Source organism: Pseudomonas sp. FYR_5, from assembly GCF_043106315.1.
Lineage (GTDB): Bacteria > Pseudomonadota > Gammaproteobacteria > Pseudomonadales > Pseudomonadaceae > Aquipseudomonas > Aquipseudomonas putida_Y.
Genome location: NZ_JBICMK010000006.1, coordinates 1 through 57,671, shown reverse-complemented (window position 1 = coordinate 57,671; position 57,671 = coordinate 1). Strand labels below are relative to the sequence as shown.

Below are 57,671 nucleotides of genomic sequence, written 5' to 3'. Positions count from 1 at the left end.
CGCCGACCTCGGCATCAACAGCATCGTCGACGAACTGCTGAGGGTCGTGCAGCAGATGGCGATGATCGTCATCGGCAGCACCGTTACCGGCGGCCTGCTTGGCGCGGGGGTAGGCGCATTCGCCGGCGGCGCCGGAACCATACCGTTCGCTGGCGCAGGCGCGGTCATGGGCCTCAAGGTCAGCGGCTGGATCCTTGGCGCGCTGGGGCTGGCTTCCATTGCCGAGTTCTTCATCGAGGGCTTGCCGCGGATCGGTGAGTACTACGTCGATGGCATCCGCTTCGCCTGGGAAGGCACCTGCGGCAATGAAGGCACCGGCCCGTTCTGCCGGGACGATCCGTATGCGATATCCCGGGCCACGCATCAGATTGCCCAAGGCCATGTGGAAGTCGTGGTGCTGTTGTTGGGGGCGATCGTGTCGTACCTCACCCGCGGGCGCGGCGATGCCCGGGTGCTGGCCCAGGAAATGGCGGCCAGCCGCAAAGGCGCGCGGCTGGGGCAATGGATGCTCCAGCATGAAGAGGGGTTGAAGAAACGGCCGGATCTGCAGGTGCCGGAGCGGCGCAAGGGGGCGATGGATGATCCGCAGCCCGTTAGCCCGAATCAGCCCAGGAAAGCACCAGCGAAGCCCCATCCGGGCACGATGGCATTGCATAACGTTGAATGTTTCAAAGCTGATAAAGTACCGGAATACAAAGTAGGCGAATTCAAACGACAGTTGAATGGCCAGGAAGACGGGCTCAACTGGATGACCGTTGAAGAATTTTTGGAAAAAGTTGAAAACCCAAATCAGCGCAATAAAGGGCTCGCCCAGAGAGCGAGAAAAAAGGAGCAAGAATTTATCAAGGAAAAAATTGAAAAAGAGCTCAGGAAAACCATGGGCCCATTTGAAGCGCAACGGGTTGCAATAGAAAAAGCCAGAAACCGGATGTCAATTACAGCAGCACTGCACAATCCGGATCTCGTCGCCGGAGGTAGAGACGTCATATCGGACTTTGGGGACCGCCAGGTAAACTCAGTGATAGGCGCCCAATGGAAAACCAGGATACCTAACTTAAAGAAAGCGGCCGAAACGGTACCCCTGGAGTCCAGAGGCTCAATCCGCATGAATGTCAAATTACATAAGTGCTAAGGTGAGAAGGTTGAAATGGATAAAGTATTTGCCAGTTTGATTGAGAGTTTTGGTCCGCCGATTGACCGTCGGGAAGTACCTGGCTCCACAATCGAAAGATACACAGACAAGCTTCCTCCCAAGCTTTTGGAATATTGGTCCGAGCATGGATGGGGGGGGTACGGTGAGGGCATATTCTGGCTAGTCAATCCGCAAGAATATGACGCCGTAGTTTCCTGCTGGATTGCAGGCACGGCACTTGCTTCGCACGACAACTATCATTTGGTTGCAAGAAGTGCCTTCGGAGACTTGTATCTTTGGGGAGAGAAAACTGGATTTTCATTGGAGATAACAAGCGTTGGGGCTCAGTACATATTTTATCGAACTGAATTCACAAAGGAACAACTAAATACTGAGCTTCAAGGCTTTATTTTGTCAAGAGAAGTGGAGTCAATGGATTTCAATGGTCTCTTCAATCCCGCCAAGGAAAAACTGGGTAGGCTTAAACATGACGAGATGTACGGCTTTTTCCCCGCGCTCATGCTGGGCGGGGCAGACTCCCTGCAACATCTTAGAAAAGTCAGTGCTGTTGAACACTTGATCTTTCTGGCGCAATTGACAGATCTTCAACCTTACGCCTTCTCCGAGCAGCCAGATTAATGCCGCAGTCAACCAGCACCGCCACCGAGGAAATCGCCCGGGTGATGGATGTGGCGGAACAGTTTTCCAGTCGGTTGAGTCTTTGATAATTTGTAATGGCCATGGGATCGAGTTTCGCCTGCGCGGCGCTCGATCTAAAGAACGATAAAAATCTCCAGCCTTACCCACGGTAACAACTGAACAGCTGAACTTCTAAGCTGCAGGAGAGAATTCTGAGAGATCTTATGAGAACTATGAATGCCATTGAAGCTAGAAAGCTCTCGGTGAAGCAGGCAAAGGAAAACCCTGTCATCTCTCGCAGCTTTGCATAATCCATGAATACTAGTCGCTTGAGGGTTTCGCCGTGGATGAGGTTTTTTTCCTGTTTGTAGAACAAGTTGGTGAGCCGTTTTTTCGACAGGAGGTTCCTCCCTCAAGTCTGGATCGGTACAGAGGCATCTTGCCGAACAAATTGTTAGAGTATTGGAGTGAGCACGGTTGGTGCGGGTATGGTGACGGGATATTTTGGACTGTCAATCCCCAGGAATATGAAGGGGTAACTGCCTCGCTTATCGAAGGCACAATATTGGAGAAGCGAGATAGATACCACCTTATCGCTCGCGGCGCATTTGGTGACCTGTATCTTTTTGGAGAGCAAACGGGTTTCTCAGTAAAGATTTTGGCTCATATTTCACGATACAGGGGCAGTGAATATGAGTTGACGGCGGCGGATATGGACAGGGAAGTGCAAGGTTTCTTCCTTGGCAAAGAGAAGGCGTCTGTTGACTTTGATGGCATGTTCGAGCCAGCAAAGAAAAAACTGGGTATGCTAAAGCATGATGAAATGTATGGGTTCGTTCCAGCCTTGGCGTTCGGCGGGTCAAGCGACCTTGCTAACCTCGAGAAGGTTAAGGCAGTGGAGCATCTAATACTGCTTTCTCAGATTGCCACCCTCGAACCCTACAGTTTCTCCGACTTCTAAAAAAACAATCTGCAAAAAGGGGCTGCCCTGCAGCCCCACGCTCCTTCAGCTCCGCTCCCGCACCCAGAACAGCGTAGCCCCGGCCACCGCCGCCGGCATCATCAGCACGTTCACCCCCGGAATCATCAGCGCCAGGTAGGTGATGCCGCCAAAGCCCAGGCTCTGCCAGCGCTTCTGGCGCAGCCAGGCGAGCATGTCCTGCCAGGTCATCTTGTTGTTGTCCGCCGGGTAGTCGATGTACTGGATGGCCATCATCCACACGCCGAAGATCAGCCACAGCGGCGCAGCCACCACGTTGACCACCGGGATCAGCGACAGGACGAACAGGCCGATGGCGCGTGGCAGGAAGTAGCCCAGCTTGCGCATTTCGCGGCTGAAGGTGCGCGGTACCATGGCTGCCAGCTCGCCCCAGCTGAAGGCTGGGAAGGTGTCTTCGCCACGCACTACCACCTCGACCTTTTCCGCCAGAAAGCCGTTGAACGGCGCGGCAATGATATTGGCCACCAAGGTGAAGGTGAAGAACACCATCAGCACCAGCAAGGCAACGAACAGCGGCCAGAGGATGTAGCTGAGGAAGCTAAGCCAGTCAGGCAGCGTGGGCATCAGGGCATCGAGCCACAGGCCGAACTGGTGGCCGGCGAAGTAGATCAGGCCACCGAACAGCAACAGGTTGACCGCCAGAGGCAGCAGCACGAACAACCGCAGGTTGGGGCTCAGCACCAGTTTCAGGCCTTCGCGCAAGTATTGGGGGCCAGAGAGGACAGGGGCTTGCATCTAGATACTCCGCAGAGAAGGAAAACGCGCTGACCTTACCGAGTTTGCCGCGCCGACGAAAGGCACGCAGTGGGCGGGAAACGGGATGTAACAAAAGCGCGCAGCGCGTGTTTATCGATGAAATCGCAGCATAGGCGATGCCTATGAGGTGGATTGTCTAAGGATATTTCCTTAATCTTTGCGACCTCGCTACAGTGCGCTCAACTTTTCGCTTTGCGGGCCTGCGCGTTTTAGCCTTCCCCAAGTGCTGCGTGGGTCCTTTTTAATTTCTTGGCTGGCGCAGCCGGTACACCGATGCCGGCCCTGCGGCCCGCTCGACAGGAGTTCGACATGTCTGAAGTACGTCATTCGCGCGTCATCATTCTCGGTTCCGGCCCTGCCGGTTACAGCGCTGCGGTGTATGCCGCCCGTGCCAACCTCAAGCCGCTGCTGATCACCGGCATGCAGGCGGGTGGCCAGCTGACCACCACCACCGAAGTCGACAACTGGCCGGGCGACCCCCACGGCCTGACCGGCCCGGCTCTGATGCAGCGTATGCAAGAGCACGCCGAGCGTTTTGAAACCGAAATCGTCTTCGACCACATCAACGCTGTCGACCTGGCCAACAAGCCGTTCACCCTGCAGGGTGACAGCGGCAAGTACACCTGTGATGCGCTGATCATCGCCACTGGCGCCAGCGCTCGCTACCTGGGCCTGCCGTCGGAAGAAACCTTCATGGGCAAGGGTGTTTCGGCCTGTGCCACCTGTGACGGTTTCTTCTACCGCAACAAGCCGGTCGCCGTGGTCGGTGGTGGTAACACTGCCGTGGAAGAGGCACTGTACCTGGCCAACATCGCCAGCAAAGTGACCCTGGTACACCGTCGCGAAACCTTCCGCGCCGAGAAGATCCTGGTCGACAAGCTGAACGCCCGTGTGGCCGAAGGCAAGATCGAGCTCAAGCTCAACGCCACCCTGGACGAAGTGCTGGGTGACAACATGGGCGTAACCGGTGCGCGTCTGAAGAACAACGACGGCAGCAGCGACGAAATCAAGGTCGACGGCGTGTTCATCGCCATTGGCCACACCCCGAACACTTCGCTGTTCGAAGGCCAGCTGACCTTGAAAGACGGCTACCTGGTGGTCAACGGCGGCCGCGAAGGCAATGCCACCGCGACCAACGTCGAGGGTGTGTTTGCCGCTGGCGACGTGGCTGACCACGTTTACCGCCAAGCCATCACTTCGGCCGGTGCGGGCTGCATGGCGGCGCTGGATGTCGAGCGCTACCTGGACGGTTTGGCCAACGCCTCGTTCTGATCTGAAAACCGGGGCTGCTTTGCGGCTCATTCGCAGCACAAGGTTGCGCCTGCAAGGATATGCAGCCTGTTGCGACTGTGAGTGGGGTGCAAAGCGCCCCCAATAAAAAACCGGCCAAGCGCCGGTTTTTTATTGCCTGCAATCAGTTCACAGGCTCAGTCGCATCGACAGGTCCACCGCTTTCACATCCTTGGTCATGGCGCCAATCGAGATGTAGTCCACCCCTGTCTCGGCAATTACCCGCAAGGTCGTTTCGTTTACGCCGCCGCTGGCTTCAAGCTTGGCTTTGCCAGCGGTAATGCGCACGGCTTCGCGCATCTCGTCCAGGTTCAACTCGTCGAGCATGATGATGTCCGCGCCAGCGGCCAGCGCCTGGCGCAGTTCATCCAGGCTTTCGACCTCGATTTCAACCGGCTTGCCCGGCGCAATGCGGTGCGCTGCGGCCACGGCCTCGGCTACGCCGCCGCTGGCGGCGATGTGGTTTTCCTTGATCAGGAAGGCGTCGTACAGGCCTATGCGGTGGTTGTCGCATCCACCGCAGGTAACCGCGTACTTTTGCGCCAGGCGAAGGCCGGGCAGGGTTTTGCGGGTGTCCAGCAGGCGCACCTGGGTGCCTGCTACCAAGTCGGCAAGGAAGCGCGCACGGGTGGCGACCCCCGAAAGCATCTGCAGGAAGTTCAGTGCGCTGCGCTCACCACTCAGCAGCGAACGGGCCGGGCCTTCCAGGTGGAACAACGGTTGATTGGCAGTGGCCTGCTCACCGTCGGCCACCTGCCAGTGCACTGCAACGCGCGGGTCAAGCTGGCGGAACACGGCATCGACCCAGGCGGTACCGGCGACCACGCAGTCTTCGCGGGTGATGATGGTCGCCTTGGCCAGGCGCTCGGCCGGGATCAGTTGCGCGGTGATATCGCCACTGCCGATGTCCTCCAACAGCGCGCGGCGCACGTTGGCTTCAATTTCAGCGGTCAGGTCGGCAAGGCGTAGGTTCGGCATGGTCGGCTCCACAAGCTAGGTGCCCGCGATTATAGGGCAGGGGGCCGGTGTGTACAGCCGACTTGGTGCTGACCTTTGGTCGGGCGTCATGAGTAATCCGAGCAGATCAGGGTCATTAGCCAGTCAGCGAAACGGCGCTGGCAGGCATACGGTTTTTTACCGATAATGGCGACTGGTATTTGGCGCCATGGCTTTGACGATTTTCAGCCCTTTCGGGCAAGACACCCTGCAAGGAGTCCAGGATGCAAAAGGAAGGCAAGGTGGTGCCCCTGGCGGCAGCCATCGACCGAGGGGGGCTTACGCCTCTGCCTTGCCTTCCGGTCGTGCTGCTGCAGGTGCGCGACAAGGCCGCGTTGCAGTTGCGTCAGGGCCTGCAGGATCTGTTCGACAATGCCGATGACACGCTCTTCGAAATGGCCGACAAGGCCTTGGACCGCGGTGACCAGAACCTGTACTTCGAGGCCATGCGTGACCTGCGCCTGAAGCGCAAGAGCATTGAGCGTGGTTTTCTGGATACGTTCCAGGATGCTTTCCTCCGAACCGGCCAGGTCGACTTGCTGGCAAACCTGGCCCAGCCGGGCCCCCCGCGTAGCAAGGCTCAAATGGAGCGGGCCGCCGCCATCGAGGGCATGGTGGCGCGGGTGCTGTCACGCGATGGCATTGCCCTGCAGCAACTGGGTTTGCGCCTGCAGGCGCTGCTCGACCGCCCCCTGTACGAGCAGCACAACCCGTTGGGGCCAGCCGCGCTGTGTCGTTACTTCCTCGATGCCGGGCGTAATCTGGGCGTTGGCCTGCGGGTCAAGCTGGTGCTGCTGAAGCTGTTCGAGCGTTATGTGCTGCGCGATGTCGATGTGATCTATGGCGAAGCCAACCAGTTGCTGGCCGCTGCCGGCGTACTGCCCGAACTGCAACCGGCGCCGCGCCGGCGTGCCGAAGACCGGCGCATGCGTGCGCGCCCAGGACCGGCGAATCTCGGCCAGGACGTGGGGGCGGATGCCGCAGGGCAGGCGTTGTTTGCCTCGTTACAGGTACTGCTAGCGCCGGTGCGCGGGCAGTTCGCGCCGCGCTTGCACGCGGTGGCTGCCGCCCAGCCGATCAGTACCGCCGACCTGCTCCGGCTACTTTCGCATTTGCAGCGCTACGTGCCCGCCACCCACGAGGCCGATGACTTCGAGCTCGGCCAGCAGCTTGAGCAACTGCTGTTGCGGGTGAGTGTGCGCAGCGGCACGCGTCGGCGTCTTGAAGTGGATGACGAAGACATGATCAACCTGGTTGGCCTGCTGTTCGCGTTCATCCACAACGACGACAACCTGCCGGCCAGCCTGCGGTCGTTGATTACGCGCCTTCATATTCCCCTGCTCAAGGTGGCATTACTGGACAAGGGGCTGTTCAGCCGAGGTAACCACCCGGCGCGTCGGCTGCTCAACGAAATCGCCGGCGCCGCGATTGGCTGGGAGTGCGGCAGCGAAGGCCGGCGTGACAGCTTGCATTTGCGGGTAGAGCGTGTCGTTCAGCGCCTGCTCAATGATTTTGCCGACGATGCAAGCCTGTTCGCCGAGTTGCTCGACGACTTCCTCGCATTCAATCAGGACGAACGGCGACGCAACGAGGTGCTCGAACAACGCACTCGCGACGCCGAAGAAGGCCGTGCCCGGGCACTGCAGGCCAGACAGCAGGTGCAGCACGTGCTCAACCAGCGCCTGCGAGGCCGGGTGTTGCCGCAGGTGGTAGTACAAATGCTGGTGCAGGCCTGGAGCCAGGTACTGCTGCTGGCTTGGTTGAAACAGGGCGAGGCCTCTGCGGCCTGGCGCGACGCATTGCAGACGATGGACATGCTGCTGGCCAGCATTACCCCGCCACATGAGCCGCAAGCCTTGCTGCAGCAGGTGCCAGCCCTGCTCAAGGCGCTGCGCGATGGCCTGGCCAGCGTAGCCCTGGACGCGGTGGCGACCCGCGAGTTCTTCCTGCAACTGGAACAGTTGCACCTGCGCGCCTGCGCAGGTAAAGACGAAATGCCGGGAGGGGAAGGTCAATTCTTGGGCGATGTGCGGGTGGCCGAAGAGATTGTGCTGGCGATTGCCGAAGAGCCCGCCTGCGTGCCCCTGGACGCTGCCGATGGGCAGGCTGCAGCGCTGCGGCAGGCGCAACGCTTGCGTATCGGCACCTGGGTCGAGGTTCTCGATGAGGATGAGCCACTGCGCTGCAAGCTGGTCGCGCGCATTGAAAGCAGCGATAGGCTGGTGTTCGCCAACCGCACCGGCATGAAAGTGCGCGAGTGGAGCAGCGCCAGCCTGGCCCAGGCACTGCAGCGGCATGAAGTGCGCGTGCTGGATGACCGCCTGTTATTCGAACGGGCGCTGGAGGCGGTTCTTGAGAGCTTGCGGCAAGGGCAGGCGCAATAGGCTGACGCATTACAATCATTCACATGCACACGGCGTTGGCCGCAGGGCATACTGTGGGCATGTTCACGGCGTTTTTCAGGATCTGCCCCATGCAATTGGACCGTGCCACTGGCTGGTTCCACGGAATCGGAATCACCCATTGCCCCTCGCCGAACTTCAATGCGCGCCCCGAAGGCGAATCGATTTCCCTGCTGGTGATTCACAACATCAGCCTGCCCCCGGCCTGTTTCGGCACGGGCAAGGTGCAGCAATTCTTCCAGAACCGCCTGGCCCCTGATGAACATCCGTATTTTGCCAGCATCAACCACCTGACCGTGTCAGCGCACCTGTTCGTCGAGCGTGACGGCGCGGTGACTCAGTTCGTGTCGTTGCATGACCGTGCCTGGCATGCGGGTGTGTCGAGCTTTGACGGGCGCGAAGGCTGTAACGACTTTTCCATCGGCATCGAACTGGAAGGCACCGACGACCTGCCCTATACCGATGCCCAGTATGCGGTGCTGGAGCAACTCACCCGGCACATCCGCAGTGCCTGGCCGGCCATCGACCTGAACCGCATTCAGGGCCACAGCGACATTGCCCCGCAGCGCAAGACCGACCCCGGCCCGGCCTTCGACTGGCCGCGCTACCGCCAGGCGCTGCAGCACAACGAGGACAAGGCATGAGTTTTCTGGTGTTGGTGCTGGCGCTGTGGGTCGAGAAGTTTTCGGCGCTGCGTCATCAGGTGCAGCGCGACGGGTTCTTTATTGGCGAATTGGTGCGTCTGGAGCGCAGCGGCAAGGTGCACCCATGGTGGACGTTGGCCATCCTGGTGTTGGCACCGGTAGCGTTGCTTGTGTTGTTGCTGCATGTGCTGGAGCCAGTGGCCTATGGCTTGCTGGCGTTGCCGGTGCACCTGCTGGTGCTGATCTACAGCCTGGGCCGCGGCGATGCCAAGGCATCGCTGGGGCCGTTTCGTGACGCCTGGCGGCGGGGGGACGATCAGGCGGCGCTGCACGTGGCCGAGCGCGACCTGGGCCTGGTGGCCGATGAACCGCACACCCTGCTGGTGCGGGTGCAGGGTAATTTGCTGTGGCAGGTGTACCAGGGCTTTTTCGCGGTGATCTTCTGGTATTTCGTACTGGGCCCTGGCGCTGCGCTGGCTTATCGACTGTTGGCGCTGTGTGGTGAACACAGCAGGCAGCCGGCGCTGAAGGTGCGTGCCGAGCAGTTGCGGCACATCATGGACTGGTTGCCGGTGCGGGGGCTGGCGTTGAGCTTTGCCCTGGTGGGCAACTTCCTTGCGGTTACAAGGGTGATGCTGCACGAGGTGCTCAACTGGCACATCAGTGCCGGGCACCTGGTGGCTCGGGTCGGGCGCATTGCCGATGACATTCCCGAGGAAGAGGACAGCCAGCGCGGGTTGGGGCGGTTGGACAGCCTGTGGGAACTGCTGTTGCGCTGTGCAGTGCTGTGGTATGCAGGGTTCGCGCTGTGGACCGTGCTGGTCTGAATCGGGACCAGGCGCATCCCACGGGAATCCCGTTCACCTGAGTTTCACCAGCCAAACAACGCGCAAGCATTGCGGGTGCTGGCCTGTGCCAGCACCTCGACATCCAGTCCCATCACTTGCGCCAGTGCCGCGGCAATGTCCGGCAGATGCTCCGGGCTGTTGCGTACCCCCGGGTACATCACCGGTGCCATGTCCGGTGCATCAGTCTCCAGCACCACGCTGTCCAGTGGCAGCCGCGCCAGGGTCTTGCGCAGCCGTAGTGCCTGCGGCCAGGTAGCCGCACCGCCCAACCCCAGCATGAACCCCAGCTTGATGTACTCGCGGGCCTCTTCGTAGCTGCCGGCAAACGCATGAATCACCCCCGCCCGCGCAGGCTTGTAGTGCTTGAGCGTGGCAATCACCTGGGCATGGCTGCGGCGCACGTGCAACAGGGCCGGTAGTTCGAAGTCGCAAGCCATCTGCAGTTGCGCTTCGAACAGCGCCTGCTGGCGGGTCTTGTCGAGGTCTGTGAGGTAATAGTCCAGGCCAAACTCACCCACGGCACATAGCCGCGGGTTGTCGCGCAGGCGCTCCAGCCACTCGCGCAGTTGCAGCAGGTGCTCAGGTCGATGCTGGTCGAGGTAGACCGGGTGCAGGCCAAGCGCGGCGAACAGGCGCGGCTCGGTGCAGGCGAGTTCCCACACCCGTTGGAAATTCGCCTGGTACACCCCCAGCACCACCATCCGCTCCAGCCCACGCGCCGCCGCGTTGGCCAGCAGGCGCGGGCGGTCGGCGTCGAAGTCGGGGAAGTCCAGGTGGGTGTGGGTGTCGATCAGGCGCATGTTCAGGCCGCTGAGATGCGTTGCTTGAAGGTGCGGCCAACAGCATGAACGCCGGGTTCATAGCGTTTTTCCTCGATGGCGGCCAGTGCCAGTTCAAGCGCGGTGGCGGCAATCTGGCCGTGCTGCTGGGCCATGGCATTGACCGGCAGCGGCAGGAAATCGAGCAACTGGTTGTCGCCAAAGGTACCCAGCTGCAGTTGGCGCGAGTCGACCGGGCGCGCCTGTAGGGTGTCGAACACGCCCTGCAACAGCACGTACGACGTGGTCACCAGAGCATCCGGCAGGCCGCCCAGGTCGTCGATCAGTTGTTGCATCAGGCGTTGGCCGCACTCACGGCTGAACGCTTCGCCCTGATAGCGGCGCACTTCGCCGGCATAGCCTTGCAGGGCCTCGTCGAATCCGCCGGCACGCGCCTGGCTAACCGACAGCTCGGGGCGTGCGCCTATCAGGGCGATGCTGCGTGGGGCCGCGCTGAGCAGGCTGGCGGCCAGCTGGCGGCTGGCATCGCGGTCGTCGCTGATCACCGAGCAGAAGTGTGCGGGGTCCAGGCGGCGGTCGATGGCTATCACCGGCAAGCCTTTGTCCTGCAGCTCGCGGTAGCTGTCATCTTCTGGCGGCAGGCAACTGGCAACGAACAGCGCATCGCAGCGCCGCGCACGGAACAGCTGCTGCAGTTGGCGCTCGCTGTCTGGCTGGTCGTCGCTGCTGGCGATCAGCAACTGGTAGCCGCGGGCGCGGGCGCCTTGCTCCAGTTGCTTGGCAATGCGGGCGTAGCTGGGGTTCTCCAGATCCGGGAGAATGAAGCCCAGGGTGCGGGTATGCCGGCTGCGCAGCCCAGCTGCCTGCGGGTTGGGGGTGAAGCCGTGGGCTTCGACCACCGCGCGTACCCGCTCGACAGTACTGTTGCTGATGCGCTGCTGTTCTGCCTTGCCATTGATGACGTAGCTGGCAGTGGTCACGGACACACCGGCCAGACGGGCGATATCGCTGAGTTTCACCGAATTTTCCTTGTTATTACCGGGGCTGGCTGTAAGGCCGGACCGGGTAGTTTGACCCGGTACAGGCATCACGCGCAGACGACCATTGTCGCAATTGTCCGACAGGATGGGGCTTTTTACTGGGCAGATTATCGAGTAACGTGGCCGTCTGGTCAGATTAAACGTTTCAGCCGCCGATTTTTCTGCCTCGGCTCCACCCGTGCAAGGTTGCTGAACTGGCCCTTTATGTGAATTTCACAACAATACTCCAGTACCCGAACGGGAACTGCAAAAGGAGAAGGTCATGCTCGAGCTCGCCAATGAGCAGATAGCCATGGGCCAGAAGGCCGCCGACAAGGATGAGGCATTGCGCCTTCTGGCGGATCGACTGGTTGCGGACGGCCTGGTTGCCGAGGGTTACCTGCAAGGGCTGCAGGCCCGGGAGGCACAAGGCTCCACGTTCCTTGGCCAGGGCATCGCCATTCCTCATGGTACGCCGCAAACACGCGATCTGGTGTATGCCACCGGCGTGCGGCTGCTGCAGTTCCCCGAGGGGGTAGACTGGGGTGACGGGCAAATGGTCTACCTGGCCATTGGTATTGCCGCCCGCTCCGACGAACACCTGCGCCTGCTGCAGCTGTTGACCCGTGCGCTGGGCGAGACCGACCTGGCCGAAGCCTTGCGCCGGGCCAGCTCAGCCGAAGCGCTGCTCAAGCTGCTGCAGGGCGCGCCACAAGCGTTGGCGCTGGATGCGCAACTGGTGGGGCTGAACTTGCCGGCTGAAGACTTCGACGAACTGGCCTGGCGCGGTGCGCGCCTGTTGCAACGTGCCGACTGTGTCGACAGTGGCTTTGCCGCCGTGCTCCAGCAGGCCGAGCCTCTGCCGCTGGGCGAGGGCCTGTGGTGGCTGCACAGCGAGCGCCAGGTTCGTCAGCCGGGCCTCGCCTTCATCACCCCGCAGCAGCCGCTGCGTTACCGCGACCAGCCGCTCAACGGTCTGTTCTGCCTGGCCAGCCTTGGCGCCGCTCACGAGGCCCTGCTTGAGCGTCTGTGCGAAGTGCTGATCGAAGGCCGCGGGCAGATGCTCTACCAGGCCACCAACAGCCGTGCGGTACTGGAAGTACTGGGCGGCGAAGCGCCGGCGGACTGGCCCAGCGCACGTGTCGTGCTGGCCAATCCACATGGCTTGCATGCCCGCCCGGCCAAGGTGCTTGCACAACTGGCCAAAGGCTTTGAAGGGGAAATTCGTGTGCGCCTGGTCGATAGCGCGCAGCCAGCGGTATCGGTGAAGAGCCTGAGCAAGCTGCTCAGCCTCGGCGCCCGCCGTGGTCAGGCACTGGAGCTGGTCGCCGAGCCGAGCATCGCTGCCGATGCCTTGCCGGTGTTGCTGGCCGCTATCGAACAAGGCTTGGGTGAGGAGGTGGAACCCCTACCGCAGAGCGTCACGCCCATTGCCGATGACGTACCCGAAGTACTGCAAGCGCCAGCGGCCGGCAGTCGTATCCAGGGTGTGGGTGCCGCCCCCGGCATTGCCAGCGGCCCGGCGCATGTCTGTGTCGAGCGTGAGTTCGACTATCCCTTGCGGGGTGAATCGTGCGCCCAGGAGCGGCAGAAGCTGCGCGAAGCGTTGGCCATCGTCAATGGCGAACTGCAGGCTTTGGTCCTGCGCAGCGACAAGGCCATTGGCGAAATTTTCGTCACCCACCAGGAAATGCTTGCCGACCCGGCCCTGACCGACGATGTCGAGCAGCGCCTGGCCCAGGGCGAAAGCGCTGCGGCTGCGTGGATGGCCGTGATCGACGCAGCGGCCCGTCAGCAAGAGGCATTGCACGATGCGCTGCTTGCCGAGCGCGCTGCCGACCTGCGCGATATCGGCCGCCGCGTGCTGGCGCAGTTGTGTGGTGTGCAGGCGCAGGCTGAACCCGAGCAACCCTATGTGCTGGTGATGACCGAAGTCGGTCCATCCGATGTCGCCCGCTTGGACCCCACCCGGGTTGCCGGTATTGTCACCGCCCAGGGCGGCGCCACGGCCCACAGTGCCATCGTTGCCCGGGCTTTGGGCATACCGGCAGTGGTCGGCGCCGGTGCGTCGATACTGCTGTTGGACAGTGGCACGCCGCTGCTGCTCGATGGCCAGCGTGGTGTGGTTAGCGTCGCACCGCCTGCGGATGAACTGCAGCAGGCGCTGGCCGAGCGTGACCTGCGCGAGCAACGCCTGCAGGCCGCCTGGGCCAACCGCTTCGAGCCGGCCATCACCCGGGATGGGCATGCCGTCGAGGTGTTTGCCAACATCGGTGACAGCAACGGTATCGCCAAGGTGGTGGAGCAGGGCGCCGAAGGTGTGGGCCTGCTGCGCACCGAACTGATTTTCATGGCCCACCCTCAAGCGCCGGATGTGGCTACCCAGGAAGCCGAGTACCGCCGCGTGCTCGATGGCCTCGATGGGCGCCCGCTGGTGGTGCGTACCCTGGATGTCGGCGGCGACAAACCGCTGCCTTACTGGCCGATCGCTGCCGAGGAAAATCCCTTCCTCGGCGTGCGCGGCGTGCGTTTGACCCTGCAGCGCCCGCAAGTGATGGAAGACCAGTTGCGCGCGTTGCTGCGGGCCGCCGACCAGCGCCCGTTGCGCATCATGTTCCCGATGGTTGGCCAGGTGCACGAGTGGCGTGAGGCTCGGGCCATGGTGGAGCGCCTGCGTGCAGAAATCCCGGTAGCCGACCTGCAACTGGGCATTATGGTCGAGGTGCCTTCAGCGGCCCTGCTGGCAGCGCAATTGGCGCGCGAAGTGGACTTCTTCAGCATCGGCACCAACGACCTGACTCAATACACCTTGGCCATCGACCGTGGCCACCCCAGCCTCTCGGCACAGGCCGATGGCCTGCACCCGGCGGTGTTGAGCCTGATCGACATGACCGTGCGCGCCGCCCATGCCCACGGCAAGTGGGTGGGCGTGTGTGGCGAGCTGGCGGCCGACCCGCAGGCGGTGGCCGTGCTGCTGGGGCTGGACGTGGACGAACTCAGCGTCTCCGCGCGCAGCATCGCCGAAGTCAAGGCACTGGTTCGCCAGGCCGATCATCAGACAGCCCGCGCCCTGGCGCGCGAGGCCCTGCAACAGGACAGCGCCGCAGCAGTTCGCGCGCTGGTGGAGCGTTACTGAATGGCCAAGATCCTCACTCTCACCCTGAACCCGGCGCTGGATATCACCATCGGCCTGGACGCTCTGCGCCCAGGGCAGGTCAACCGTAGCCAGGCGCAGCACAGTCACGCCGCGGGCAAGGGGCTGAACGTTGCCCAGGTACTGGCCGACCTGGGGCACAGCGTAACCGTTGGCGGTTTCCTTGGGCGCGACAATCTGCAGCCCTTCGAGGCGCTGATCGACGGTCGCGGTTTTACCGACTGCTTCGTCCGTGTGCCGGGCGAAACCCGCAGTAATATCAAGCTGGTCGAGGCCGATGGCCGCGTTACCGACATCAACGGGCAAGGCCCGGAGGTGGACGAGGCGGCACGCAACGCCTTGCTGCACAAACTGCAACAGATTGCCCCAGGTCACGATGCCGTGGTGGTGGCTGGTAGCCTGCCGCGCGGGATCAGTGCCGACTGGTTCCGCCAGTTGCTCGAACTGTTGAAGGCTCAAGGCCTCAAGGTTGTCCTGGACAGCAGTGGTGAAGCCCTGCGTGTCGGTTTGCAGAGCGCGCCCTGGCTGGTCAAGCCCAATACCGAAGAACTGGGCGAAGTGCTGGGCCTGCCTGTGGATAACCTGGCGCAACAGACGGCTGCCGCCAAGCGCCTGCTGGCCAGTGGCGTTGAACACGTGGTGGTGTCTGCGGGCGAGCAGGGCGTCAGTTGGTTCAGTCGTGACCTGGCCATGCACGCCCGCCCACCCAAGGTGCGGGTTGCCAGCACGGTGGGGGCGGGGGATTCGCTGGTGGCCGGCATGGTCCACGGCCTGCTGCTGGCCGAGGCGCCTGCGCAGACGTTGACCCGAGCCACTGCCATCGCCGCCCAGGCCGTTACCCAGGTTGGCTTCGGTATCCGTGACCGCGAGCACCTGGTGCAACTGGAAGCGGCCGTGCAACTGACAGAACAACAAGAGGGTTGCCGATGAACATTGCCATAGTCACCGCCTGCCCCAATGGCCAGGTATCGAGTGTACTGAGCGCACGCTTGCTGTCCGCCGCTGCCCAGCGGCGCGGCTGGAGCACCAGCGTCGAAGTGCAGAATACTGAACACCCCGAGCGGCAGCTGAGCGCCGCACAGATCGCCGAGGCTGACTGGGTGCTTGTGGTCAGCACCGGTCCGGTGGACCTGGCCCGCTTCGTCGGCAAGCGCCTGTACCAAAGCACGCCATCCCAGGCGCTGGCTGATCGCGAAGGCTTTCTCGACGAAGCGGCGGCCAACGCCGAGCTGCTGGCCGCAGTGACAGATGGCCCGGCCGCCGCTGGCAGTGCTGGTACCCGCATCGTTGCCGTGACTGCTTGTCCGACCGGCGTAGCCCATACCTTCATGGCCGCAGAAGCCTTGCAGCAAGCCGCACAGCAACTGGGCTACCAGTTGACCGTCGAGACCCAGGGCTCGGTCGGTGCGCGCAATCCCTTGTCTGCTGAAGCCATCGCTGCGGCGGACGTGGTGTTGCTGGCCGCCGACATTGAAGTTCCCACTGCACGTTTCGCCGGCAAACGTATTTACCGTTGTGGTACCGGCATTGCCCTCAAGCAGGCCCGCGCCACTCTGGACAAGGCCTTGGCGCAGGCCGCGGTAGAAAACGGCGCCGACGCCGCAGCGGCATCCACGCCGACGAAGGGCGAGAAAACCGGCGTGTACAAGCATTTGCTTACCGGCGTGTCGTTCATGCTGCCGATGGTGGTGGCCGGCGGCCTGCTGATTGCCCTGTCGTTCGTGTTCGGTATCGAAGCCTACAAAGAGGCGGGCACCTTGCCGGCGGCGTTGATGCAGATTGGCGGCGAAGCCGCCTTCAAACTGATGGTGCCGCTACTGGCGGGTTATATCGCATGGTCCATCGCCGACCGCCCCGGGCTGGCCCCCGGCATGATCGGCGGCCTGCTGGCCAGCACCTTGGGTGCCGGCTTCATCGGTGGCATTGTCGCCGGTTTCCTTGCCGGTTACAGCGCCAAGGCCATTGCCCGATGGGCGCGCTTGCCCAGCAGCCTGGAGGCGCTCAAGCCAATCCTGATCATTCCATTGCTGGCCAGTCTGTTCACTGGCCTGGTGATGATCTACGTGGTCGGCCAGCCGGTAGCAGCGATGCTCGAAGGCCTGACGCACTTCCTCGACAGCATGGGCACCACCAATGCCATCCTGCTGGGGCTGTTGCTGGGCGGCATGATGTGCGTCGACCTTGGCGGGCCGATCAACAAGGCCGCCTATGCGTTCTCGGTGGGGCTGTTGGCCTCGTCGAGCTACGCGCCAATGGCGGCGACCATGGCCGCCGGCATGGTGCCGCCGATCGGCTTGGGCATTGCCACCTTCCTGGCCCGGCGCAAGTTCGCCCAGAGCGAGCGCGAGGCGGGCAAGGCGGCGCTGGCGCTGGGGCTGTGCTTCATCTCCGAGGGGGCGATTCCGTTTGCCGCCAAGGACCCGTTACGGGTGATCCCGGCCAGTATCGCCGGTGGTGCGTTGACCGGGGCATTGTCGATGTATTTTGGCTGCAAGCTGATGGCGCCGCATGGCGGCTTGTTCGTGTTGTTGATCCCCAACGCGATCAACCATGCGTTGCTGTATTTGCTGGCGATTGTGGCGGGTAGCCTGGTGACAGCGGTGGTGTATGCGGTTATCAAGAAGAGCGAGCGTGTGGAGTTGGCCGTGGCGCCTGCTAAAAGTGTATGAGCAGACCTCGTTCTGTGGGAGCGGCCTTGTGTCGCGAAAGGGCTGCGAAGCAGCCCCAGATTTTCAGCTTCGCAACTTAGATTGCCGGGGCCGCTTTGCGGCCCTTTCGCGACACAAGGCCGCTCCCACAGAGCCCGCGTTGGCCTTTCAACGGCGATGCTTCTGCCGCAACGGCACCAGCAGATCACCCAGCCCGTTGTGATCGATCTCATGCATCAACGCCAGCAACCCACCCAGTTCCCCTGCCGGAAAGCCCTTGCGCGCAAACCACGCCAGGTAGTCCCCCGGCAGATCCGCAATGATTCTCCCCTGGTACTTGCCGAACGGCATGCTGCGGGTCACCAGTAGTTCGAGGGTTTCCGGCTTCATCTGCGCGCACCTGGCTGTGGAAAGGCGCCGACCATACTGCAATCTGCACGAAGCCCCAAGCGGCAATCATGCAGAACGCCGTTACCAGCTGTCGTCTCTTGTATGTAAGTCATTGAATAAAAAGAAATTTATTTTTGTGTTAAGCGTGGCACGAACGCTGCATTTCCCTAGAGGACTATCACCTGCCAAGGAGTTCGACCATGAGCAACCCCAACAAAGACGTGATCGACGTACTCAACGACCTGATCGAGTACAGCAAGGATGGCGAGAAAGGTTTCAAGGCTTCGGCCGATGATGTGAAGAACCCCGAGCTGAAAGCGTTCTTCGTCCAGCGCGCGGGTGAGTGCGCCAGCGCTGCCAGTGAATTGCAGGGCGAAGTCCGTCGCTTGGGCGGCGACCCGGAAACCTCCACCAGCATCAGTGGCGACCTTCACCGCGGCTGGGTCAACCTCAAGTCGATGGTCACCGGCAAGGACGAGGAGGCGGTGCTGAACGAGGTGGAACGTGGCGAGGACCACGCCCTCAAGGCCTACAAGGAAGCCCGTGAGAAACTGGTGAAACTGGGCCGCACTGCCAGCGACATGACCTACAGCCTGGTGGAGAAGCAGCTGCAAGGCGTGCAGCGCAACCATGACCAGGTCAAGGCCCTGCGCAACGCCGCTCGCGCCCGCTCCTAATCGAGCGGGCCCTCTACCCGATTGCGGCCATTGGCCTTGGCCCGGTAGAGCGCTTCGTCCGCAGCACCCAGCAGCCTGCCAAGGTCCTGCTGGGTGCCGGACAGACCGATACCGATGCTCACGGTCACGGCGTGAGCATCATCCGCAAACGGCGCCAGCGCCTCGACGCTGGCGCGGATGCGTTCAGCCAGTAGCTGGGCCCCGGCCAGATCGGTTTCCGGCAGCACCACCTGAAACTCCTCCCCACCGTAACGCGCGGCCAGGTCCGCCGGGCGGCGAATGCATGCTTCGATGGCCCGGGCCACCTCGCGCAAGGCATGGTCGCCACCGGCGTGGCCATGGCGCTGGTTGAATGCCTTGAAGTGGTCCACATCCACCATCAATATCGCCAGCGGCTTACGGTTACGTTGGGCGCGGGCCCATTCCTGGCGTAGCACATGGTCCAGCTTGCGGCGGTTGGCCAGGCCAGTCAGGCTATCGGTGGAAGCGAGCATGGCCAGGTCTTCTTCTGCTTCGTGGCGGCGGCGCAGTTCGCGGCCCAGCAGCAACGTCAGCCAGAGAATGCCCACGCACAGAGCGCCGGTGGCGACGCTGACGACAATGGCGGTACGGCGCCAGGACTCGAACACCTCGTCGGCCGAGTGCACCACCAGCACGATCAGGGGCAACTGCGCGACTCGGGCGAAGGTGAACATGCGGAGTTTGCCGTTGATGTCGGAGCGGGCGGTGAAGTTACCGCTCTGTTCAGCGATGATGCGCTTGAAATTGGGCCGTTCGGTGTAGGAGGTTCCAATCAGTGGGTCCTGCGCGCGGTAGGGCTGGCGGACAAGTAACTGCCCGTCGGTATTGAACAGGTTGATGCTGCTGTCGTGGCCAATGTCCAGGCGTTGGAACAATTCACTGATGTACGACAGGCGCAGCGCACCCGCTGCCAACCCGGCGAACTCGCCATTGGGGCCGGAGATGCGCCGGCTGAAGCTGATACACCAGTCCAGGTCGCCGAGCTTGGCCTTGAAAGGGGGGCCCACCAGCAAACCGAGGTTGGCATTCTGCTGGTGAGCCTTGAACACCCCGGTGTGACCGAAGTTGGCCTTGCGTGGCACGCTGCTGGTGGAGTCGCCGACGACATTGCCTTGCTTGTCCAGCCACAGCACGTCACCGCGCTTGCGGTCGATGAAGGCTTCATTGAACAGCAGGCGCTGGCGTATCGGACCGGGGACCTCCGGCAGTTCCTTGCGCCCGACGGCCCAGATCAGGCCTTGCAGTGACTGGTCGTAGAGTTCGACGTTGCGCAGGATGTCGCTTTCGATCAGCTGGACGATGTTGTTCGACGAGCGCACCGCCGACTGCTCGACACTTTCGCGCTCGCGAGCAAGCAGGTAGCTGACGATGGCCACGATGGCGAGCACGGCAAGGCAACTGCCCAGGTTGAGGATCAGCTCGGGGTGCGACCTGTAGACTGCGAAACGCGGGGACTGGGTGGGCATGCTCGCTACTGCGTGGGCAGGACCATTCGCGGCGGCAATATTCTAGGGAAGCGGGCATTGTCGGACAAGATTTGTCCGACGGAAGCACGGTGTACCGTACTTTTCGATTGGCCGTCGTGTAGGAGCGGGTTTACCCGCGAAGAGGCCGGCCCTGCTGGCCAATCTCCACCCGCCGTTCACCGTTGCCGCCACTACCGTATTCGCGGGTAAACCCGCTCCTACAACACTGATCTGCGGTGGGACACACACCGGGGAATGGACACAGGCCGTTGTAGGAGCGGGTTTACCCGCGAACATCGGCGCAGCCGGTGCCCAACACCGCGGTGCCTTCTTCGCGGGTGAACCCGCTCTCACAGGGTTATAGGCGATGCTTGCAGCGCAAGATCAGAACACGTTCAGTGGGTAGTCGACGATTACCCGCACTTCATCGTTGTCGCTGTTGCTGTCGATCGACGCATAACCTTGGCTGCCGCGGTGGGTGGCATAGCGCACCAGCACCGACAGGTCCTTGAGGTCACCTTCCTGGAACACGTATTTCACGTCCAGGTCGCGTTCCCAGTGCATGGCGTTCTTGCCATCTTCGCGGTAGTAGTCGTAGTGAGTAGTGTCCTGAGTGGCCTTGGTCAGGTCGGCCTCACCGCGCGAATACGACAGCGAGGTGCTCAAACCAGGCACGCCGACACCGGCGAAGTCATAGCCGTACTGCAGTTTCCACGAGCGCTCGTTCGGCGCGTTGAAGTCCGAGTACATGCGCGAGTTGTCCAGGTACACACTGTCGCCCAGGTTGATGTAGTCGAATGGCGTGTTGCCGTTCACTCGCTGGTAGGCGGCGGTGACGCTGTGGAAGCCGGCGTTGACGGTGAAGTGCACGCTGTAGGTGTTGTTGTCGATCTTGCCTAGCAGGGCCTTGCCGGTGTCCTGGGTGTGATAGAAGTGCACGCCCGGATTCAGGCTGACCAGGTCATTGACCACATAGGTGTAGTCGAAGTCCGCGTAGTACTGGTTCCAGATGTCCTTCAGCTCGGCGGTGTACAGGTTGGCGGTGATGTGCTCGGTACCGCTCCACGACGCGCCGGCCCAGTTCAGGTGCTTGCTCTTGTCGTGCTCGTCCAGTGACCCGTAGTAGGTGTCGATGCGGCGGTGGCCGCTCTGGTTGTACGGGTGGGTGAAGCTGACCTGGCCGCCTTCGAGCAACAGGCCGTCGATGCTGGTGTTGGTCAGGCTCACACCACGGAAAGTCTGCGGCAGCATGCGGGTTTCACCGCCGGCGATCACCGGGTTGGTGAGGAACAGGTCCCCGGCTTTCAGCTCGGTGTCGAAGGCTTTCAGCTTGACCGCGGCACCGGCAGTGGAAAACGAGTGCGGGGCTGCGCCCAGCTCGCCGTCGTCCTTGATGTGCTCGGGCAGGATGCTGGTGCCGGCATGGCCGCCACCGCCGTCGAGCTTCAGGCCCAGCATGGCATGGGCGTCCAGGCCGAAACCGACCACACCGGGGGTGTAGCCCGACTCGAAGCGTGCCACCGCGCCCTGGCCCCACTCGCGGGTGTCGCGCACGCCGGCGTTATGGTTGTCGCGGTTGAAGTAGGCATTACGGAAATGCAGGTTGAACGACGAACCTTCGATGAAGCCATCAGCCTTGTCTTCATCTGCCTGAGCGGCGAAAGGGATCGTTGCAGTCAACGCAATGAAAAGCGGGGTAAAGCGAAACGCGGAAGGCACCGGTACTAGCTCCTTTGGTCTGACGGTGGGGCAGTTTTTATTTTTGAATGTGCATCTTTTTTATAGGTGGACGTTACAACCAGGCTGAGAGTTGAAGCACATAAAAAAAGCCGCTGATTGGCAGCGGCCTTTAAAAGGCTAACATATCGGCACCGGAGGTGCCCATGGCGTAGCCAAGGGAAAACAGGAGCAGTGACAGCGTTTGATCAGCTGTCGGCACTGGTGTCGACGGTGACTTTGGAAGCTGTCTGTTTCGCGTCTTTTACGGTGTCGGATTTATTTGCGGCTACAGCGTCACGGGCCTCTTGATGGACCGCCGCGAGCTCTGCATTACGGGCAACGAAAGCCGGGGATTCTTCGGCCATGGCCAGTGGCGACAACAACAGGGAAGACAGGACGAAGACGCTGGCAATACCCATACTGTTGGACATTTGAAACTACCTTCTTGCGGTGCAAGTGCTAATGAGGACAGGGGTAAAGTTAGTCCTTTCAGTGCACTCGAAACAGAGCGAAGTGCGATAAGCACTGTTGCGCAAAAGGTAACGATCGTTGGGTGAAATAATGGGACTTTCGGCGAAAGTCCCGTGCTAGAGCACCTGCACAGTGCGCCGCCCAGGGCAAAGTGGTCAGGCTAGAAACCGATAAAGGCGTAATACACCGGGGTTTCATGGGTCGTGCGCAAACCCAGTGCCTGCAAGCTCGCCGTCAGCGCTTCATCCTGCACATGCAAGGTCCACTGCGCCCCTTCATTCCCCGGCACCTGCGCCAGCGCCGCAGCAAACGCCCCCATGTCCGGCAAGTAAGCGGTAAACCCGTTACCCTTGAGCGCACTGGTAGTCATGCCCAATGCCTGGCACACCGCCACCTTGGCCGCAATGTCATCACGGTCGGCCTGGCGCGAAGCCTGTACCAGCGCCTGCAGTTCCACATCGACCAGTTGCGTGCCGTGAATCAGCTCCGGCCCCTGTTGCCAGGCCTCCGGAGGGCAGTCCTTGCTGTCTGGCCGCAGTGGAATATGTGGGTTGATTTCTACCGGATAGATGCGACAGACCAGCGGGCGATGCTCATAGATGGTGCAGAGGTCGTTGGCGTCGAGGTTACGGCAACGTCCGGGGTTGAATGCAGCAAAGGTCACCGAGATACGTGCCTCGCCCTCGCCGCAATTCACCGGATGGGAGCGTCGCAGCACATGGTCACGCTGCTCCAGCGGCATGCCAGGGCCGTCCACGACGAAGGCCTCGATCAATACCACCACCTGGCCGGCATCGTCCGCCCAGCGACGAGCTTCGGCCAGCGTCAGTGGCACATGGTGGCCGGTGCAGCATTTGCCGCAGCCGGTACAGCCGAAACGTAAGCTGTCGGTCACTTGGCTTCCGGGCTCCATTCGCTGACGAAGGCACGCTGGTGCTGGCGGTCGTACAGGCACAGCTCGGTGCCGGTGCGCTGCTGCATATGCTTTTGTGGATAGACGCCTTCGATCAGCAGGGCACTCATGCCTGCCTGGTCATCGAACTCGGCGGGCTTGCCGCGGGCATGGGCGTCCTTGAACTGGCTGGCGGTCAGGCAGGCCTTGAGCATCTGCTGGCGCTGCTCGTTCCAGGCCCGACTACTGGAGGCCTGGGCAATACCGCTGAAGAGGGCACAGCTGATCAGGATAGCGCTGAGAAGCTTCATATGTGATTCCGGCAATTTTCTTGCGAGGGGCGCGAATTATGCCCGAGTCACCCCCGGCGGCCAGCCGGGGAGTTTGTCGCTGAATATATCAGTGCTCGGCGAACACCACGGTACGCGCGGCCACCACCAGACAATCGGTCAGTTCTGGCGAGGAGAACTTGGTAAGGATGGCATTGGCCCCGGCCTGGGTCGCCTTTTCACTGCTCATGGCACTGTCCAGCGAGGTGTGCAACAGCACGTACAGGTGCTGGAAGTCAGGGGTTTCACGCAACGTGCGGGTGAAGGCGTAGCCGTCCATTTCGCTCATTTCGATGTCGGAGACGATGATGTTGATCTCCTGCGCGGTGCCTTGCAGTTCCAGCAGCACGTTGATGGCGTCTTTGGCGCTGCGCGCAGTGTGGCATTCGATACCGAGGTTGCGCAGGGTGTGCACCGACTGCTGCAAGGCCACCTGGCTGTCGTCCACCACCAGGATATTGGCCGCGGCCAGCAGGCTGGCATCTTCTTCGTTCAAGGTGCCGTGTGCTGGCTCGGCGACGGGCGGGGCGATGGCGTGTATGACTTTTTCGATGTCCAGCACCTGCACCAGGGTGTTGTCGACGCGCGTCACGCCGGTGATGAACGAGCGGGTGCCCGAGGCGTAGGGCGGCGGTTTGATGTCGGTGCTCAGGCAATGCACGATGCGGCTGACCGCCTGTACATGCAGGCCTTGGCGCGAACGGCTGATCTCGGTAACGATCAGGCAGCCACCCTGTGGGTCGGCCAGTGGTTGTTCGCCGATGGCGCGGGACAGGTCGATGACCGACAGCGAGTGGCCGCGCAGGGTTGCCACGCCTTTTACGTGGGGGTGCGACTCGGGCAGCTTGGTCAGCGGCGGGCAGGGGATGATCTCGCTGACCTTGAGCAGGTTGATTGCCATCAGCTTGCCGCTGCGCAGGGTGAACAGCAGCAGGGATAGCGAATCCGCGCGGGCATTTTGCGTGGCCATGGTGACCTTCGGTGGGGTGCAGGGGGATAACTGGTTATCGGCCTGTTTTGGTCGGGCTTTAGACATTTTGCGCAGAACCCAGCAATGCTTGGGACCCTGTGGGAGCGGGTATGCCCACACACAAGTGATGTGTGTAAACGCCTGGATCAGCGTTCGCGCAGGGCTTCCTTGGCCCGGTTCAGCGGCTTGATCAGGTAATCGAGGATGGTTTTCTCGCCCGTTCGGATATCCACCGTGGCAATCATCCCTGGCACGATCGCAAAGCGCTTGCCGGCCTTGTTCTGCAAGCTGTCCTGTTCGGTGCGTATGAACACGCGGTAGTAGTAGATTTCCGGTTTGACCTCGTCCTGCAGGGTATCCGGCGAGATGCCCACCACCTTGCCGTCCAGCCCGCCGTACACCGAGTAGTCATAGGCACTGATCTTGACCTTGGCCGCCTGCTCGGGGTGAATGAAGGCGATGTCCCGTGGCGCGATGCGGGTTTCGATCAGCAGGCGTTCGTCCATCGGCACGATCTTCATCACCTGGCCACCGGGCTGCACCACGCCACCCAGGGTGTTGACCTCGATGTCCTTCACAATGCCGCGCACCGGCGAACGCAAGGTCAGGCGGGTAAGTGAGTCGCTGCGCCCGCGGATCACTTCCGACAGGGCGTCCGCTTCGGCGCTGGCCTTGGCCAGTTCTTCCCGGGCGCGCACCAGATAGTCCGAGCGCGCCTCGTTGGCCTTGAGTTCCAGCTCGGAACGCTGGCGGTTCAGGCGGATCACTTCGACCCGGCTGGAGGCACCCATCTTCGCCAGGCTCTCGGTGATCTTCAGCTCGCTGCGCACCAGCTGCAACGAGTCCTGAATACCCGCCAGGGTCTGTTCCAGGCCGCGGCGGCGGGTCTGGTACAGCGCGGTTTCGGCATCGATCAGGTCAGGAGAGTCGCGCAGGCTCGCCGGAAAGGTCAGTGGCTTGCCGGTCACCTCTGCCTGCAGGCGGGCCTGGCTGGCCCTGGCAGCGCGGTACTTGGCTTCGCTTTCACCAACGCTCGACGCCGTCTTGGTGGGGTCGAGCTGGGCCAGCACCTGGCCGCGCTCGACCAAGTCGCCTTCGGCCACGCTCATCTGCGCGACGATACCGCCCTCGAACGATTGGATTACCTGCTCTCGCGAACTGGGGATGACCTTGCCTGTGCCGGTGGACACCTCGGTCACCTCGAACCAGGCCGCCCAGGCCAGGAACGCCGCCAGCATCAACGCGCACAGGGTGATCAGGCGGCCGGCACGGAATACCGCCTGGTCGTCCTGCCCGTCCAGGTAGGAGGCTGGAAGTTCATGGTCGCTCATGCCTGGGCTCCTTGCAGTTTGGCCAGCGCGGCATCGCGCGTGTCATCGATGACAATACGCCCGGCGTCCAGCACCAGGATCCGATCGACCCGCTGCAGAACGCTCAGGCGATGGGTTGCGATCACCAGTGTACGGCCCTGACAGAAGCGCTCCAGGTTATCCAGCAGCTTGCGCTCGGTCATGTCGTCAAGTGACGCGGTCGGCTCGTCCAGCAGCAGCACCTGCGGCTGGCGTACCAGTAAGCGCGACAGCACCAAGGCTTGGCGCTGACCGCCAGACAAGCCCAGGCCTCCTTCGAGGATCAAGTGGTCCATGCCCTTGGGCAGGCGGCGGACGAAGTCCAGTGCGCCAGTGGCGGCCAGCGCGGCCACCAGTTCCTGGTCGCTGGCCTGGCCGGCGCCGAGGGTGAGGTTTTCCCGCAGGGTGCCGTGGAACAGCCTCGCGTACTGCGGCAGCAGGCCGACGTCACGGCGCAGGTCAGCCGGGTCGAGGTGGGCCATTGCGATGCCGTCCAGGCTGATCTCGCCCTGTACCAGGTCCATGGCCCCGCCCAGCGCCTGCAGCAAGGTTGATTTACCGGCGCCGTTGCGGCCCAGCACGGCAATGCGCTCGCCCGGCTGGATATCCAGCCGGCCAATGTTCAGCACTGGCGGGTACTCTTCGCTGTAGCGGAAGTTGGCCTGGCGCAGGCGGTACTCGCCGTGAATCGCCGGCAGGTGCACGCGGGCTTCGCCTTCGGGGTGGTCGACCGGCGACTGCATCAGCTTGTCCAGGCCTTGCAGCGCGACCTTGGCCTGCTGCCAGCGGGTCAGCACATGGGTCAGCTGGGCCAGCGGTGCCATCATTCGCGACGAAAGCATGGATGCCGCCACCAGGCTACCTGTCGTGAGGTCGCCGGCGATGACCATGGGGGCGCCGATCACGATTACCACGGCAAACACTGCGCCTTGCACGTTCTGCGTCCAGGTCACCAGGCCGTTGGTGAGGGTGCGCAGGCGCAGGTTGGTGTGTGCGCAGGCCGCGTTGTACTGGTTCCACTGTCGTTCGAAGCGTGCCTCTGCCTGCAGTGCCTTGATTTCGTCCAGGCCCTGGATGCTTTCCACCAGCATGGCGTTGCGCAGCGCCGACTCACGCATCGAGGCGTTAGCCAACCGTGCCAGACGCCGTTGTGCAAGCAACCCAGGCAACACCATGGCCAGCAGCGCGACCAGCGGGATGAACACCAGTACGCCGCCGATCAGCCAGAACACGAACAGGAACAGCAGGAAGAACGGTAGGTCGGCCAGCACCGTAGCGGTGCTGGACGTGATCAGGTCGCGGATCGATTCCAGCTCGCGCAATTGCGAGATGAACGAGCCGGTGGATTTCGGCCGCACCGAGTTGCGCAGGCGCAGGGCATGGCCGTACACCAGGTCGCTCACCCGCAGGTCGGCGCGCTTGCCGAGCAGGTCGGTCACCTTTAGCCGCAGCAGGCGCATGCTGAAGTCGAACACCAGTGCCAACACCACACCGCCGAACAGGACGTAGAGGGTGGGCAGGGATTCGGCCGGTATCACTCGGTCGTACACCTGCATCGAGAACAGCACGCCCGCCAGCGCCAGCACGTTGGCCACCAGTGACGCGACCATTACCTGCCCATAGGGACGCAGGTCACGCAGTACGATGCGGGCGAACCAGTGGCGGTCGTAAGGCGCGGTGTAGTCGTCGGTGCGCACATCGCGCAGTGGCCGGGCCGGGCGCAGCAGGGCAACGCGGTTGATGCGGCCCTTCAGGGTGTCGCGGGGCAGGCGCGAAGTCAGGCCCTGGTCACCGGCAAACACTACCGCCAGGTCATCCTCTTCGGTCACCGACTCGACCACCGCCAACTGCCCGTCGTCCAGCTCCAGCACCAGCGGCGTGCGCCATTGCCGCAGGCCCTTGGCATCGAAGTGCACGAAGCGCAGTGCCAGCCCCGCCTGACGTGCCATGTGGCGGAGGATTTCATTCAACGGGCGGGCATCCTCCACAGCGGCCAGGCGAATACGCTGGGGTGATACGTCCAGGCGGTAGTGGTGCGCCACCTGCAATATCACCTCAAGCCAGGGGCCAAGGTCTGGCCGGTGCGCGGCGGCCTGCTCCGGCGCGGGCGCCTGGTTGGGCAGGGTCACATCGATCGAATCACTCATGGCTGGATCTCCACACCTTGCAGGTTGCGCCCCTCAAGGCCAAAGGCCGTGCGCAGGGCACCGGTGTTGTACAGGCAGTCGACATCCAGGCGCAGCAGGTCGGAGCGGGTGCCGGCAAGTTCGAAGCGTGACTGGTAGATCTCCTGCTCGGCGTTGAGCAGGTCGAGCAGTGGCCGTGTGCCCAGGTCCAGGTACTGACGCCCGTAGAGCATGCGTGCCTCCTGAATGCTGGCCTGGCGTGCTTCCAGCGAGGTCAGCCGGCGGCCCAGCCCGGAGGTTTGCGCCATGGCCTCGGCCAGGCCCCGACGCGCCTGCAGGCGTGCGGCGTCCTCGGCGGAGTCGGCGGCGGTCAGCGCGTGGCTGGCCGCGCGGGTACGGGCGCTGATGGAGCCCCCTTGGTAGATGGGGACTTCGACGTTCAGGTAGATGCCCGCCTGGGTGCGGTCCAGCCGTGCGTTATCGCGGTTGTAGTCGTCGTCCAGGTAATGATTGACCTGCGGTTGCAGCGACAGGGTGGGGTAGGCCTCCGCTTTGGCCTGGGCCAGCTCGGCCTGGCCCTGTGCGCGCTGGGCCAAGGCCATCAGCACGGCGGGCAGGCGGTCATCACCCTGTGCAGGGCGCTTGCAGGCCTGGTTCAGCTCGGCGGGTGAGCCCTCGGCCAGTGCCGGAGGGGTAACGCGGCCCATCAGCGCCGCCAGGGTCGAGCGCCAGCGCTCGTACTGTGACTGGTACTCCTCCAGGGTGGCACGGGCGCTTTCCACGCGGGACTCGGCCTGCACCACGTCGGAACGGGTGCTGGCGCCCATGTCGCTACGCTGACGGGCCATGCCGGCAATGTCGCCCACGCCGCGAATCTGGTCGCGGGCAATCGTCATCAGTTGCTCGTAGCGGCGGGTTTCGATCCAGGCATAGGCTGTGTCGCGGGCCAGATCGTCGACCACCAGCAGGATATTGGCCTGGGCGCGGGCGGCAGCAGCCTGGGCCGCACTGACGGCGCTGTCGACCTTGCCGAAATCATAGAGCATTTGCTTGAGCGACAGGTTCAGGGCCTGGCTATTGCGGTCGCCGCCATAACCGGTGTCATAACCGGTGCGGATACCGCCGGAAATCTGTGGGTAGTACCCCGCACGGGCGACGTTGATGCCTTCGCCCTGCTTGTAAAGGTTGCCGATGGCCTCAGCGATGCTCGGGTGCCATTGCGCTGCCTGCAGCACCGCGTCGGTAAGGCTCAGCCGTTCGCCACTGGCGACCGGGGCCATGCCGATGGGCGGGCGGGCGGGCACCGCCTCGGGCGCATCGCGTAATAGAGATGGCCCGATCTGGCGCAGGTGGGGGTCTATATCATCGGCTGCCTGGGCAACCGGGTGGAAGTTCAGGGCCAGGAACCCGAAGGCTCCCAGCAACAGCGGTGACAGCGGACTGCTTCGCTTCACATAGTTCCCTTACTGCTGGTCGTCCATGCCGCCGGGCATTCACCCGGCGGGTTTGCAGCGGCCTCAAACCACATGGATACCGTTTTGTACCCACAGGTGATGGCTTGGATCCTCCTGGGCCGTGTATTGGTTATAGTCGATGCCGTCGGCAGTTTGGTTCCCGACCAGCGTCCAGTTGTCCGTCATGTGAACCGAGTCTTTGTCGTCCCCCTTGATGATCAGTGTGTCGGTACCGGTTTCGGTGATTGCCACGACGTCCCCCAGGTTGAGGGTGAGCGCCACCGAACTGGTGTCGTTGAGGTCGAGGATTTCGATGTCGTGCACGCGCTCGGCCAGGTTGCCCAGGTCGATACTGGCATCACCGCCGCCCCACAGCAGGGTGTCGGTACCTGTGCCACCATCGACGCTGGCGAAGTTCTGGTCGACTACCAACAGCGTGTCGTCACCCGCCCCTCCCTGCAGGGTGATGTGGCCACCCTGGCTGCCATCGAGCTGGTCGTTGCCGTCGGTGCCGGCGATCACGTCGGTGGCCGCTGCCAGGCTGGCGAGTGCCATTGATTCGTCGCCGGTATCGGCCAGCAGCGATGTGGTCGTGGTGAGGCCGGCAGCATCGTCCACGTTGATGGTCAGGGTTGCGGTGTCGGTGGTGCCGTTCGGGTGGCTTAGCTCGTAGGTGAAGGTGTCTTGCTGGCCGACCACCGCCGAGGTGAGCCCCGCGTTGAGGGTGTAGGTGTAGCTGCCGTCGGCATGCACCAGCAACGTGCCGTAGGTGCCGGCCACGCTCACCCCGTTGTAGCCTGGGATGGTGTAGGTGTTGGCCGCTGTCAGCACGCTCAGCACGGTCAAGGCCGAACCGATGTTGTCGTCAGTCAGCAGGTTGCCGGTGGCTGCTGTCGCGCCACTGACCACGAACTCGGTCAGGTACGTTGTGGTGGTGTTCAGGCTGGTGGTGATGGAGCTGAGCAAGCCAATGCCGCCGGCGGTGACACGGACTTGGTAGGTACCGGCGCCCTGGTTCTCGAAGGTATACCCGGCGCCACCCCCCAGCACGCTGATCAGCGAACCACCCGGTACCGACTGCACCAAAACGTACTGGCCAGTGGCCGGGTTGAGCTTGAGTAGCTCGATGGTGGTGCCGTTGAGCAGGCTCAACAGGTTGGCGGAGTTGACCACCACCTGCAGGTCGGCCGTGGTGTCGGCGGCAACCGTGGTGGTGTAGGTGGCCTGACGGGTACCGATCAATGGCAGGTTCAGCGAGCCCAGCGTACTGCTGCTGGTGTCCACGCGGTTGTCCAGGGTGACCTGGCTGCTACCAACGTCGTTGACTGCGTCGACCACCGTGGCCGGTGCTCCGTAGTTGGTGTCGCTCCAGATTTCCGTGGCTTGCGGGCTGTCGATGCGCACGTACAGGTTGGCGGTATCGGACAGGCCGTTCGGGTGCACCAGCTGGTAGCTGAACACATCCACCTTGCCCACACTGTTCGGGCTGCCGTTGGGCGTGTAGGTGTAGCTGCCGTCCGCACTGATCACCAGGGTGCCGTACTGGCCCTGAACCGTCGTGGCGGTCCCGGCCGAGACGTAGCTGCCGTCTTTTAGTACTTGCAGCACGGCGGCGCTGTCCGGGCCACTGGCATCCACCGCGCCATCGGTACCCACGTCGGTAATGACGTTGCCGGAGGTAGCAATGCCGCTGCCGGTGAATTGGGTCAGGCTGGTGGAGACGATGTCCAGCGTGGTGCTCACTTCGGTGACCAGGCCGATGCCGCCACTGCCCACGGTCAGTCGGTAATCACCGGCTTGCAGCACGCCGATGTCCACCTGCAAGCCGATCGGCAGCACGATCAGGTCGAGCAGGCCCTGAGTGTTGCCGGTGGCGATGGTCACCCAAGCGCCGCTGGCGTCCTTCACCTGCAGGGTGAAGCTGGTGTTGTTGAGCAGTGCCAGCACGCTGTTGGTGGTCAGTGTGAGGGTAGGGTCGGCCGTGCTGCCTGCTGCCACCGTCCAGGTGTAGGTCTTGGAGAAGCCCGACAGCAGCGTGGTGAAGCTGTCGGTGTAGGTCTCCGTGGCGCTGACCGCTTCCAGGTTGACCGTGGCCGTGGCCAGGTTGTCACTGGCGATGACCGGTGCATTTGCATCCACATCCGGTGCCGTGACGTTGACGTTGCCCGACACGTTGCCGCGCGGGTCGCTGAGGGTCACAGACAGGATCTGGCCGTTGTCCTGAGGCGGGCTCAGGGTCACGGTGAAGGTGCCGTCCGCCTGCACCGTTGCGGTTTGCAGCACGGTACCGCCGGCGCTGCGTACGGTTACGGTGGCACCCACTTCGCCCGTACCGGTGAGGGTACTGCCATCGGCACTGAACAGCAGGTTGCCGGCAGCCGCAGGCGGGGTCAGGTCCGGTGCGGTCAGCGCAGTGCCTGTGGACACGTTACCGGCGCTGTCGGTGAGGGTGACGCTGAGCGCCTGGTTGTCGATCTGCGCCGCGGCCAGGCTGACCACGAACAGGCCGTTGCTGCCCACCGTTGCGGTACCCAGTACGGTACCGGTGCTGTTGCGCACGGTGACCGTGCTGCCGATCTGGCCAGAACCACTGACCGAGGTGCCGTTGGCGTTGATGGTGGCCAGCGGGGCAGCTGGCGGGGTGGTGTCCGGCGCAGTCAGGCTGGTGCTGGCGGACAAGTTGCCGGCAGCATCGGCCTGGCGTACCACCAGCAGTTGCCCGTCGTTCTGTGGCGAGGTCAGGGTAATGCTGAAGGTGCCGTTGGCGTGTACCACTCCGGTACCGACCTGGCCGTTCGGGCCCTGGACGGTAACGGTAGCGCCCGCTTCACCGCTACCGGTAAGCACGGTGCCCGCGCCATCGATGGCGATGTTGGTAGGGGCGGCAGGTGGCTGCAGGTCTGCGGCGGTGTAGCTTGTGCTGCCGGACGCATTGCCTGCAGCGTCAGCCTGGCTCACGCCCAGGACCTGGCCGTTGAGCTGCGCGGCGTTCAGGTTGACGGTGAACACGCCACCGCCATTCACCACCGCCGTGCCGAGCACATTGTCGCTGGCATCACGCACTGTCACCGTGGCACCGGCTTCACCCGTGCCGCTCAGCACCAGGCCATTGACAGAGAGGCTGGTCACCACCGGGTTGGCCGGTGGCGTAATGTCAGCTGCTTGCAGGAAGGTCGGCTGCGATTCGCCGCCGACCAGTGCCACCGCTGTTACCGAAATGTGCTCGCCGTTGAGCTGGGCTGCGTCCAGCGTCAGGGTGAAGGAGCCGTCCAGGGTTGCGCTGCCTGTACCGATCAGGTTGCCTGCGGCATCGTACACGCGAATGCCCACACCGCTTGGTGCACTGCCTGTCAGGGTCAGGCCGTCGCTGCCCAAGGTCACGTCGGTTGGCGGCACGGGTGGTGCGATCAAGGGTGTGACGTAGGTCGCGACCGCAGACGTATTGATACCGTCGGACTGTGTCACTTCCAGGGTGGCGAGCGAGCCCGCCGCCGGCACCAGCGTTATCTGGAAGTTGCCAGCGGCATCCACCACGCCGGTGCCGATCACGCTTCCGTCGAGGCTGACGGTGACCGTGGCATTGGCTTCGCCTTTGCCGGTCAGCACGTTGAAGGTGTTGTTGATCGCCAGGTTGGTCACCAGGTCGGGTGGCGAGGTGTCGTTGGTCTGGTAAGGGACCGCCACCGAAGCGTTGCCGGCATCATCCGTGGACACCACCGTCAGCAACTGGCCATTGTTCTGTGCCGGGCTGATCGGCACAGTGAACTGGCCGTTCTCATCCACTTCCACCGTGCCCACGATGTTGTTGTCCGGGCCCCATACCGTGATGGTGGTGCCGGCTTCGGCCGTACCCGTCATCGATGTACCGGCTGCGTTGAGCAGCAGGTCGGTCGGCTGCACTGGTGGGGTCAGGTCTGGCGCAGTCACTGCCAGTGGTACCGACGGGTTGCCAGTGGCGTCCTGGGCGACGATGGTCAGCGTTTCGCCGTTGATTTGCGGGAGGTTCAGGTCAAGGACGAAGGTGCCGTCCGGTTCCACCGTTACCTGGCCCAGCAGGTCGCCGTTGTTGTTGACCACGGTGACGCGGGTGCCGGCTTCGGCGGTACCGGTCACCTGGGTACCGCTGTCGTTGATGACGGCGATCACGGTGGCAGGTGGTGTGGTGTCCGCCGCCGTGACCGAGCTGATTGGCGAGATGTTCTCGGCTGCGTCGGTCAGGGTTACCTGCAGCACCTGGCCATTGAGCTGCGCTGCATCCAGCTCGACGATGAAGGTCCCGTCGGCGCCCACTGTGCCGGTACCGACCTGCGTGGTACCGACGTACACGCGCACGGTGGCGCCCACTTCGCCGATACCGCCCAGTTCGTCACCTGCCGCATTGAGCCGCAGTTCGGTTGCCGCAGCTGGCGGCGTGAGGTCCGGCGCTTGCACGTTGACCGGCAGGCTGACGTTGCCGGGAGGGTCGGCCTGCAGCACCGACAGGGTCTGGTTGTTGATTTGTGCAGGTGACAATTCGACGCTGAAGCTGCCATCAGCAAGCACGATACCCGTGCCCAGTACGGTACCGGCTGCGTTACTGACGATTACGGTGGCGCCGGCCTCGCCCAGGCCGCTGACCACACTGCCGTCGGCGTTGATCACCACTAGGGTGAGCGGGTCGGGTGGAGTGAAGTCCGGGGTTTGCAGGGTTGCCACTGCCGAGACGTTGCCGGCCGCATCGGCCTGGGTGAAGCTGAGCAGCTCGGCGTTGCCCAGTGCCGGGCTCAGCGTGATGGTGAAGTGGCCGCTGGCATCGACGGTGGCGCTGCCGATTTCCTCGCCTGCCGGGTTGGTCACGGTCACCAGCGCGCCTACTTCGCCGCGGCCGGTGAGGGTGACACCATCACCGGAAACGGCCAGTTCGCCTGGTGCCGTTGGCGGTGTGGTATCGGGTGCGGTGATGGCGCTGGCGGCAGACTGGTTGCCAGCCGCATCGGTCAGCACCACTTGCACCTGTTGGCCGTTGGCCTGCGGCGATGTGAGGTTGACCTGGAAGGTGCCGTCGGCGCGCACCGTTGCACTGCCCAGCACCGAACCATCAGCGGCGAGCACACGCACGGCGGCACCTGCTTCGCCGGTACCGTTCAGCAAGCTGCCACCCCCAGCGAAGGCCAGGTTGCCGGCAGCATCCGGCGCGACGCGGTCAGGGGCTGTCAGGCTGATGCTGTTGGACTCGTTGCCGGCCACATCGGACTGGCTGGCGCTGAGCTGTTCGCCGTTGACTTGAGCGGCGCTCAGGTCGACGTTGAAGTCGCCATTGGCATCGACCACGGCAGTGCCCAGGTCGATACCGCCTTCGCCAAGCACGGTAACGGTGGCACCTGCTTCACCGCGGCCACTGAGTATCAGGCCGTCGTTGGACAACACCAGATTGGTCAGTGGCTGCGGTGCCGTGGTGTCCGGTGCCTGTAGGGTAGCGGGCAGCGATACGGTGCCATCGGTGCCCGTTGCGCTGACCTGCAGCACTTCGCCATTGGCCTGTGCACTGCCCAGATTGACAGTGAACGTGCCATCGTTACCGACCGGGCTGCTGCCGAGCAATACGCCGTTGGGGCCGTAGACCTTGACTGTATTGCCCGCCTCAGCGGTGCCGGTCACTGACAAGCCGTCGGCGGCCAATATCAGGTTGTCCGGCGTGGCCGGTGCCAGCACCCCTGGCGCAGTCACGCTTTGTGCCGGGGAGATGTTCTGTGCGGCATCGACCTGGACCACGCTCAGGCTTTCACCCGTGATCGCTGCCGGCGACAGGGACACGCTGAAGTGACCGTCAGCCGCCACTGTAACGTTGCCTAGCACGGTACCGTCTGGTGCCCGTACGGTCACAGTTGCGCCTGCTTCGCCATCGCCGGTGAGGGTGGCGCCATTGGCGGACACCGCCAGGTTGGTCACGGCAGCCGGCGGCGTGGTGTCGGCTGCGGTGTAAGGTGCGGCCGGCGACACGTTGCCGGCTGCGTCGGTGGCGGTTACCTGCAGCGTCTGGCCATTGGTCTGGGCACTGTTCAGGGTGACCTGGAAGGTGCCGTTGCTGCCCGCTACCGCTGTGCCCAGCACGTTGCCGCTGGCATCGCGTACGGTCACGGTGCTGTTGGCTTCGGCGTTACCGGTCAGTTGCAGCCCGGTAGCCGACAGGGCGAGTGCTGTCGGTGCCGTAGGCGGGGTGAAGTCCGGTGCGGTGACCGCCACGGCGGTGGAGGTGTTGTTGCCCGCGTCGGTCTGCGTAACGCTCAGGAGCTGGGCGTTGAGCTGGGCGCTGTTCAGGGTGAGGGTAAAGCTGCCATTGGCCGCTACCAGGCCGGTGCCGATGATGGTCCCGTCCGGGCCGTGAACGGTGACCGTGGCACCGGCTTCGCCCAGGCCGGTCAGGGTCAGGCCGTTGCTGTTCAGCACCACGTTGGTCAAAGGCGCGGGTGGGGTCAGGTCCGGGGTTGTCACATTGATCGCAGGCGAGGTGTTGCTGGCGGCATCCACTTGCGTCACGCCGATGACCTGGCCGTTTGCTTGTGGCGTGTCGAAAGTCACCGTGAAGCGACCGTCTGCGCCCACCGTGGCTGTGCCGAGCAAGGCGCCGGCGGCATTGCGTACCTGTACCGTGGCGCCCGCTTCACCGCTGCCGGAAAGCTGGCGGCCGTCCTGGCTCAACACCGGGTTACTGATGGCCGCCGGCGGTGTGTGGTCTGGCGTGGCCAGGCTGGCCGGGCCTGACACATTGCCCGCGGCATCGCTGAGGGTGACCTGTAGCGGGCTACCGGTGACCTGCGCGCTGGGCAGGGTGATCTGGAACTGGCCGCTCTGGTTGACGGTGCCAGTGGCGAGGATGGCGCCGCTGGCGTCGCGCACGGTGACGCTGGCACCGGCTTCGCCCTGGCCGCTGAGCACGGTGGCTGCGCTGTTGAGGCTGAGGTTGCTGGCCGCCAGTGGTGCCTGCAGGTCAGGCGCTTGCAGGGTGGCCGCGAGCGAAACGTTACCTGCAGCATCAGCCTGGGTCACGATCAGGTTCTGCCCATTGGCCACGGCCGGCGAGAAGCTGACGCTGAACAGGCCATTGCTGTCCACGGTTGCAGTCCCCAGCAAGGTGCCTTGTGCGTCTGTCACGCGCACGGTTGCGCCCACTTCGCCTTGGCCGGTCAGCGTACTGCCGGTGGCGTTGAGGTTTACCTGCGTCGGCGCGTCAGGTGCCGTGGTGTCATTGGCCACGATAATGGCCGGCACCGAAGGTTGGCCATCGGCGGTAGCCTTGGCACTGACCTGCAAGGTCTGGGCGTTGAGCTGGGCGTCCTGGAAGAACACTCGGAAAGTACCGTCGCTGCCGACCGTAGCGCTGCCCAGGGTGGCGCCCCCGGATGTCACGGTAATCAGCGAGCCGACCGTACCTTGACCGGTCAGCAGGAAACCGTCGGCACTGATGGCAAGGGCCGAAGGCGTGGCCACTTCGGCACCTGTCGGGCCAGTCAGTGGTATTTCAGGCGATTCGTTGCCGGCAGGATCGATCACCACTACATCGACGGTTTCGCCTGATGCCAGGGGTGGGTCGACCGGTATCACGAAGGTGCCGTCCGGCCCTGCAGTTACAGTGCCGCGCACGGTGTCATCCGGGTTGCGGATTTCCACTGTGCTGCCAGGTTCGGCTGTGCCGCCGACCGAGCTGCCGTCCGGGCTTACGGTAAGGCCGGTGGCGGGCTCCGGGTTGGTTGTGTCCGGCGCAGTCACAGAGACCGGTGCCGAATCGTTGCCGGCTGCGTCCGTCACCACCACGGTCACGGTCTGGCCGTTGTTCTGCGGGATATCCAACGGCACGCTGAAGCTGCCATCCGGGTTGACCGCAACGGTAATCACGTTGCCGGCCTCATCGCTCACAGTCACCGAACTGGCGCCCGGTGCGTTACCGGTCACAGCGGTGCCATCGCCGTTGACTGCAACGTCGGTGGGCAGTGCCGGTGGCGTGATGTCTGGCGCAATGATCTGGCTGGGCTGCGAAATGTTGCCGGCCGCATCGGTCAGCGTCACATCCAGGGGCTGGCCGTCCAGCTGTGCGGGCGACAGTGGGACCGTGAAGCTACCGCCAGCGGGCACGACGGTGGTGCCGACCAACGTGCCGTCGGCAAGCTTCACTTCCACCGTGGAACCAGCTTCACCTGTACCTTGGATGGCGTTGCCGCCCGAGGTGATCGTGAGGTCGGCAGGCGCAGCTGGCGCAGTGCTGTCGTCAGCGGTGAAAGTGGCCGACGGCGAGGCATTGCCGCCGCCATCGATCAGCACCACCGACAGCACTTCACCGTTGGTCTGTGCGGGGGAGAGTGCCACTTCGAACGTGCCGTCTGCATTCACCGGGAGGGTGCCTAGCAGGTCGCCCGCAGCGTTGCGTACCTCTACGGTGCTGCCTGCCTCGCCCTGCCCGCTGAGCAATGTGCCGGTAGGGTCAAGGCCCAGACCTTGCGCCGGCAGCGGTGCCTCGAGGTCAGGTGCGGTCACGGTGCCAGCGGGCGAGCCGTTGCCGCTATTGTCCGCCTGAGTGACAGACAGCGTCTGGCCATTGAGCTGTGGCGGATCGATTGCCACCTGGAAGGTGCCATCGGGCTGGACCGTTGCGGTGCCCAGTACTGCGCCGCCAGTGCCGGTCACGGTCACCTGCGCACCCGGCTCGCCGCTGCCGCTCAGGCTGCTGCCGTCGCCAGCCAGGACCAAATCGGTGGGGCTATCGGGTGCCTGGGTATCCGGTGCCAACAGGTCGACCGCCGCCGACAGGTTGCCGGCCGCGTCGCGTTGCTCCACGGTCAGTGCCTGGCCGTTGGTCTGCGGCGTGTCGAGGGTAATTTCGAAAGCGCCGCCAGCGCCGACCACTGTGCTGCCCAGCACGCTGCCGTCCGGTCCGCGCACGGTGACAGTAGCACCTGGTTCGCCGTTGCCGGTGATCGTGGTGCCGGTGCCGTCGATGGCCGGGCTGGTGACCACTTGCGGTGGGGTAGAGTCGGGTGCAGTGAAGTCCACTGGCCCTGCGCTGTTGCCCAGGTTATCGGTAGCTTCCACGGTCAGGCTTTCGCCATTGCGTTGTGGCGCGTTGAGGGTGACGTCGAATCGGCCGTCACCGCCCACGGTGGCAGTGCCCAGCACGTTGCCTTCGGCGTCACGCACGGTGACGATGGAGCCGCTTTGACCTTGGCCTGTGAGGTGAATGCCAGCGGTATCGATGGCCAGCCCGGAGGGTTGCAGCGGGCCGTCGGTATCGGGCGCCACGATGGTGGCGGTCGAGGTGTTGCCAGCCGGGTCGCGCAATACCACGTCCAGTTCCTGGCCGTCGGTCTGCGGTGGGTTCAGGACCACGCTGATCACACCGTCGGCACCGACCTGGGCGTTGCCCAGCACAGTACCGTCGGCGCTGATGACTTGCACGGTGGTGCCCGGTTCACCGCGACCGGTGAGCAGGTCGCCCTCGGCGTTCAGTTGCAGTTCGCTGGCTTCATTGGGCGGGGTGATATCGGGGGCGGTGATCTGGGTAGGCAGCGAACTGTTGCCAGCGCCGTCAATCGCCACGACATCCAGTGCCTCGCCGTTGGCCTGTGCGGGGGTCAGGCCGATGGTGAAGCTGCCATCCGGGCCGGCCTGGACGCTGCCCAGGACATTGCCCTGCGCGTCACGCACTTGCACCTGCGTATCTGCCGGTGCGGTACCGGAAACGCTGGAGCCGTCGCCGGCCACCACCACGCCGCTCGGGCTTTCGGGCAGCGGTGTATCGGCAACGGTCACACTGACCGCTGCCGAGGTATTGCCGGCGGCATCAGTCTGCACCAGCACGAGGTTCTCTCCGGCGGCCAGCGGTGCCTCCAGATCGACCACGAAGGTGCCGTTTGGCGCCACGGTGCCGGTACCGATGACTGCACCTTGGGCATCACGCACTTCCACCGTGGCACCGGGCTCGCCACGGCCCGAGACGGCCAGGCTGCCATCGCCTGCCACCACGTCGGCGACGATCGCTGGCGCGGTAATGTCCGGGGCCACGTAGCTCAGCGGCACCGAAGTGTTACCTGCTGCATCAATCACCGTGATGGACAAGGTTTCGCCATTGGCCTGTGGCGGGTCGAGGGTCAGGCTGAAGCTGCCATCCGGCTCGGCAATGGCGCTACCGATCAGGTTGCCCGAGGCATCTTCAACCTCCACTCGGGCGCCTGCTTCTGCAGTGCCGACCAGGCTGTCGCCATTGCTCAGTACCAGGTCGGTTGGTTGCAGCGGTGCCACCAGGTCCGGCGCTGTCAGCGGGGTAGGTGTAGAGACGTTGCCGGCGGCGTCGGTCAGGGTCACTTGCAGGGACGAGCCATCCACCACCGGGGTGGGCAGTTGTACATTGAAGCTGCCATCGGGCTGAACGGTGCCGCTCACCAGCACCTGCCCCTGATCGTTGCGCACCTCCACGGTGGCGCCCGCTTCGCCGCGCCCGGAGACTGTGCGGCCATCGTTACTGATGGCCAGCTCGGTAGCGGGCTCCGGCGGTGTGGTGTCGCCGCCGTTGTCCACGATCGGTGCGGTGACGCTACCGGCCGTGGAGGCGTTGCCTGCGGCATCGGTGGCCGTCACCTGCAACTGCTCGCCTGCCACTTGTGGCGGAGTGAGGTCGATGCTGAAAGCGCCGCTGGCCCCCACCACGACACTGCCCAACACCGTGGTGCCGTCGGCGGCCAGCACACGGACGGTGCTGCCTGATTCGGCGCGGCCACTGACGACGCTACCATCGCCACTGATTGCGAGATCGCTGGGTGCCACAGGCGGGGTGATGTCTGGTGCGGCGACCTGCACTGGCAACGACGAGGTGCCGTTGTTGTCGATCGCCACCACGTCCAGCAACTCGCCATTGGCCTGGGCCGGTGTGAGCACCACGGTGAAGGTGCCTTCGGCACCCACCACGATGCTACCGACCAGCGTGCCGTTGGCATCATGCACTTCCACACGGCTGCCTGCCGGAGCAGAGCCGCTGATGCTGCTGCCATCGGCGGCCACGACCAGTTCGCTCGGGCTGGTAGGCGTGACCACCAGTGGCACGTCGTAGGTCAGCGCTTCAGAGGCGTTGCCGCTCGGGTCGGTCTGTACCAGGCTCAGGCGTTCACCCGGCAGCGCAGCTGGATCGAGGTCGATCAGGAAAGTCCCGTTCGCGGTCACTGTGCCGGTACCGATCAGCGTGCCATTGGCATCGCGCGCCTCGACGGTTGCACCGGCTTCGCCGCGACCGCCCAGGGTCAGGCCGTCGGCGCCGACCACAATGTTGCTGACCACGGCAGGTGCGGTGATGTCCGGGGCATCGAACTGTAGGGGTGAAGAGACATTGCCGGCGGTATCGACCAGACGGATATCGAGGATTTCGCCATTGGCCTGGGCTGGCGACAGGGTAATGCTGAAGCTGCCGGTTTCATTGACCAGACCAGTGCCGAGCAAGTTGCCCGAGGCATCGAAGGCCTGCACTGTCGTGCCAGGCTCGCCGTTGCCGCTCAGGGTCACGCCGTCGGCCAAGGCCAGGCCGGTCGGCTGGGCCGGGGCCTGCAAGTCCGGGGTAGCCACCGACGCCGGTGCAGAAGCATTGCCGCTGGCATCAGTCAGCACCACTTGCAGGTTGCTGCCATCTTTCACCGGTGGGTCGAGGGTGATCTGGAAGGTACCGTCCGGGTTGACCGAGCCGCTGGCCAGTACATTGCCCTGGGCATCGCGCACCTGCACGCTGGCACCGGCTTCGCCGCGACCATTGAGCTGGGCGCCGGCCAGGTCGACTACCAGGTTGGTCGCGGCATCCGGTGGGGTGATGTCGCCACCGTCGATGTCCGGTGCGGTGATGTCGCCGGCCGTGGAGGTGTTGCCTGCCGCATCGGTGGCGGTGACTTGCAGCACCTCGCCGTCTACCTGTGGCGGGTCGAGGGGGATGCTGAAACTGCCAGTGGCGTCGACCACCACACTACCCAGCACGGTGGTGCCATCGGCGGCCATCACACGCACGGTGCTGCCCACTTCAGCGCGGCCGGTGACCACGCTGCCGTCGGCATTGATCACCAGTTCGCTCGGGGTGACCGGCGGGGTGATGTCCGGTGCGGTGACCTGCACGGGTAGCGATGTAGCGCCGCTGCCGTCGATGGCCACCACGTCCAGCAATTCGCCGTTGGCCTGGGCCGGGTTGAGGATGACGGTGAAGGTGCCATCGACACCTGCCACGACACTGCCGACCAGTGTGCCGTTGGCATCGTGTACTTCCACGCGGCTGCCTGCCGGGGCTGCACCGGTGATGCTGACGCCGTTCTCAGCAACTACCAGGTCGCTTGGGCTGGCGGGCGCAGTGGTTACCGGAACTTCATATTGCAGGGCCTCGGAGGCGTTGCCGCTCGCATCGGTTTGCACCAGGCTCAACTGAGCGCCCGGCTGGGCAGCCGGGTCCAGGTCGACCTCGAAGGTGCCGTTGGCGCCGACGGTGCCAGTACCGATGACAGTGCCGTTGGCATCACGTACTTGTACGGTAGCACCCGCTTCGCCCCGGCCACTGAGCACCAGGCCATCGGCGCCGACCACGATGTTGCTGACAGTAGCTGGCGGCGTGATGTCCGGTGCAGTGAACGCCAGCGGCGTCGAACTATTGCCGGCGGTGTCCACCACGCGAATGTCCAGTGCTTCACCATTGGCCTGGGCGGGGAACAGCGTGACGCTGAAGGTGCCGTCTTCGTTGACCAGGCCTGTGCCGATCAGGCTGCCGATGGCATTGCGCACCTGTACGGTGGCACCGGGCTCGCCGCGGCCGGTGAAGGTCACACCATCAACCAAGGCCAGCTCGGTTGGCTGCGCCGGGGACTGCAAGTCTGGCGCGGCGACTGAACCGGGTTGCGAGACATTGCCGGCAGCGTCGGTCAGGGTCACTTGCAGGGTACTGCCATCGGTGATGGCCGGGTTCAAGGTGATGGCGAAGGTGCCATCTGGGTTGACCGTGCCCGTGGCAACCACGGTGCCTGCGCCATCGCGAACCTGAAGGCTGGAACCGGCTTCACCGCGACCGGTCAGCTGGCTACCGGCAGTGTTGACCGCCAGGTTGGTCGGGGCCTCCGGAGGCGTTGTGTCGCCGCCGTCGATGTCCGGCGCGGTAAGGTTGCCGGCGATGGAGGCGTTGCCTGCCGTATCGGTGGCCGTCACTTGCAGCACCTCGCCGTCTACCTGTGGCGGGTCGAGGGTGATGCTGAAGCTGCCGGTAGCGCCCACTGCCACGCTACCCAGCACAGTGGTGCCGTCGGCGGCCAGCACGCGCACGGTGCTGCCCGGTTCGGCACGGCCGGTGACCACGCTGCCGTCGGCATTGATCACCAACTCGGTCGGTGCGGCAGGGGCGGTGATGTCAGGGGCGGTGATCTGTGCGGGCAGCGAGGAAACGCCGCCGTCATCGATGGCGACCACGTCCAGCAGTTCGCCGTTGGCCTGGGCCGGGTCGAGGGGTACGGTGAAGCTGCCGTCGGGGCCAGCCACCACAGTGCCAATCAGTGTGCCGTTGGCGTCATGCACTTCCACGCGGGTGCCGGCAGGTGCGGTACCGCTGATGCTGCTGCCGTCTTCGGCGACCACCAGGTCGCTAGGGCTGACAGGCGCAGTGGTGACCGGGACTTCGAATTGCAGTGCCGAGGATGCGTTGCCGCTTGGGTCGGTCTGCACCAGGCTCAGTTGCTCGCCCGGCTGTGCGGCCGGGGCGAGGTCGATCAGGAAGGTGCCGTTGGCGCCGACAGTGCCGGTACCGATGACAGTGCCATTGGCATCGCGTACTTCGACGGTGGCGCCGGGCTCGCCGCGACCGCTCAGGGCCAGGCCGTCAGCGCCGACCAGGATGTCGGTGACCGCATCGGGCGGAGTGATGTCCGGCGCATCGAATTGCAGTGGTGCCGAGGCGTTGCCTGCGGCATCCACCACGCGAATGTCCAGGGCTTCTCCATTGGCCTGGGCGGGGAACAGCGTGACGCTGAAGGTGCCGTCTTCGTTGATCAAGCCAGTGCCAATCAGGTTACCGCCGGCATCGCGCACCTGCACGGTAGCACCAGGCTCACCGCGACCGGTGAAGGTGACGCCATCGGCCAGGGCCAGGTCAGTCGGTTGTGCGGGCGGCAGCAGGTCTGCCGAGGTGACCGAGCCCGGTTGCGATACGTTGCCGGCGGCGTCGGTGAGGGTGACCTGCAAGGTGCTGCCGTCGTTCACGGCAGGGTCCAGGGTGACGGTGAAAGTGCCATCCGCGTCGACGGTGCCAGTCGCGAGGATGTTGCCGGCCGCGTCACGCACCTGCACGGTGGTGCCCACTTCGCCTCGACCACTGAGTTGGCTGCCGGCAAGGCCGATCACCAGATTGGTCGCGGTCTCCGGTGGCGTTGTGTCGCCGCCGTCGATGTCCGGCGCGGTAAGGTTGCCGGCGGTGGAGGCGTTGCCTGCCACATCGGTGGCGGTGACTTGCAGCACCTCGCCGTCTACCTGTGGCGGGTCGAGGGTGATGCTGAAGCTGCCGGTAGCGCCCACTGCCACGCTACCCAGCACCGTGGTGCCGTCGGCGGCCAGCACGCGTACGGTGCTGCCCGGCTCGGCGCGGCCGGTGACCACGCTGCCGTCGGTATTGATCACCAATTCGGTCGGTGCGGCAGGGGCGGTGATGTCGGGAGCGGTGATCTGTGCGGGCAGCGAGGAAACGCCGCCGTCATCGATGGCCACCACGTCCAGCAGTTCGCCGTTGGCCTGGGCCGGGTCGAGGGTTACGGTGAAGCTGCCGTCGGGACCAGCCACCACAGTGCCGATCAGTGTGCCGTTGGCATCATGCACTTCCACGCGGGTGCCGGCAGGTGCGTTACCGGTCAGGGTAGTGCCATCAGCATCGATGACCAGATTGCTCGGGCTGTCGGGCGCGGTGGTCAGCGGTACGTCGTACTCGGTAGCCACGGAAGCATTGCCGCTTGGATCGGTTTGCACCAGGCTCAACTGCTCGCCTGGCTGCGCGGCTGGATCCAGATCGATCAGGAAGGTGCCATTGGCTCCCACAACACCCGTGCCGATCACGGCGTCATTGGCATTGCGCACTTCGACGGTGGCGCCGGGTTCGCCGCGACCGCTCAGGGCCAGGCCATCAGCGCCGACGGCAATATTGGTTACTGCCTCAGGCGGAGTGATGTCCGGCGAATCGAATTGCAATGGAGCAGAGCTGTTACCGGCGGCATCCACCAGACGTACATCGAGTGCTTCACCATTGGCCTGAGCAGGCGACAGGGTGAGGCTGAACAGGCCGTCGGCCCCGGCGACACTGGTGCCAATCAGGTTACCGCCGGCATCGCGCACCTGCACGGTAGCACCAGGCTCACCGCGACCGGTGAAGGTGACACCATCGGCCAGGGCCAGGTCAGTCGGTTGTGCGGGCGGCAGCAGGTCTGCCGAGGTGACCGAGCCCGGTTGCGATACGTTGCCGGCGGCGTCGGTGAGGGTGACTTGCAAAGTACTGCCGTCGTTCACGGCAGGGTCCAGGGTGACGGTGAAGGTGCCATCCTCGGCGACAGTGCCAGTCGCGAGGATGTCGCCGGCCGCGTCACGCACCTGCACGGCAGTGCCGGCTTCGCCTCGGCCACTGAGTTGGCTGCCGGCAAGGCCGATCACCAGATTGGTCGGGGCTTCAGGCGGGGTGGTATCGCCGCCATCGATGTCCGGGGCGGTGACCGAGCTGGCTACGGAGGCATTACCAGCGGCATCGGTCGCGGTGGCCTGCAGGACTTCACCATCAATCTGCGGTGGGGTGAGGTTGATGCTGAACGCCCCGGTCGGGCCGACCACGGTAGCGCCCAGTTCGGTGCCGTCGGCAGCCAGGATGCGCACGGTGCTGCCCGGTTCGGCACGGCCGGTGATAACGCTGCCTTCCGCGCTCACGGCCAGTTCGGTCGGTGCGGCAGGGGCGGTGATGTCGGGGGCGGTGATCTGGGTGGGCAGTGAGGAAACGCCGCCATCATCGATGGCGACCACGTCCAGCAGTTCGCCGTTGGCCTGGGCCGGGTCGAGGGTTACGGTGAAGCTGCCGTCGGGGCCAGCCACCACAGTGCCGATCAGTGTGCCGTTGGCGTCATGCACTTCCACGCGGCTGCCGGCAGGTGCGGTACCGCTGATGCTGCTGCCGTCTTCGGCGACCACCAGTTCGCTGGGGCTGACAGGCGCAGTGGTGACCGGGACTTCGAATTGCAGTGCCGAGGATGCGTTGCCGCTTGGGTCGGTCTGCACCAGGCTCAGTTGCTCGCCCGGCTGTGCGGCCGGGGCGAGGTCGATCAGGAAGGTGCCATTGGCACCCACGACACCCGTGCCGATCACGGTGCCATTGGCATCGCGCACTTCGACGGTGGCGCCAGGCTCGCCGCGACCGCTCAGGGCCAGGCCGTCAGCGCCGACCAGGATGTCGGTGACCGCATCGGGCGGCGTAATGTCCGGCGCATCGAATTGCAGTGGTGCCGAGGCGTTGCCGGCGGCATCCACCACGCGAATGTCCAGAGCTTCACCATTGGCCTGGGCGGGGAACAGCGTGACGCTGAAGGTGCCGTCTTCGTTGACCAAGTCAGTGCCAATCAGGTTGCCGGCAGCATCGCGCACCTGCACGGTAGCACCAGGCTCACCGCGACCGGTGAAGGTGACGCCATCGGCCAGTGCCAGGTCGGTCGGTTGTGCGGGCGGCAGCAGGTCTGCCGAGGTGACCGAGCCCGGTTGCGATACGTTGCCGGCGGCGTCGGTGAGGGTGACTTGCAAAGTACTGCCGTCGTTCACGGCAGGGTCCAGGGTGACGGTGAAGGTGCCATCCTCGGCGACAGTGCCAGTCGCGAGGATGTCGCCGGCCGCGTCACGCACCTGCACGGCAGTGCCGGCTTCGCCTCGGCCACTGAGTTGGCTGCCGGCAAGGCCGATCACCAGATTGGTCGGGGTCTCCGGTGGCGTTGTGTCGCCGCCGTCGATGTCCGGCGCGGTAAGGTTGCCGGCGGTGGAGGTGTTGCCTGCCACATCGGTGGCGGTGACTTGCAGCACCTCGCCGTCTACCTGTGGCGGGTCGAGGGTGATGCTGAAGCTGCCGGTAGCGCCCACTGCCACGCTACCCAGCACAGTGGTGCCGTCGGCGGCCAGCACGCGTACGGTGCTGCCCGGTTCGGCGCGGCCGGTGACCACGCTGCCGTCGGCATTGATCACCAACTCGGTCGGTGCGGCAGGGGCGGTGATGTCGGGGGCGGTGATTTGTGCGGGCAGAGAGGAAACGCCGCCGTCATCGATGGCGACCACGTCCAGCAGTTCGCCGTTGGCTTGTGCGGGATTCAGTTCGATGCTGAAGCTGCCATCGGCGTTGGCAATGGCACTGCCAATCAACGTGCCGTTGGCATCATGCACCTGCACACGGCTGCCGGCTGGCGCGGTACCGGTGAGGGTGATGCCATCAGCATCGATGGCCAGATTGCTTGGGCTGTCGGGCGCGGAGGTCAGTGGGACGTCGTACTCGGTAGCCACGGACGCATTGCCGCTTGGGTCGGCCTGTACCAGACTCAACTGCTCGCCCGGCTGCACCGCCGGATCCAGATCAATCAGGAAGGTGCCATTGGCTCCCACAACACCTGTGCCGATCACGGTGCCATTGGCGTCGCGCACTTCGACAGTGGCGCCGGGTTCGCCGCGACCGCTCAGGGCCAGGCCGTCAGCGTCGACGGCAATGCTGCTCACCGCATCGGGCGGGGTAATGTCCGGCGCATCGAATTGCAGTGGGGTAGAGCTGTTACCGGCGGCATCCACCAGACGCACGTCGAGTGCTTCACCATTGGCCTGGGCCGGCGACAGGGTGAGGCTGAACAGGCCGTCGGCCCCGACGACACCAGTACCGATGACAGCACCGCCGGCATCGCGTACCTGCACGGTAGCGCCGGGCTCACCGCGACCCGTGAAGGTGACGCCTTCGGCCAGGGCCAGGTCGGTCGGTTGTTCAGGGGCTGTAGTATCAGGGGTGTCGACGTCCGGTGCCGTGATGCTGGCAACTGTCGAGCTATTGCCAGCCGCGTCTGCGGCGCTGATCTCCAGGGCCTGGCCGTCGATTTGTGGCGGTTGCAGAGTGATGCTGAACTGGCCGTCGACACCGGCCACAGCAGTGCCCAGCAATACGCCACCTGCGCCTCGTACGGAAACCGTCGAGCCGGGCTCGGCACGACCGGTGAGCGTGGTGCCCTGTTCATTGATAGCCAGGTCGGTCGGCGCCAGTGGTGCCGTTGCGTCCGGCGCAGTGACAGTGCCAGGCGCCGAGACATTGCCGGCGGCGTCGGTCAGGGTGACATCAAGGTTTTCGCTGTTGATCTGCGGCGCACTCAACGTCACGTCGAAGTTACCGTCGGCACCCACTGTGCCGCTGCCGATCAGGTTGCCGGCGGCGTCGCGGATGTTCACCGTGGTGCCTGCTTCGCCACGGCCGGTCAGACGCAGGCCATCCGGTGAAACCAGCAGGTCGATCGGCGTGGCCGGTGCGCTGGTGTCGGGGTCGGAACCGCCGCTGCTGCCCCCGCCTCCATTGTCCGCCGCTGCTGCCGCGCCGCCCACGCCGAGCAGGCTGAGCCCGGCAATCGCCCAAGTTGGCATGGCGCTGCCTGCAGTACCGATGCCCGCAACCAGTTCGTCCAGCGAGGCCACTTCTTCGAAGGTGAAACCGGTGAACGCTGCCGCATCGTACTGGGCATGCCACAGGGTGCCGTCTTCGCCGACGAAGACCATATCGCTGCCGACGCCGGCCTGGTCCACGGCGAAGAAGTTACCGATGGTGACTTTTTCACCCGACTTCAGGGTGACGATCAGGTCCTGCCCGCGTTGGGTAACGGTGGCCACTTTGTCGGGAGATACCGGTATCTGAACGACGCTTGGTGCTTTGAGATTGATATTGCCCCAGGCGCTCTGAGTGGCGACTTCGGATTGCTTATCGGCGACGACGATGTTGTCCATGGATGCTCCCTGCTGATATCCGGATCCCCCGGCCCGACATTTGGGCCACGACCGACGTAACAGAGCCCTCTCAGGGTTTTTACGCACAGCCTCGACCAGGCAGTCGACAAACGGGTGGTTAGGGAGATATAGCAGCCGGTGGGGAAGCAACCAGATGGCTTTCTGGGTTAATCCTTTGGTAGAAAAGCCTCAGCGAAGCCCAAGCCTGCGGGCCAAACGGCTCAGGTTTGCGCGGTCCAGACCGAGTTCGCGGGCCGCTGCTGCCCAGTTGTCCTGATGCCGCTGCAGGCAGGCTTCGATCACCTGTCGCTGGTAAATATCGACGGCTTCACGTAAGCCGCCTTCAGGCGGGGTGACCACTTGCAGCGGTGCAGCGGGGGAGGGCAGCGTGCCTGGCGTCGCTGCCGACACGCGCAGGTCCAGGTCGATGGCGTCTAGGGTGAGGATACGTGGCCGGTCAGGGTGCTGGCCCAGCGCCTTGAGGGCCGAGCGGCCGATCAGGTGTTCCAGTTCGCGCACATTGCCTGGCCAGTCGTAGTCGATCAACGCGGCTTGGGCCTCATGGCTCAGGCGCAGGCTGTTCAGGCCCAGCCGTGAACGGTTCTGTTCGAGGAAGTAGCCCGCCAATAGCAGCACGTCTCGCCCACGTTCGCGCAACGGTGGCACGTGCAGCGGGTATACGCTGAGGCGGTGATAGAAGTCGGCGCGGAAGTTGCCCGTACGCACCTCGGCAGCCAGGTCGCGGTTGGTCGCTGCGATCAGACGCACGTCGACCCGGTGCTCGCGGTCCGAACCCAGGCGCTGCAGTTGGCCGCTTTGTAGCACGCGTAACAGCTTCGCCTGCACCGTCAGCGGCAGTTCGCCCACTTCGTCGAGGAACAGTGTTCCGCCGTTGGCCAGCTCGAACTTGCCGCGGCGCTCGCCATGCGCACCGGTGAAGGCGCCGCGCACATGGCCGAACAGTTCGCTTTCCACCAAGGTGTCGGGCAGGGCGGCACAGTTGAGGCTGATCAGCGGCTTGTCGGAGCGGCTACTGGCCTGGTGCAGGGCCTGGGCCACCAGCTCCTTGCCGACGCCGGTCTCGCCGGTAATCAGCACGGTCAGGTCGCTGCTGCCGACCAGACGAATTTCTTCCACAAGGCGTTTGTGCGCGGGGCTCTGGCCAATCAGCTCTCTATTCTGGCTGCTGGCCTGGCGGTAGAGCTCGGCGCGATGGTGCTCGTTTTCGGCGCGCAGGGCCAGGTGCTCGATACGCTCGGCCACGGTAACGGTGGCGGCCGCCAGGCTGGCAAAAGCCTGCAGGGCATCCAGTTCCAGGCTCTGGAACTGCCCGGGGGTGAGGGCGTCGAGGGTGAGCAGGCCCCATGGGCGCTCATCGACCATCAACGGGCAGCCCATGCAGTCGTGCACTTCGAGGTCCGCATCGGGGGCGTGGACCAAACCATCGTAGGGGTCGGGCAGTTCGGAATCGCTGGCGAAACGGGTGGGCTCCGGGCGGCTGAGCAGTATCTGGAAACGCGGGTGTTCGCTGACCCGAAAGCGCCGGCCGAGGGTGTCGGGGCTAAGGCCATCCACTGCCAGCGGTACCAGCCATTCGCCATCCAGTCGCAGCAGTGCTGCGGCATCGCACGGCAGCAGGCCACGCATGGCTTGCAACAGGCGGCGGTAGCGTTCCTGGTCGGGCAAATCGCGGGACAGGTCGCTGACCAGAGGCAGCAGGGCGGTGAGCAGTGGCTTTGTAGTCATATGGACTCCTATGGGTCGATATGACTATACGCGGGGGTGGGTCGTTTTGACATTACCTGCATCAAGCCCCTGATTTTGCTGGCGTTAAAAGTTGGCACGATTGCTGTAATGGCATGGGCAGTCATTTGAAGCCACAGGCTCAGGAGTTGTTGCAATGCTCAATGCCGAACAACGTGCAATCATCAAGGCCACTGTACCCCTGCTGGAAAGCGGCGGCGAAGCACTGACCACCCACTTCTACAAGATGATGCTCAGCGAGTACCCCGAGGTACGGCCGCTGTTCAACCAGGCCCACCAGGCCAGCGGCGATCAGCCGCGTGCGCTGGCTAACGGCGTGTTGATGTATGCCCGCCATATCGACCAACTGGAGCAACTGGGCGGCCTGGTCGGGCAGATCATCAACAAGCATGTTGCCCTGCAGATTCTGCCGCAGCACTACCCGATTGTCGGAAGCTGCCTGCTGCGCGCCATCGAAGAAGTGCTGGGCAAGGACATTGCCACCCCTGCGGTGATCGACGCCTGGGGCGCGGCCTATGGCCAGCTGGCCGACATTCTGATTGGCGCTGAAGAAAACCTTTATAAAGAGAAGGAAGAGGCCGAGGGTGGCTGGCGCGGTACACGTGAATTCCGCCTGGTACGCCGTGAGCAGGAAAGCAGCGAGATCGTTTCGTTCTACTTCGCCCCGGTGGACGGCATGCCGGTGCTCAAGGCAGAACCTGGCCAGTACATCGGCCTGAAGCTTGACATTGACGGTGCCGAGCAGCGCCGTAACTATTCCCTGTCGGCGCTGTGCGACGGCAAGGAATACCGCATTAGCGTCAAGCGCGAGGCGGGCGGCAAGGTCTCCAGCTACCTGCACGATGAGCTGGTGGTGGGCGATACCCTGCAACTGTTCCCGCCTGCGGGGGACTTTACCCTGGCAGCCAGCGACAAGCCGCTGGTGCTGATCAGTGGAGGGGTGGGCATTACCCCGACCCTGGCAATGCTGCAGGCAGCACTGCAAACCCGGCGCGAGGTGCATTTCATCCACTGTGCGCGTAACGGTGCGGTGCATGCCTTCCGCGACTGGATCGATGGCTTGGCGGCGCGTCATCCACAGCTCAAGCGCTTCTACTGCTATGCCGAGCCGGAAGGGGGCGCTGCAGCCGATGCGGTGGGTTTGCTGAGTGAAGATCTACTGGCAGAGTGGCTGCCGCGGGAACGTGACGTGGATGCCTACTTCCTCGGGCCCAAGGGCTTCATGGCGGCGGTCAAGCGTCAGTTGAAGGGCTTGGGCGTGCCGGAGCAGCAGAGCCGCTACGAGTTCTTCGGGCCGGCGGCAGCGCTGGAGTGATGTAGCGCCTGTGCCGGCCTCTTCGCGGGCAAGCCCGCTCCCACAGGTATTGCACCGGTCTTGAATGTGGTGCCGTCTGTAGGAGCGGGTTTACCCGCGAAAGGGCCGGTACAGGCCTATAGAGTACTCGTCCCCCGCTGCAGCACACCTCTCTGCCTATATATAAAGAAGAGATGAAAACACCTGCGCAGCTTTCATCCTTAATCGTCCTTTAATCACGTTATCCTTCACTCCCGGGTGTCGAGGGGCTTGCCCCTGCGCGGCACCTGGGCAGCCGTTTTTTGCCGCCTGGCGTTGAACCGACGTCGTTGCGGCCGGTCTCAGCCACACCGGATAGTCCTGCGCAGTGCTATCGCACCGCTTCCTCGGCACGCTCACAGGCCCTGCCCAGCGTGTAGACTTGCGCCCAGGCAGGCGGACCACGCTGCCACTATCCATCGAAGGAACCGGCAATGAACGAACAAACATCGCGCCTGAATCGGGAACGGCGCTTTCTGGTGCTGTTGGGCCTGATCTGCCTCTCGCTGATCGGCGGTGCCCTCTACATGCAAGTGGTGCTGGGCGAGGCACCTTGCCCGTTGTGCATCCTGCAACGTTATGCACTGCTGTTCATTGCCGTGTTTGCCTTCATCGCGGCGGCGATGCCCGGGCGCCGCAGCCTGACCTTCTTCGAAGCGCTGGTGGTGATCAGTGCAATTGGCGGAATCGTTGCGGCCGGCAACCATGTGTATATACTCGCCAACCCCATGGTCAGTTGCGGTATCGATACCTTGCAGCCGATCGTGGATGACCTGCCACTGGCAAAGCTGTGGCCACTGGCATTTCAGGTCGACGGCTTCTGCAGCACGCCCTACCCGCCGATCCTCGGTCTGTCGCTGGCGCAATGGGCACTTGTGGCGTTCGTGCTGACCGCCGTCCTGGTTCCGCTCGGTATCTACCGCAACCGACGCCAGGTTTAGACAAAAGTCCCGAATTGCATGGGGTCTTTTGCACCGCATGAGGAGAGGGAAAAGTTGCGCACCGCTTGATCCAGATCAATCCCTAAGCCTTGCAGAATGCGGCTTTGAGGCCTGGCAAGCGGGGTGCGACAAACTGTCGCGAAGTTGAATTCTTGAGCATCATTGTTACGGATTCTGTAAAAGACTGTTGCTCAATAAGTCATAGTCAAGGGTTGGCGACCTATCTACAATCGCCCCCAATTTCCGTTCGGCACTGCTTGCGAGTCGCAGGATTGAAGGAAGCCTCAGCGCTCCTTTTTGCTGACTTCGTCAAGTTTCGCCCAACGGCGATACCGGGCGGACACCCCTCCGCGTTTTCCCGCACCAAATGGACTTGGTCTGAAGTACAGGCCTGTTGCCTACGAAACCATAAGCACCGCTAACCCGCTTGAAGCCAAGGTCCTGCAGTCGGACCCCAGGCAGGAGTGAGTACGGGCGCGAAATGCCTCACTTGGCAGGACGAAGTGTTGGCTACCAAAACACAAATTGCATTGAAGCAAGCTGATCTAGAGGTCGTGAGATGAGTAAAAAGCGTTACCCCAGACTGTTTGGCATATTGCCCTTTTTAGGCATGCTTTTACTCAGTGGGTGCAACTGGACCCTGCTCGACCCGAAGGGCCAGGTCGGCATTGAGCAAAAGAACCTGATCCTGATCGCTACCGGCCTGATGCTGCTGGTGGTAATTCCTGTCATCATCATGACCCTGGCGTTCGCCTGGAAGTACCGTGCTTCCAACAAGGCAGCCACCTACACCCCTGACTGGTCGCACTCGACCAAGATCGAGGCCGCGGTGTGGATCATCCCGATCCTGATCATCATCGCCCTGGGTTACGTCACCTACCACTCCACCCACAAGCTGGACCCTTATCGTCCGCTGGATTCGGACGTGAAGCCGGTTCAGATCGACGTGGTCGCGCTGGATTGGAAGTGGCTGTTCATCTACCCGGAGCAGGGCATTGCCACGGTCAACAAGATCGTCTTCCCGGCTAATACCCCGGTCAACTTCCGCGTCACTTCCGACGCCGTGATGAACTCGTTCTTCATCCCGGGCCTGGGCGGCCAGATCTACGCCATGGCCGGCATGACCACCAAGCTGCACCTGATCGCCAACGAAAATGGCGAATTCGACGGTATCAGCGCCAACTACAGCGGTGCTGGCTTCACCGGCATGAAATTCAAGGCTACTGCCACCTCTCAGGAAGACTTCGACAAGTGGGTCGCTGAAGTCAAGCAGTCGCCGAAGAAGCTGGACAAGGCCGAATATGCCGCCTTGGCCAAACCAAGCGAAAACAACCCGGTCGCGCTGTACAGCGAGGCTTCGCCTGAGCAGTTCCAGCTGATCGTCGACAAGTACGAAGGCATGAACCGCGGTCGTAGCCACGAAGAAGCAGGCAGCACAGATCTGGCCACAACCAAGGGTGTGGAATCGAGTATGCAACCAGCTGCCGGTGCAGAGGAGTAAGAGATGTTCGGTAAACTAAGCCTGGAGGCGATACCCTATCACGAGCCGATAGTCATGGTGACGCTTGCCATGATCGCGCTCGGCGGTATCGCTGTCGTCGGTCTTATCACCTATTTCCGCAAGTGGACCTACTTGTGGAGCGAGTGGCTGACTACTGTCGACCACAAAAAGATCGGCGTGATGTACATCATCGTCGCGATGGTCATGCTGCTGCGCGGCTTCGCCGACGCCATCATGATGCGTACCCAGCTGGCTGCCGCAACCGGCGGCTCCGAAGGCTACCTGCCGCCTGAACACTATGACCAGATCTTCACCGCTCACGGTGTGATCATGATCATCTTCATGGCGATGCCGTTCTTCACCGGCCTGATGAACCTGGCGGTTCCTCTGCAGATCGGTGCACGTGACGTTGCCTTCCCGTTCCTGAACTCCCTGAGCTTCTACCTGCTGCTGGCAGGCGTGCTGCTGGTCAACATCTCGCTGGGCGTTGGTGAATTCGCCAAGACCGGCTGGGTTGCCTATCCGCCGCTCGCGGGCATTCAGTACAGCCCTGGGGTGGGTGTCGACTACTACATCTGGGCGCTACAGCTATCCGGATTGGGTACGACACTTACCGGCGTGAACTTCCTCGTCACCGTGATGAAGATGCGCGCACCTGGCATGAAGCTGATGGACATGCCGATCTTCACCTGGACCTGCACCTGGGCCAACGTACTGATCGTCGCTTCGTTCCCGATCCTGACTGCTGCACTCGCTCTGCTGACTGTTGACCGTTATCTGGACTTCCACATCTTCACCAACGAGCTTGGTGGGAACCCGATGATGTACGTCAACCTGTTCTGGGCGTGGGGTCACCCTGAGGTTTACATCCTGATCCTGCCGGCCTTCGGCGTGTTCTCGGAAGTAACTTCGACGTTCTCTGGCAAACGCCTGTTCGGCCACCACTCGATGATTTACGCATCGGGCGCGATCGCCATCCTCGGCTTTGCTGTATGGCTGCACCACTTCTTCACCATGGGTGCCGGCGCCAGCGTCAACACCTTCTTCGGCCTGGCGACGATGCTGATCTCCATTCCGACCGGTGTGAAGCTGTTCAACTGGCTGTTCACCATGTACCAAGGCCGTGTGCGCTTCACCGCACCGATGCTCTGGACCCTGGGCTTCATGGTCACCTTCTCCATCGGTGGCATGACCGGCGTACTGCTGGCTGTTCCGGGTGCTGACTTCGTCCTGCACAACAGCCTGTTCGTAATTGCGCACTTCCACAACGTGATCATCGGTGGCGCGGTATTCGGCTACATCGCCGGTTTCGCCTTCTGGTTCCCGAAAGCCTTCGGCTTCACCCTGAACGAGAAGTGGGGCAAAGCTGCCTTCTGGTTCTGGCTGTCGGGCTTCTACGTTGCGTTCATGCCGCTGTACGCCCTGGGCTTCATGGGCATGACCCGTCGTCTGAACCACTCCGACAACCCACTGTGGGAACCCTACCTGTACGTAGCCGTTGTCGGCGCCGTGCTGATCCTGTTCGGTATCGCTTGCCAGCTGATCCAGATCGTCGTTTCGGTCCGCGACCGCAACCAGAACCTGGACGTGACCGGCGACCCATGGGGCGGCCGTACCCTGGAATGGTCGACTTCTTCGCCACCTCCGTTCTACAACTTCGCTCACATGCCTGAGAAAGTTGGCCTGGACTGCTGGCACGAAGCCAAGGAAGCAGGCGTTGCGTACAAGGCTCCGGCCAAGTACGAAGCCATTCACATGCCGAGCAACACCGCTACCGGTCTGTTCATGGGCCTGTTCCTGACCGTCTTCGGCTTCGCCTTCATCTGGCACATCTGGTGGCTGGTTGGCGCGAGCCTGGTTGCAACCATCGCTGTCTTCGTTCGCCACGCTGCACGTGACGACCAGGGCTACATGGTTCCGGCCGAAGAAGTGGCGCGCATCGAAGGCGAGCGTATGAAAGCGCTGGCCAAAGCAGGTGCTCTGCCTGCCGGCGCACGTGTCGAATCGTTTGAGCGGGTGTAATCAATGTCCAGTCAAGTAATGCACGGCGCTGCTCATGGTCACGACCATGGGCACGACGACCACCACCACGACTCGGGCCAGATGACCGTACTGGGCTTCTGGCTGTACCTGATGACCGACTGCATCCTGTTTGCGTCGCTCTTCGCCACCTACGCGGTGCTGTCCGGCAGTTTTGCCGGCGGCCCGTCGGGTCATGACATCTTCCAGCTCGATTTCGTAGCTGTTGAAACGCTGCTCCTGCTGCTGTCCTCGATCACCTTCGGCTTCGCCATGCTGAAGATGTTCGATGGCAAGAAAGCTGGCGTACTGGGCTGGTTGGCTGTGACCTTCCTGTTCGGTGCAGGCTTCATCGCGATGGAAATCTATGAGTTCCATCACCTGATCAGCGAGGGCTTCGGCCCGCAGCGCAGTGGCTTCCTGTCGGGCTTCTTCGCCCTGGTAGGTACCCACGGTCTGCACGTGACTGCTGGTCTGATCTGGATGGCAATCATGATGTACCAGATCAACAAGCACGGCATCACGCCGACCGCCAAGACCCGCATGAGCTGCCTGAGCCTGTTCTGGCACTTCCTGGACGTGGTCTGGATCTGCGTATTCACCGTCGTTTACCTGCTGGGGGTTCTGTAATGGCTAACGCACACGACACTCATCACGAAGGTAATCACGGCAGCGTCAAGTCGTACATGATCGGTTTTGTACTGTCGATCATCCTGACTGCGATCCCGTTCGGCCTGGCCATGACCGCCAGCCTGCCGAAGAACCTGACCGTTCTGATCATTGTTGCCATGGCCGTGATCCAGGTGGTTGTTCACCTGGTTTACTTCCTGCACATGGACCGCTCGAAAGAGCAACGCAACAACGTTTCGACGTTCCTGTTCACCACCTTGGTGATCGCTCTGCTTGTCGGCCTGTCGCTGTGGATCATGTTCAGCATCCACTTCGAAATGTTGGCCAAGTGAGGTAAGACTGCATGTCCGTTAAGCACTTTATCCAAATCACCAAACCGGGGATCATTTTCGGTAACGTGCTTTCCGTGGCAGGCGGTTTCTTCCTTGCCTCGAAGGGCCATGTGGATTTCGCCCTGTTCCTGGCGGTGGTGATCGGTACTTCTCTGGTGGTTGCGTCCGGATGCGTGTTCAACAACTGCATCGACCGTGACATCGACCACAAGATGGAGCGCACCAAGAACCGTGTCATGGTTCAGGGCGGCATGTCGCTGCCCCTCGCGCTGATCTACGCCACCCTGCTCGGGGTGGCGGGTTTCAGCCTGCTGTATGTCCAGGCCAACCCGCTGTCTGCGTTCTGCGCACTGATTGGCTTTGTCGTCTACGTCGGTTTCTACAGCCTGTGGCTGAAGCGTAAGTCGGTGCACGGCACCTTGGTCGGCAGCCTGTCGGGTGCCATGCCTCCGGTGATCGGCTACTGCGCCGTGAGCAACAGCTTCGACCTGGCTGCGGTAACCCTGCTGGTGATGTTCAGCCTTTGGCAAATGCCGCACAGCTTTGCCATCGCGATCTTCCGCTTCAAGGATTACAGCGCTGCCAACATTCCGGTTCTGCCGGTGGCACGTGGCATCCTCGCGGCGAAAAAGCAGATCGTGCTGTACGTGCTGGCCTTCGTGCTCGCCACCCTGATGCTTACCCTCGGCGGTTACGCCGGCCTCGGCTACCTGGCCGTGGCAGCAGCCATGGGCCTGTACTGGCTGTACATGGCCTGGGGTGGTTACAAGGCCGAGGACGACAGCAAGTGGGCCCGCAAGGTGTTCGGCTTCTCCATCCTCACCGTTACTGCCCTGAGCGTGATGATGGGTGTGGACAGCCAGACTGCTGCGGACGTGCTGATGACCTACGCTCGCTGAAACTGCTGCCTGTTTCACGAAAACCCCGGCCTCTGCGCCGGGGTTTTTTTTTTTTTTGGTGTTTTTCCTGGGCTGGCCTCTT

General features: G+C 63.3%; 34 protein-coding genes (1 of these 34 running past the window's edge). 18 read left to right on the top strand and 16 right to left on the bottom strand.

Going from position 1 to position 57,671, the window contains the following annotated elements; genetic code table 11:
* From ACF8RA_RS00520 to ACF8RA_RS00510, 3 genes are all read left to right on the top strand, one after another.
* Nucleotides 1-1,132, top strand: the 3' portion of a protein-coding gene (locus ACF8RA_RS00520; protein WP_392518675.1) for a DUF6861 domain-containing protein. It extends 206 nt beyond the left edge of the window; 1,132 of the gene's 1,338 nt are visible here — the last part of the coding sequence; the start codon falls outside the window, past its left edge; its stop codon occupies nucleotides 1,130-1,132.
* Between the two features lie 15 nt (nucleotides 1,133-1,147).
* Nucleotides 1,148-1,771 (top strand): GAD-like domain-containing protein, encoded by a 624-nt coding sequence (locus ACF8RA_RS00515; protein WP_392518674.1) that lies wholly within the window; start codon nucleotides 1,148-1,150, stop codon nucleotides 1,769-1,771.
* 343 nt (nucleotides 1,772-2,114) lie between these two features.
* A complete protein-coding gene (locus ACF8RA_RS00510) occupies nucleotides 2,115-2,732 on the top strand; it encodes a GAD-like domain-containing protein (protein WP_392461993.1) in 618 nt (205 codons plus the stop codon).
* A 45-nt stretch (nucleotides 2,733-2,777) separates the two neighbouring features.
* On the opposite strand, the gene cysZ is transcribed toward ACF8RA_RS00510, so the two are convergent.
* Nucleotides 2,778-3,506: a sulfate transporter CysZ gene (gene cysZ / locus ACF8RA_RS00505; RefSeq protein WP_103463248.1), complete on the bottom strand. Its 729-nt coding sequence runs from the start codon at nucleotides 3,504-3,506 to the stop codon at nucleotides 2,778-2,780.
* 330 nt (nucleotides 3,507-3,836) lie between these two features.
* Here cysZ and trxB point away from each other — a divergent pair, with 330 nt between their 5' ends.
* On the top strand, nucleotides 3,837-4,799 hold the full coding sequence (trxB, locus tag ACF8RA_RS00500) for a thioredoxin-disulfide reductase (protein ID WP_003247318.1): 963 nt from the start codon (nucleotides 3,837-3,839) through the stop codon (nucleotides 4,797-4,799).
* Between the two features lie 147 nt (nucleotides 4,800-4,946).
* Here trxB and nadC read toward each other — a convergent pair whose 3' ends face one another.
* Complete coding sequence (gene nadC / locus ACF8RA_RS00495; RefSeq protein WP_021781721.1) at nucleotides 4,947-5,795, bottom strand: carboxylating nicotinate-nucleotide diphosphorylase; 849 nt, start codon at nucleotides 5,793-5,795, stop codon at nucleotides 4,947-4,949.
* 242 nt (nucleotides 5,796-6,037) lie between these two features.
* Between nadC and ACF8RA_RS00490 the strand changes: the two genes are divergently transcribed.
* The 3 genes from ACF8RA_RS00490 to ampE all read left to right on the top strand — a co-directional run bounded on the left by ACF8RA_RS00490 (nucleotide 6,038) and on the right by ampE (nucleotide 9,686).
* Entirely contained in the window at nucleotides 6,038-8,197 is a 2,160-nt protein-coding gene (locus ACF8RA_RS00490; protein ID WP_392518672.1) for a DUF1631 domain-containing protein, read from the top strand.
* Between the two features lie 89 nt (nucleotides 8,198-8,286).
* A complete protein-coding gene (gene ampD / locus ACF8RA_RS00485; RefSeq protein ID WP_004575862.1) occupies nucleotides 8,287-8,859 on the top strand; it encodes a 1,6-anhydro-N-acetylmuramyl-L-alanine amidase AmpD in 573 nt (190 codons plus the stop codon).
* Nucleotides 8,856-9,686, top strand: a complete 831-nt coding sequence (gene ampE / locus ACF8RA_RS00480; RefSeq protein WP_176685000.1) for a regulatory signaling modulator protein AmpE — start codon at nucleotides 8,856-8,858, stop codon at nucleotides 9,684-9,686. Before ampD ends, ampE begins: the two co-directional genes overlap by 4 nt.
* Nucleotides 9,687-9,730: 44 nt before the next feature.
* Here the strand turns inward: ampE and ACF8RA_RS00475 are convergent, their stop codons facing one another.
* Both ACF8RA_RS00475 and cra read right to left on the bottom strand, forming a co-directional pair.
* The gene (locus tag ACF8RA_RS00475; RefSeq protein WP_392461997.1) at nucleotides 9,731-10,507 is read right to left on the bottom strand and encodes a TatD family hydrolase; all 777 of its coding nucleotides are present in this window, start codon (nucleotides 10,505-10,507) and stop codon (nucleotides 9,731-9,733) included.
* A 2-nt stretch (nucleotides 10,508-10,509) separates the two neighbouring features.
* Nucleotides 10,510-11,505: a catabolite repressor/activator gene (gene cra, locus ACF8RA_RS00470; RefSeq protein WP_176685002.1), complete on the bottom strand. Its 996-nt coding sequence runs from the start codon at nucleotides 11,503-11,505 to the stop codon at nucleotides 10,510-10,512.
* 283 nt (nucleotides 11,506-11,788) lie between these two features.
* Here cra and ptsP point away from each other — a divergent pair, with 283 nt between their 5' ends.
* The 3 genes from ptsP to ACF8RA_RS00455 are packed head-to-tail and all read left to right on the top strand — an operon-like array spanning nucleotide 11,789 to nucleotide 17,328.
* Nucleotides 11,789-14,641, top strand: coding sequence for a phosphoenolpyruvate--protein phosphotransferase (ptsP, locus tag ACF8RA_RS00465; RefSeq protein ID WP_392518671.1), 2,853 nt, complete (start codon nucleotides 11,789-11,791; stop codon nucleotides 14,639-14,641).
* Nucleotides 14,642-15,589 carry a 1-phosphofructokinase gene (gene pfkB, locus ACF8RA_RS00460; protein ID WP_176685004.1) on the top strand — a complete coding sequence of 316 codons (948 nt, stop codon included), beginning with the start codon at nucleotides 14,642-14,644 and terminating at the stop codon, nucleotides 15,587-15,589. It abuts the gene before it with no gap.
* Nucleotides 15,586-17,328 (top strand): PTS fructose-like transporter subunit IIB, encoded by a 1,743-nt coding sequence (locus tag ACF8RA_RS00455; protein WP_176685005.1) that lies wholly within the window; start codon nucleotides 15,586-15,588, stop codon nucleotides 17,326-17,328. Before pfkB ends, ACF8RA_RS00455 begins: the two co-directional genes overlap by 4 nt.
* Before the next feature lie 147 nt (nucleotides 17,329-17,475).
* On the opposite strand, the gene ACF8RA_RS00450 is transcribed toward ACF8RA_RS00455, so the two are convergent.
* Complete coding sequence (locus tag ACF8RA_RS00450; protein ID WP_003247308.1) at nucleotides 17,476-17,697, bottom strand: DUF3820 family protein; 222 nt, start codon at nucleotides 17,695-17,697, stop codon at nucleotides 17,476-17,478.
* A 200-nt stretch (nucleotides 17,698-17,897) separates the two neighbouring features.
* Between ACF8RA_RS00450 and ACF8RA_RS00445 the strand changes: the two genes are divergently transcribed.
* On the top strand, nucleotides 17,898-18,374 hold the full coding sequence (locus ACF8RA_RS00445) for a PA2169 family four-helix-bundle protein (protein WP_176685006.1): 477 nt from the start codon (nucleotides 17,898-17,900) through the stop codon (nucleotides 18,372-18,374).
* On the opposite strand, the gene ACF8RA_RS00440 is transcribed toward ACF8RA_RS00445, so the two are convergent.
* From ACF8RA_RS00440 to norR, 11 genes are all read right to left on the bottom strand, one after another.
* Nucleotides 18,371-19,861 (bottom strand): sensor domain-containing diguanylate cyclase, encoded by a 1,491-nt coding sequence (locus tag ACF8RA_RS00440; protein WP_392518670.1) that lies wholly within the window; start codon nucleotides 19,859-19,861, stop codon nucleotides 18,371-18,373. The genes ACF8RA_RS00445 and ACF8RA_RS00440 overlap by 4 nt on opposite strands.
* Before the next feature lie 384 nt (nucleotides 19,862-20,245).
* A complete protein-coding gene (locus ACF8RA_RS00435) occupies nucleotides 20,246-21,580 on the bottom strand; it encodes an OprD family porin (protein ID WP_392518669.1) in 1,335 nt (444 codons plus the stop codon).
* 206 nt (nucleotides 21,581-21,786) lie between these two features.
* Nucleotides 21,787-22,011: a hypothetical protein gene (locus ACF8RA_RS00430; protein WP_176685700.1), complete on the bottom strand. Its 225-nt coding sequence runs from the start codon at nucleotides 22,009-22,011 to the stop codon at nucleotides 21,787-21,789.
* Between the two features lie 200 nt (nucleotides 22,012-22,211).
* Nucleotides 22,212-22,946 carry a YkgJ family cysteine cluster protein gene (locus tag ACF8RA_RS00425; RefSeq protein WP_392518668.1) on the bottom strand — a complete coding sequence of 245 codons (735 nt, stop codon included), beginning with the start codon at nucleotides 22,944-22,946 and terminating at the stop codon, nucleotides 22,212-22,214.
* Nucleotides 22,943-23,254, bottom strand: coding sequence for a hypothetical protein (locus tag ACF8RA_RS00420; protein WP_176685702.1), 312 nt, complete (start codon nucleotides 23,252-23,254; stop codon nucleotides 22,943-22,945). The genes ACF8RA_RS00425 and ACF8RA_RS00420 overlap by 4 nt, the downstream gene beginning before the upstream one ends.
* A gap of 88 nt (nucleotides 23,255-23,342) precedes the next feature.
* Nucleotides 23,343-24,242, bottom strand: a complete 900-nt coding sequence (locus tag ACF8RA_RS00415) for a chemotaxis protein (RefSeq protein WP_021781736.1) — start codon at nucleotides 24,240-24,242, stop codon at nucleotides 23,343-23,345.
* A 146-nt stretch (nucleotides 24,243-24,388) separates the two neighbouring features.
* Nucleotides 24,389-25,573: an HlyD family type I secretion periplasmic adaptor subunit gene (locus ACF8RA_RS00410; protein ID WP_209967968.1), complete on the bottom strand. Its 1,185-nt coding sequence runs from the start codon at nucleotides 25,571-25,573 to the stop codon at nucleotides 24,389-24,391.
* Nucleotides 25,570-27,738 carry a type I secretion system permease/ATPase gene (locus ACF8RA_RS00405; protein WP_339444567.1) on the bottom strand — a complete coding sequence of 723 codons (2,169 nt, stop codon included), beginning with the start codon at nucleotides 27,736-27,738 and terminating at the stop codon, nucleotides 25,570-25,572. The genes ACF8RA_RS00410 and ACF8RA_RS00405 overlap by 4 nt, the downstream gene beginning before the upstream one ends.
* Nucleotides 27,735-29,171: a TolC family outer membrane protein gene (locus ACF8RA_RS00400; protein ID WP_176685705.1), complete on the bottom strand. Its 1,437-nt coding sequence runs from the start codon at nucleotides 29,169-29,171 to the stop codon at nucleotides 27,735-27,737. The genes ACF8RA_RS00405 and ACF8RA_RS00400 overlap by 4 nt, the downstream gene beginning before the upstream one ends.
* Nucleotides 29,172-29,234: 63 nt before the next feature.
* Nucleotides 29,235-48,170: a BapA/Bap/LapF family large adhesin gene (locus ACF8RA_RS00395; protein WP_392518667.1), complete on the bottom strand. Its 18,936-nt coding sequence runs from the start codon at nucleotides 48,168-48,170 to the stop codon at nucleotides 29,235-29,237.
* A gap of 189 nt (nucleotides 48,171-48,359) precedes the next feature.
* Nucleotides 48,360-49,916, bottom strand: a complete 1,557-nt coding sequence (gene norR / locus ACF8RA_RS00390) for a nitric oxide reductase transcriptional regulator NorR (RefSeq protein ID WP_176685508.1) — start codon at nucleotides 49,914-49,916, stop codon at nucleotides 48,360-48,362.
* Between the two features lie 154 nt (nucleotides 49,917-50,070).
* Between norR and hmpA the strand changes: the two genes are divergently transcribed.
* The 7 genes from hmpA to cyoE all read left to right on the top strand — a co-directional run bounded on the left by hmpA (nucleotide 50,071) and on the right by cyoE (nucleotide 57,589).
* Nucleotides 50,071-51,249 (top strand): NO-inducible flavohemoprotein, encoded by a 1,179-nt coding sequence (gene hmpA, locus ACF8RA_RS00385; protein ID WP_176685509.1) that lies wholly within the window; start codon nucleotides 50,071-50,073, stop codon nucleotides 51,247-51,249.
* Between the two features lie 452 nt (nucleotides 51,250-51,701).
* Complete coding sequence (locus tag ACF8RA_RS00380; RefSeq protein ID WP_176685510.1) at nucleotides 51,702-52,208, top strand: disulfide bond formation protein B; 507 nt, start codon at nucleotides 51,702-51,704, stop codon at nucleotides 52,206-52,208.
* 559 nt (nucleotides 52,209-52,767) lie between these two features.
* Nucleotides 52,768-53,709 (top strand): ubiquinol oxidase subunit II, encoded by a 942-nt coding sequence (gene cyoA / locus ACF8RA_RS00375; protein ID WP_176685511.1) that lies wholly within the window; start codon nucleotides 52,768-52,770, stop codon nucleotides 53,707-53,709.
* Between the two features lie 3 nt (nucleotides 53,710-53,712).
* Nucleotides 53,713-55,731 (top strand): cytochrome o ubiquinol oxidase subunit I, encoded by a 2,019-nt coding sequence (gene cyoB / locus ACF8RA_RS00370; RefSeq protein WP_010952047.1) that lies wholly within the window; start codon nucleotides 53,713-53,715, stop codon nucleotides 55,729-55,731.
* A gap of 3 nt (nucleotides 55,732-55,734) precedes the next feature.
* On the top strand, nucleotides 55,735-56,358 hold the full coding sequence (gene cyoC, locus ACF8RA_RS00365) for a cytochrome o ubiquinol oxidase subunit III (protein WP_019436939.1): 624 nt from the start codon (nucleotides 55,735-55,737) through the stop codon (nucleotides 56,356-56,358).
* Entirely contained in the window at nucleotides 56,358-56,690 is a 333-nt protein-coding gene (cyoD, locus tag ACF8RA_RS00360; RefSeq protein ID WP_003248599.1) for a cytochrome o ubiquinol oxidase subunit IV, read from the top strand. The genes cyoC and cyoD overlap by 1 nt, the downstream gene beginning before the upstream one ends.
* Nucleotides 56,691-56,701: 11 nt before the next feature.
* Nucleotides 56,702-57,589 carry a heme o synthase gene (gene cyoE, locus ACF8RA_RS00355; RefSeq protein ID WP_003248596.1) on the top strand — a complete coding sequence of 296 codons (888 nt, stop codon included), beginning with the start codon at nucleotides 56,702-56,704 and terminating at the stop codon, nucleotides 57,587-57,589.
* The last annotated feature ends 82 nt before the right edge of the window (nucleotides 57,590-57,671 follow it).

Bases quoted from the DNA above. Each gene is read 5' to 3' on its own strand.
- cyoC (WP_019436939.1), top strand. From the start codon at position 55,735: ATGTCCAGTCAAGTAATGCACGGCGCTGCTCATGGTCACGACCATGGG.
- cysZ (WP_103463248.1), bottom strand. From the start codon at position 3,506: ATGCAAGCCCCTGTCCTCTCTGGCCCCCAATACTTGCGCGAAGGCCTG.
- ACF8RA_RS00440 (WP_392518670.1), bottom strand. From the start codon at position 19,861: ATGCCCACCCAGTCCCCGCGTTTCGCAGTCTACAGGTCGCACCCCGAG.
- ACF8RA_RS00415 (WP_021781736.1), bottom strand. From the start codon at position 24,242: ATGGCCACGCAAAATGCCCGCGCGGATTCGCTATCCCTGCTGCTGTTC.
- pfkB (WP_176685004.1), top strand. From the start codon at position 14,642: ATGGCCAAGATCCTCACTCTCACCCTGAACCCGGCGCTGGATATCACC.
- hmpA (WP_176685509.1), top strand. From the start codon at position 50,071: ATGCTCAATGCCGAACAACGTGCAATCATCAAGGCCACTGTACCCCTG.
- ACF8RA_RS00445 (WP_176685006.1), top strand. From the start codon at position 17,898: ATGAGCAACCCCAACAAAGACGTGATCGACGTACTCAACGACCTGATC.
- ACF8RA_RS00515 (WP_392518674.1), top strand. From the start codon at position 1,148: ATGGATAAAGTATTTGCCAGTTTGATTGAGAGTTTTGGTCCGCCGATT.
- ACF8RA_RS00420 (WP_176685702.1), bottom strand. From the start codon at position 23,254: ATGAAGCTTCTCAGCGCTATCCTGATCAGCTGTGCCCTCTTCAGCGGT.
- ampD (WP_004575862.1), top strand. From the start codon at position 8,287: ATGCAATTGGACCGTGCCACTGGCTGGTTCCACGGAATCGGAATCACC.
- ACF8RA_RS00475 (WP_392461997.1), bottom strand. From the start codon at position 10,507: ATGCGCCTGATCGACACCCACACCCACCTGGACTTCCCCGACTTCGAC.
- ACF8RA_RS00490 (WP_392518672.1), top strand. From the start codon at position 6,038: ATGCAAAAGGAAGGCAAGGTGGTGCCCCTGGCGGCAGCCATCGACCGA.
- ptsP (WP_392518671.1), top strand. From the start codon at position 11,789: ATGCTCGAGCTCGCCAATGAGCAGATAGCCATGGGCCAGAAGGCCGCC.
- ACF8RA_RS00395 (WP_392518667.1), bottom strand. From the start codon at position 48,170: ATGGACAACATCGTCGTCGCCGATAAGCAATCCGAAGTCGCCACTCAG.
- ampE (WP_176685000.1), top strand. From the start codon at position 8,856: ATGAGTTTTCTGGTGTTGGTGCTGGCGCTGTGGGTCGAGAAGTTTTCG.
- cyoA (WP_176685511.1), top strand. From the start codon at position 52,768: ATGAGTAAAAAGCGTTACCCCAGACTGTTTGGCATATTGCCCTTTTTA.
- cyoB (WP_010952047.1), top strand. From the start codon at position 53,713: ATGTTCGGTAAACTAAGCCTGGAGGCGATACCCTATCACGAGCCGATA.
- norR (WP_176685508.1), bottom strand. From the start codon at position 49,916: ATGACTACAAAGCCACTGCTCACCGCCCTGCTGCCTCTGGTCAGCGAC.
- ACF8RA_RS00380 (WP_176685510.1), top strand. From the start codon at position 51,702: ATGAACGAACAAACATCGCGCCTGAATCGGGAACGGCGCTTTCTGGTG.
- ACF8RA_RS00455 (WP_176685005.1), top strand. From the start codon at position 15,586: ATGAACATTGCCATAGTCACCGCCTGCCCCAATGGCCAGGTATCGAGT.
- cyoE (WP_003248596.1), top strand. From the start codon at position 56,702: ATGTCCGTTAAGCACTTTATCCAAATCACCAAACCGGGGATCATTTTC.
- ACF8RA_RS00430 (WP_176685700.1), bottom strand. From the start codon at position 22,011: ATGTCCAACAGTATGGGTATTGCCAGCGTCTTCGTCCTGTCTTCCCTG.
- ACF8RA_RS00405 (WP_339444567.1), bottom strand. From the start codon at position 27,738: ATGAGTGATTCGATCGATGTGACCCTGCCCAACCAGGCGCCCGCGCCG.
- trxB (WP_003247318.1), top strand. From the start codon at position 3,837: ATGTCTGAAGTACGTCATTCGCGCGTCATCATTCTCGGTTCCGGCCCT.
- ACF8RA_RS00450 (WP_003247308.1), bottom strand. From the start codon at position 17,697: ATGAAGCCGGAAACCCTCGAACTACTGGTGACCCGCAGCATGCCGTTC.
- nadC (WP_021781721.1), bottom strand. From the start codon at position 5,795: ATGCCGAACCTACGCCTTGCCGACCTGACCGCTGAAATTGAAGCCAAC.
- cyoD (WP_003248599.1), top strand. From the start codon at position 56,358: ATGGCTAACGCACACGACACTCATCACGAAGGTAATCACGGCAGCGTC.
- ACF8RA_RS00410 (WP_209967968.1), bottom strand. From the start codon at position 25,573: ATGAGCGACCATGAACTTCCAGCCTCCTACCTGGACGGGCAGGACGAC.